47 protein-coding genes (2 of these 47 cut by a window edge) are annotated in these 57,671 nt (G+C 40.0%); 25 read left to right on the top strand and 22 right to left on the bottom strand.

Features of this window, described 5'->3' with window-relative positions; all coding sequences use genetic code 11:
* Positions 1-573 carry the 5' portion of an aldo/keto reductase gene (locus OCV73_RS10645; RefSeq protein ID WP_317244123.1) on the bottom strand. Its footprint begins 282 nt before the window's first position, so only the first 573 of its 855 coding nucleotides appear in the window; its start codon is at positions 571-573; its stop codon lies off the left edge, out of view.
* Between the two features lie 363 nt (positions 574-936).
* Between OCV73_RS10645 and lysS the strand changes: the two genes are divergently transcribed.
* From lysS to OCV73_RS10630, 3 genes are read left to right on the top strand one after another with little or no spacing between them, the layout of a single operon-like run.
* Positions 937-2,670 carry a lysine--tRNA ligase gene (lysS, locus tag OCV73_RS10640; protein ID WP_147552036.1) on the top strand — a complete coding sequence of 578 codons (1,734 nt, stop codon included), beginning with the start codon at positions 937-939 and terminating at the stop codon, positions 2,668-2,670.
* Between the two features lie 5 nt (positions 2,671-2,675).
* A complete protein-coding gene (locus OCV73_RS10635) occupies positions 2,676-3,674 on the top strand; it encodes an NAD(P)H-dependent glycerol-3-phosphate dehydrogenase (protein ID WP_147552034.1) in 999 nt (332 codons plus the stop codon).
* Positions 3,675-3,699: 25 nt separating this feature from the next.
* Positions 3,700-5,043: a glucose-6-phosphate isomerase gene (locus OCV73_RS10630; protein WP_147552033.1), complete on the top strand. Its 1,344-nt coding sequence runs from the start codon at positions 3,700-3,702 to the stop codon at positions 5,041-5,043.
* 69 nt (positions 5,044-5,112) lie between these two features.
* Here the strand turns inward: OCV73_RS10630 and OCV73_RS10625 are convergent, their stop codons facing one another.
* On the bottom strand, positions 5,113-5,874 hold the full coding sequence (locus OCV73_RS10625; protein WP_147552031.1) for a glycerophosphoryl diester phosphodiesterase membrane domain-containing protein: 762 nt from the start codon (positions 5,872-5,874) through the stop codon (positions 5,113-5,115).
* 147 nt (positions 5,875-6,021) lie between these two features.
* Entirely contained in the window at positions 6,022-6,762 is a 741-nt protein-coding gene (locus tag OCV73_RS10620) for a hypothetical protein (RefSeq protein ID WP_147552029.1), read from the bottom strand.
* A 146-nt stretch (positions 6,763-6,908) separates the two neighbouring features.
* Between OCV73_RS10620 and OCV73_RS10615 the strand changes: the two genes are divergently transcribed.
* The 3 genes from OCV73_RS10615 (at position 6,909) to mdh (ending at position 9,409) form a co-directional block, all read left to right on the top strand.
* The gene (locus OCV73_RS10615) at positions 6,909-7,577 is read left to right on the top strand and encodes a B3/B4 domain-containing protein (protein WP_147552028.1); all 669 of its coding nucleotides are present in this window, start codon (positions 6,909-6,911) and stop codon (positions 7,575-7,577) included.
* Positions 7,578-7,640: 63 nt separating this feature from the next.
* Positions 7,641-8,252: an L-threonylcarbamoyladenylate synthase gene (locus OCV73_RS10610; RefSeq protein ID WP_147552026.1), complete on the top strand. Its 612-nt coding sequence runs from the start codon at positions 7,641-7,643 to the stop codon at positions 8,250-8,252.
* A 218-nt stretch (positions 8,253-8,470) separates the two neighbouring features.
* Entirely contained in the window at positions 8,471-9,409 is a 939-nt protein-coding gene (gene mdh, locus OCV73_RS10605; protein ID WP_147552024.1) for a malate dehydrogenase, read from the top strand.
* A 77-nt stretch (positions 9,410-9,486) separates the two neighbouring features.
* Here mdh and OCV73_RS10600 read toward each other — a convergent pair whose 3' ends face one another.
* Positions 9,487-11,325 (bottom strand): portal protein, encoded by a 1,839-nt coding sequence (locus OCV73_RS10600; RefSeq protein WP_147552023.1) that lies wholly within the window; start codon positions 11,323-11,325, stop codon positions 9,487-9,489.
* A gap of 136 nt (positions 11,326-11,461) precedes the next feature.
* Here OCV73_RS10600 and OCV73_RS10595 point away from each other — a divergent pair, with 136 nt between their 5' ends.
* Entirely contained in the window at positions 11,462-14,038 is a 2,577-nt protein-coding gene (locus OCV73_RS10595) for a hypothetical protein (RefSeq protein ID WP_147552021.1), read from the top strand.
* Positions 14,039-14,191: 153 nt separating this feature from the next.
* Here the strand turns inward: OCV73_RS10595 and OCV73_RS10590 are convergent, their stop codons facing one another.
* Genes OCV73_RS10590 through OCV73_RS10580 form a run of 3 tightly spaced genes read right to left on the bottom strand, consistent with a single transcriptional unit; the run spans position 14,192 to position 17,601 of the window.
* Positions 14,192-16,504: a hypothetical protein gene (locus OCV73_RS10590; protein WP_147552019.1), complete on the bottom strand. Its 2,313-nt coding sequence runs from the start codon at positions 16,502-16,504 to the stop codon at positions 14,192-14,194.
* A gap of 15 nt (positions 16,505-16,519) precedes the next feature.
* Positions 16,520-17,050, bottom strand: a complete 531-nt coding sequence (locus OCV73_RS10585) for a hypothetical protein (RefSeq protein WP_147552017.1) — start codon at positions 17,048-17,050, stop codon at positions 16,520-16,522.
* 17 nt (positions 17,051-17,067) lie between these two features.
* Entirely contained in the window at positions 17,068-17,601 is a 534-nt protein-coding gene (locus tag OCV73_RS10580; protein ID WP_147552015.1) for a hypothetical protein, read from the bottom strand.
* A 90-nt stretch (positions 17,602-17,691) separates the two neighbouring features.
* Here OCV73_RS10580 and OCV73_RS10575 point away from each other — a divergent pair, with 90 nt between their 5' ends.
* From OCV73_RS10575 to OCV73_RS10545, 7 genes are all read left to right on the top strand, one after another.
* Positions 17,692-17,943 carry a hypothetical protein gene (locus OCV73_RS10575; protein ID WP_147552013.1) on the top strand — a complete coding sequence of 84 codons (252 nt, stop codon included), beginning with the start codon at positions 17,692-17,694 and terminating at the stop codon, positions 17,941-17,943.
* 67 nt (positions 17,944-18,010) lie between these two features.
* Positions 18,011-20,005 carry a hypothetical protein gene (locus OCV73_RS10570; protein WP_262512949.1) on the top strand — a complete coding sequence of 665 codons (1,995 nt, stop codon included), beginning with the start codon at positions 18,011-18,013 and terminating at the stop codon, positions 20,003-20,005.
* Between the two features lie 191 nt (positions 20,006-20,196).
* A complete protein-coding gene (glmS, locus tag OCV73_RS10565) occupies positions 20,197-22,041 on the top strand; it encodes a glutamine--fructose-6-phosphate transaminase (isomerizing) (protein ID WP_147552011.1) in 1,845 nt (614 codons plus the stop codon).
* Between the two features lie 293 nt (positions 22,042-22,334).
* A complete protein-coding gene (locus OCV73_RS10560) occupies positions 22,335-23,387 on the top strand; it encodes a metallophosphoesterase (protein ID WP_167551255.1) in 1,053 nt (350 codons plus the stop codon).
* 4 nt (positions 23,388-23,391) lie between these two features.
* Positions 23,392-25,521 carry a Tex family protein gene (locus OCV73_RS10555; protein ID WP_147552007.1) on the top strand — a complete coding sequence of 710 codons (2,130 nt, stop codon included), beginning with the start codon at positions 23,392-23,394 and terminating at the stop codon, positions 25,519-25,521.
* Complete coding sequence (locus tag OCV73_RS10550; protein ID WP_147552006.1) at positions 25,518-25,919, top strand: 2-amino-4-hydroxy-6-hydroxymethyldihydropteridine diphosphokinase; 402 nt, start codon at positions 25,518-25,520, stop codon at positions 25,917-25,919. Before OCV73_RS10555 ends, OCV73_RS10550 begins: the two co-directional genes overlap by 4 nt.
* Before the next feature lie 42 nt (positions 25,920-25,961).
* On the top strand, positions 25,962-26,714 hold the full coding sequence (locus OCV73_RS10545) for a nitroreductase family protein (protein WP_147552004.1): 753 nt from the start codon (positions 25,962-25,964) through the stop codon (positions 26,712-26,714).
* Between the two features lie 88 nt (positions 26,715-26,802).
* Here the strand turns inward: OCV73_RS10545 and fabD are convergent, their stop codons facing one another.
* On the bottom strand, positions 26,803-27,684 hold the full coding sequence (gene fabD, locus OCV73_RS10540) for an ACP S-malonyltransferase (RefSeq protein WP_147552002.1): 882 nt from the start codon (positions 27,682-27,684) through the stop codon (positions 26,803-26,805).
* 149 nt (positions 27,685-27,833) lie between these two features.
* Here fabD and OCV73_RS10535 point away from each other — a divergent pair, with 149 nt between their 5' ends.
* Positions 27,834-28,037, top strand: coding sequence for a Sec-independent protein translocase subunit TatA/TatB (locus tag OCV73_RS10535; protein ID WP_147551996.1), 204 nt, complete (start codon positions 27,834-27,836; stop codon positions 28,035-28,037).
* 72 nt (positions 28,038-28,109) lie between these two features.
* The gene (gene tatC / locus OCV73_RS10530; RefSeq protein ID WP_147551994.1) at positions 28,110-29,027 is read left to right on the top strand and encodes a twin-arginine translocase subunit TatC; all 918 of its coding nucleotides are present in this window, start codon (positions 28,110-28,112) and stop codon (positions 29,025-29,027) included.
* A gap of 325 nt (positions 29,028-29,352) precedes the next feature.
* On the opposite strand, the gene miaA is transcribed toward tatC, so the two are convergent.
* From miaA to OCV73_RS10490, 8 genes are all read right to left on the bottom strand, one after another.
* Positions 29,353-30,282 (bottom strand): tRNA (adenosine(37)-N6)-dimethylallyltransferase MiaA, encoded by a 930-nt coding sequence (gene miaA, locus OCV73_RS10525; protein WP_147551992.1) that lies wholly within the window; start codon positions 30,280-30,282, stop codon positions 29,353-29,355.
* A gap of 9 nt (positions 30,283-30,291) precedes the next feature.
* Positions 30,292-31,575 (bottom strand): hypothetical protein, encoded by a 1,284-nt coding sequence (locus tag OCV73_RS10520; protein WP_147551990.1) that lies wholly within the window; start codon positions 31,573-31,575, stop codon positions 30,292-30,294.
* 165 nt (positions 31,576-31,740) lie between these two features.
* Positions 31,741-33,921, bottom strand: a complete 2,181-nt coding sequence (locus tag OCV73_RS10515) for a S9 family peptidase (RefSeq protein ID WP_147551988.1) — start codon at positions 33,919-33,921, stop codon at positions 31,741-31,743.
* 188 nt (positions 33,922-34,109) lie between these two features.
* Entirely contained in the window at positions 34,110-34,757 is a 648-nt protein-coding gene (locus OCV73_RS10510) for a hypothetical protein (RefSeq protein WP_147551986.1), read from the bottom strand.
* 82 nt (positions 34,758-34,839) lie between these two features.
* Positions 34,840-36,216 (bottom strand): endonuclease I family protein, encoded by a 1,377-nt coding sequence (locus OCV73_RS10505; RefSeq protein ID WP_147551985.1) that lies wholly within the window; start codon positions 36,214-36,216, stop codon positions 34,840-34,842.
* Positions 36,217-36,379: 163 nt separating this feature from the next.
* Positions 36,380-37,888, bottom strand: a complete 1,509-nt coding sequence (locus OCV73_RS10500; protein ID WP_167551254.1) for a DUF6359 domain-containing protein — start codon at positions 37,886-37,888, stop codon at positions 36,380-36,382.
* 30 nt (positions 37,889-37,918) lie between these two features.
* Entirely contained in the window at positions 37,919-38,866 is a 948-nt protein-coding gene (locus OCV73_RS10495) for a DUF5689 domain-containing protein (RefSeq protein WP_147551981.1), read from the bottom strand.
* 27 nt (positions 38,867-38,893) lie between these two features.
* Positions 38,894-41,764 (bottom strand): carboxypeptidase-like regulatory domain-containing protein, encoded by a 2,871-nt coding sequence (locus OCV73_RS10490; protein WP_147551979.1) that lies wholly within the window; start codon positions 41,762-41,764, stop codon positions 38,894-38,896.
* 413 nt (positions 41,765-42,177) lie between these two features.
* On the opposite strand from OCV73_RS10490, the gene OCV73_RS10485 reads away from it, so the two are divergent.
* The 3 genes from OCV73_RS10485 (at position 42,178) to OCV73_RS10475 (ending at position 45,102) form a co-directional block, all read left to right on the top strand.
* Positions 42,178-43,227, top strand: coding sequence for an endonuclease/exonuclease/phosphatase family protein (locus OCV73_RS10485; RefSeq protein ID WP_147551977.1), 1,050 nt, complete (start codon positions 42,178-42,180; stop codon positions 43,225-43,227).
* A 624-nt stretch (positions 43,228-43,851) separates the two neighbouring features.
* Positions 43,852-44,760: a bile acid:sodium symporter family protein gene (locus OCV73_RS10480; RefSeq protein ID WP_147551975.1), complete on the top strand. Its 909-nt coding sequence runs from the start codon at positions 43,852-43,854 to the stop codon at positions 44,758-44,760.
* Between the two features lie 165 nt (positions 44,761-44,925).
* The gene (locus OCV73_RS10475; RefSeq protein WP_147551973.1) at positions 44,926-45,102 is read left to right on the top strand and encodes a histone H1; all 177 of its coding nucleotides are present in this window, start codon (positions 44,926-44,928) and stop codon (positions 45,100-45,102) included.
* A 66-nt stretch (positions 45,103-45,168) separates the two neighbouring features.
* Here OCV73_RS10475 and OCV73_RS10470 read toward each other — a convergent pair whose 3' ends face one another.
* Positions 45,169-46,485: a DNA recombination protein RmuC gene (locus tag OCV73_RS10470; RefSeq protein WP_262512948.1), complete on the bottom strand. Its 1,317-nt coding sequence runs from the start codon at positions 46,483-46,485 to the stop codon at positions 45,169-45,171.
* A gap of 110 nt (positions 46,486-46,595) precedes the next feature.
* Between OCV73_RS10470 and OCV73_RS10465 the strand changes: the two genes are divergently transcribed.
* Positions 46,596-47,066 carry a DUF695 domain-containing protein gene (locus tag OCV73_RS10465; protein WP_147551969.1) on the top strand — a complete coding sequence of 157 codons (471 nt, stop codon included), beginning with the start codon at positions 46,596-46,598 and terminating at the stop codon, positions 47,064-47,066.
* Positions 47,067-47,078: 12 nt separating this feature from the next.
* Here OCV73_RS10465 and OCV73_RS10460 read toward each other — a convergent pair whose 3' ends face one another.
* The 4 genes from OCV73_RS10460 to OCV73_RS10445 form a co-directional block, all read right to left on the bottom strand.
* Positions 47,079-47,324 (bottom strand): TIGR03905 family TSCPD domain-containing protein, encoded by a 246-nt coding sequence (locus tag OCV73_RS10460; protein ID WP_147551968.1) that lies wholly within the window; start codon positions 47,322-47,324, stop codon positions 47,079-47,081.
* Positions 47,325-47,412: 88 nt separating this feature from the next.
* Positions 47,413-48,141, bottom strand: a complete 729-nt coding sequence (locus tag OCV73_RS10455) for a YebC/PmpR family DNA-binding transcriptional regulator (RefSeq protein ID WP_147551966.1) — start codon at positions 48,139-48,141, stop codon at positions 47,413-47,415.
* A 35-nt stretch (positions 48,142-48,176) separates the two neighbouring features.
* Positions 48,177-50,639, bottom strand: coding sequence for a phenylalanine--tRNA ligase subunit beta (gene pheT, locus OCV73_RS10450; protein WP_147551964.1), 2,463 nt, complete (start codon positions 50,637-50,639; stop codon positions 48,177-48,179).
* A gap of 196 nt (positions 50,640-50,835) precedes the next feature.
* On the bottom strand, positions 50,836-51,759 hold the full coding sequence (locus OCV73_RS10445) for an RluA family pseudouridine synthase (RefSeq protein ID WP_147551962.1): 924 nt from the start codon (positions 51,757-51,759) through the stop codon (positions 50,836-50,838).
* A 196-nt stretch (positions 51,760-51,955) separates the two neighbouring features.
* On the opposite strand from OCV73_RS10445, the gene OCV73_RS10440 reads away from it, so the two are divergent.
* From OCV73_RS10440 to OCV73_RS10430, 3 genes are read left to right on the top strand one after another with little or no spacing between them, the layout of a single operon-like run.
* Positions 51,956-52,615 carry a phosphatidylserine decarboxylase family protein gene (locus OCV73_RS10440; RefSeq protein WP_147552133.1) on the top strand — a complete coding sequence of 220 codons (660 nt, stop codon included), beginning with the start codon at positions 51,956-51,958 and terminating at the stop codon, positions 52,613-52,615.
* A 19-nt stretch (positions 52,616-52,634) separates the two neighbouring features.
* On the top strand, positions 52,635-53,324 hold the full coding sequence (pssA, locus tag OCV73_RS10435) for a CDP-diacylglycerol--serine O-phosphatidyltransferase (protein WP_147551961.1): 690 nt from the start codon (positions 52,635-52,637) through the stop codon (positions 53,322-53,324).
* 53 nt (positions 53,325-53,377) lie between these two features.
* Positions 53,378-53,644 carry a DUF4834 family protein gene (locus OCV73_RS10430; protein ID WP_147551959.1) on the top strand — a complete coding sequence of 89 codons (267 nt, stop codon included), beginning with the start codon at positions 53,378-53,380 and terminating at the stop codon, positions 53,642-53,644.
* On the opposite strand, the gene OCV73_RS10425 is transcribed toward OCV73_RS10430, so the two are convergent.
* Positions 53,645-54,106 carry a hypothetical protein gene (locus OCV73_RS10425; RefSeq protein WP_317244121.1) on the bottom strand — a complete coding sequence of 154 codons (462 nt, stop codon included), beginning with the start codon at positions 54,104-54,106 and terminating at the stop codon, positions 53,645-53,647. It lies immediately after the preceding gene.
* 373 nt (positions 54,107-54,479) lie between these two features.
* Between OCV73_RS10425 and OCV73_RS10420 the strand changes: the two genes are divergently transcribed.
* The gene (locus tag OCV73_RS10420) at positions 54,480-55,730 is read left to right on the top strand and encodes a mechanosensitive ion channel family protein (RefSeq protein WP_147551957.1); all 1,251 of its coding nucleotides are present in this window, start codon (positions 54,480-54,482) and stop codon (positions 55,728-55,730) included.
* Between the two features lies 1 nt (position 55,731).
* On the top strand, positions 55,732-57,671 hold the 5' portion of the coding sequence (locus OCV73_RS10415; RefSeq protein ID WP_147551956.1) for a T9SS type A sorting domain-containing protein. Its footprint extends 1,588 nt past the window's final position; only the first 1,940 of its 3,528 coding nucleotides appear in the window; the start codon lies at positions 55,732-55,734; its stop codon lies off the right edge, out of view.

The raw sequence follows: 57,671 nt of genomic DNA, 5'->3' as shown, positions 1-57,671 counted from the left end.
ATGAGCTTTACAATAGTCTACCGTCTCATCCTGATTCAGCCCGGGATGTATTTCTATCTGGTCGACCGCAGGCAGGATTTCGGCTGATTCCATCAACACTTTTAAATGATGAGGTTTAAAATTACTGACTCCTATTGCACGGATACGTTTATCCTTATATAATTTCTCCATTGCGCGCCAGGTATCATGTATCATCTGTGCCCAATCTTCATCATGTCCTTTGGCTACAGGCCAATGGATAAGGTATAAATCCAAATAATCCAGTGTTAGCTCTTCCATGGTTTTATCAAATGCATATAATGTAGAATCATATCCTTGTTTATTATTCCACAGCTTGCTGGTAATAAATATATCTTTCCGCAAAATATCACTTTCGATAATCGCGGTTCCCACACTCTTTTCATTCTTATATACGGCAGCCGTATCGATCAGACGATAACCGGTCTTTAAAGCTTCTTTCACAGCTCTTACCGCTGTTTCACCATCGGGCGTCAAATACGTGCCGAAACCTATACATGGTATATTAACGCCATTCCTTAACGCATAGGAATCTTTTAATGAGGTCATTTCCATTATAATTCATTTTTAAATAAAACAACATCATAATACCGGAATATATCCGGTATTATGATGTTATAATCTCTCCGGGCTCAAAAAGGTTGCGTCCATTATTTATATTTAATATCCCTGTCCTGATATGCCGGAATAAAAACAACACATTTGATTTTAACAAGCGGCAATATTCTGTTAAAATATGAAAGGAGCAACTCTCGCAATAGCCGGATACCGATCGTATCATTATCTTTCCCCATATCATCTGTTCTATAGCTTTTACTCCGCATGTTTACCTAAATGAATTATAAAGAAGTCCTATGATTTATAAATATTAAATCGTACTTTTGCAAAAATTTGGACAAACAGAAATACAATAATACAATGAGTCTATTGGATTTAAGTGAACAAGAAATTATCCGTCGTAACAGTCTGGATGAAATGCGCCGCCTGGGTATCGAGCCGTATCCGGCCGCCGAATATATGGTAAACGCTTTTACCAAAGAAATAAAAGAAAGTTTCAAAGATGAAGATAAACCGCGTCAGGTATCGGTAGCAGGCCGTATCATGAGCCGCCGTATCATGGGTAAAGCGTCTTTTATCGAACTCAAGGATTCGGAAGGCCGTATCCAGATATACATTTCCCGTGACGACCTTTGCCCGGATGAAAATAAAGAACTATATAACACCGTATTTAAAAAGTTACTGGATATAGGAGATTTCATAGGAATAAAAGGATATGTATTTCGCACACAAATGGGAGAGATCACTATCCATGCACAGGAATTGACCGTACTTTCCAAGTCCTTACGGCCATTACCTGTGGTAAAAGTAAAAGACGGCGTGACCTATGATGCCTTTTCCGATCCGGAACTTCGTTACCGCCAACGCTATGTGGACCTGATTGTGAACGAAGGTGTCAAAGATATCTTTCTGAAGCGTACCAAGATATTCAATACTATGCGTGAGTTCATCAATTCTCATGGTTATGTAGAAGTAGATACACCCGTACTGCAAGCTATTCCCGGAGGAGCTGCTGCACGTCCGTTCATCACTCATCATAATGCCCTGGATATTCCTTTATACCTACGTATCGCCAACGAATTATATCTGAAAAGACTCATCGTAGGAGGTTTCGAAGGTGTGTACGAGTTTTCCCGTGATTTCAGAAATGAAGGTATGGACCGTACCCATAATCCGGAATTCACCGTTATGGAAATGTACGTTTCATATAAGGATTACAACTGGCTGATGGACTTCACCGAACGAATGCTAGAGAAAATATGTATTGCCGTAAACGGCACGACAGAAGTTATGATAGGGGAAAATCAGGTAAGCTTTAAAGCCCCTTTCAAAAAGGTGACTATGATAGACGCCATAAAAGAACATACCGGAGTGGATATATCGGGAATGGAAGAACCTGAATTAAGAGAAGTATGTAAAAGTATAGGTGTAGAGGTAGATGAAACAATGGGTAAAGGTAAGATCATCGACGAAATATTCGGTGAAAAATGCGAAGGCAATTACATACAGCCTACATTCATCACGGACTATCCTATTGAAATGTCTCCCCTTACCAAAAGACACAGGAACAACCCGCAACTCACGGAACGGTTCGAACTGATGGTAAACGGAAAAGAACTTGCCAACGCTTATTCCGAGCTGAACGACCCTATCGATCAGCGCGAACGTTTTCAGGAACAACTCCGTTTATCTGAAAAGGGTGATGATGAAGCCATGTTCATAGACCAGGATTTCTTACGCGCATTGGAATACGGTATGCCTCCTACTGCCGGAATAGGTATAGGAATGGATCGTCTTACTATGCTCATGACGAACCAGACGACCATTCAGGAAGTACTTCTGTTTCCACAAATGAGACCGGAAAAAGTACAGAAACGTGATACAGATACAGCCTATACGGCACTGGGCATTCCCGCAGAATGGATCGCACCTTTGCAAAAAGCCGGTTATTTAACCATTGATGCATTAGCCGAAGCTAATCCCAACAAGTTGCAACAAGAAATATGCGGAGTAAATAAAAAATATAAACTGGAACTGAACAACCCTTCAAACGACGATGTTAAATCTTGGGTAGAACGGGCAAAAGAAGCATAGAGCAAATGAACAACAAACCGGGTAAAATAGCCATAATGGGGGGAGGTAGCTGGGCTACCGCCCTTGCTAGGCTACTGCTTAACAATACCGACAGCATTCTATGGTATATGCGCCGAGACGACCGGATAGAGGACTTCAAGAAAACAGGACATAATCCTGCCTATTTATCCGATGTGTGTTTTGATGTCAACCGTATCGAATTCAGTTCCGATATCAATGAAATAGCCGCGAAAGCAGATACGATAGTGATAGTTACTCCCTCTCCATATATGAAGGAGCATCTGAAGAAGCTGACTACCGACATAAGTAACAAACTGGTCGTTAGTGCCGTTAAAGGAATCGTCCCGGATGAAAATCTTATCATTACCGAATACCTGAGAGATTTTTATCATATTCCTAAAGAAAATCTTGTCGTCATCAGCGGACCATGCCATGCTGAAGAAGTCGCATTGAAAAGACTGTCATATCTCACGATAGGAAGCTATGACACAGACAATGCCTCCTTAGTCTCTGAAAAACTCGCCTGCGATTACCTCAAAACGGTTATATCGGCAGATGTATCGGGTATCGAATACGGAGCTGTTTTAAAGAACGTATATGCAATTGCAGCCGGAATATGTCATGGAATGAAAGCCGGCGATAATTTTCAGGCCGTACTGATGTCCAATTCTATCAAGGAGATGAGCAGATTCTTACAAATCGTAAATCCTGTTCCCCGGAATATCTGTGATTCGGTATACCTGGGAGATTTACTGGTTACCGCCTATTCACGTTTCAGCCGCAACCATAACTTCGGTTCCATGATAGGACGGGGATATGCGGTAAAAGCTGCCCAGATGGAAATGGAAATGATAGCGGAAGGCTATTACGGAACCAAATGCATGAAAGAGATTAACGAACGATATCATGCAGATATGCCCATCTTGGATGCCGTATATAACATTTTATATAAAAAGACACGGCCCAAGGATGCATTTAACGGTTTTATAGACTCGTTGATTTAATTAATGAATCTTATTATATATCCTTATGAAAACAATACAATTAAACATTGACAAAGCTTTAGGCACAGTTTCCAAAGAACAGATTTTCGCTTTACGAAACAAAGCAGAGAACGGCATGGAACAACTTCATAAAGGAACCGGAAAGGGAAACGATTTCCTTGGTTGGCTTAATTTACCGACAGAAATATCGGAAGAACATCTTTCAGATCTGGAAAAGACCGCACATAATCTAAAAGAAAAATGTGAAATAGTTGTTGTTATAGGTATCGGCGGAAGTTACCTGGGGGCTAAAGCAGTTATTGAAGGGTTATCCGATTCATTTGCACACTTACGCAAGACTCATAACAATCCTATTGTGCTTTTTGCCGGACAAAACATAGGAGAAGACTATCTGTACGAACTACAATCATTATTAAAAGACCGCAAATTCGGCATTGTAGTTATCTCCAAATCAGGGACGACCACAGAACCGGCCATCGCATTCCGTTTATTAAAAGAACAACTCGAATCTCAGGTAGGTAAAGAGGAAGCAAAGCAGCTTATTGTAGCTATAACAGACGAAAAAAAAGGAGCCCTGCGAAAACTCTCAGAGACAGAAGGATATAAGACATTTATTATTGCAGATAATATAGGCGGACGTTTTTCCGTCCTTTCTCCCGTAGGTTTTCTACCCATTGCGATTGCCGGATTCGATATCCGCCAGTTAGTGACCGGAGCTGTGAAAATGGAAAAAGACTGTGGAGAGGACATTCCTTTCGAAAAAAATCCGGCTGCAATATACGCTGCAACACGCAACGCATTGTACCAGAACGGTAAAAAAATAGAGATCCTGGTAAATTTCAATCCTAAATTGCATTTCTTCTCGGAATGGTGGAAGCAATTATACGGAGAAAGTGAAGGAAAAGATCATCTGGGTATTTTCCCGGCATCAGTAGATTTTACTACCGACCTGCATTCCATGGGACAATGGATTCAGGATGGTGAACGTACTATCTTCGAAACGGTTCTTTCCGTAAATGAAATGCAACATAAGGTTATTATTCCATCCGACAAGGATAATCTGGACGGTCTGAATTTCCTTGCAGGAAAACGTGTGGATGAAGTAAATAAAATGGCAGAACTGGGAACGCAGATTGCCCACGTGGACGGTGGTGTACCCAACCTTAAAATAGAAGTTCCTGCCCTTAATGAGTATTGTCTGGGACAATTGATTTATTTCTTTGAAAAAGCCTGTGGTATAAGCGGATATATCCTGGGAGTAAACCCGTTCAACCAACCTGGTGTGGAAGACTATAAACGAAATATGTTCGCATTGCTCGACAAACCCGGCTATGAAGAGGAAAGCAAAGCTATACGTGCTAAAATATAATTAAGCATCTTATATAAAAAGGCTTATCTAAATAGATAAGCCTTTTTATATTTAATCAACACTACCGGATTATTCCTGTTCTGCTTCATCAGAGACAGCTTCAGTCAAAGCTTCTTCTTCCGTTCTCGTCAGCATACGATAAGATACGGCCACGGCATAGCCTGAAATAATTATCGTAACAAAGATTCCTACTATTAATGCGATAAAGCCCACGATATTCAGAAGCAAAAGCAGACAACAGAATCCTATAAGAGCCGGCATATTTCCCGATGTCATTTTCCAACTCTGTCCCAGCGACTCCATCACTCCCGTATTCTTGTCTATCATCAAAAACGGCGCGTACATCCATCTTATACCCAAATAAATAACCGGAATAGCAGTTAGTGCCAGAATCCACAATATACCTAAAACAGCAGTATAGTCTCCTGTAACGATTCCGCTCAAAGCGGCTAACCCTGTCCCCATCAAAGCACATGGAAGAAATACGATCATCCATACGAAAAACAAAATAAAATTCGTCACAATATACAATCCTAAATAAGGAAAGAATTTTCCCGAAACTTCTTTAAATACAGAAAATTCCGGTTCAATATCTTCAGTAGCATTCAACAATATTTTATTATATCCTAACTGATAGAAGATCGATACTACAAGTATAAGCAAATACACAATAAAATAACGCACTCCCATTTCATTGCCCTGTAATGCGGAGAGAATGAACGACAAAACACCATAAGCAATAATAAGTCCCAGAGTAACAATAAAATAACTTTTTGTCAAGTCCCATCCTTTTTTAATAGCCTCGACCGGAGAAAAAAATAATGATTTCATTTTCTATTTATATTAAGTTTATTTTTTACAATTTGCATGTAAATATATTTATAATTTTCAGAATCCATGATTTTAAAGACCATTTTTTATAAACGTTTATATTCTCCGTACAAAACATTATTCAGTCTCATAACATAATAATCGGTTTCAGGAGATTTTATCAACCAATATTTCATCCTCAACAATTTCAAACTCCTGCAATATTTCATAAGATACAGTAAAAGTATGGAATGTAACGGCTAAAGATACGACCAACCCTATACCTAACGCCAACAACCCTAAAATGTTGATGCCTATTAGCATAATCCACATCAGTATCAATTTCCCAGTAAATCCGTGGGTAAGAATCCAACTTTCCGCCAATGCATCATCCGCTCCCAGATTCTTATCGGTAACAGCATATAAAGCATAGGATAAACGAACAACAACATAATAGGCCGGTACGACCGCAATGGCCAGAGAGATAAGGAACCATCTTAAAAGTATATCGGGATAAATGGGCGGAACAAGTCCTCTTAACACTGTTGACAACATAGCCAGAACCAAAGCGACAAAACCGGTAGCGACGATTACCGATGGTAATAAAAGAATAGATGGTCCTATTTTCCTTATCGCTCCGAACGATGCATACAAATCCGGTTTCTCTCCCCGGGCCACAGCCAAAAGAAATTTGTCAAAACCTATAAAGAAAAATAAAGTGATCAATAAAAGTACCGTAGCAGATATCCAGAATCGAAACGCCGCCGGTTTTGTACCGGCTAATACCACACAAAAAACTGCGAGAACAAGATACAGGCCCAAAAGCCCCACAGAAACAAAAAAGTGTTTTTTAGTCAAAGCCCATCCTTTCTTTAAGGCTTCGAGCGGAGAAAATGTCAATGCTTCCATAGCGAATCGTATTAGAAGGTTGATTACTCGCTATAAATATAACAATTTATCCCGAATTTCCAATATCATTCCTCCTGTTTTCAGAAACAAAAAAAATTTATTTTTAACTTTGTTCCAAAGAGTATATAAAACGATACTTATCTCTCATGAAAATAGAAATAGAAAATATTATCAAGGAAGCTTGTCCGCAATTACAAATCGGAGTTATCCGGGCCAATATAACGAATGGTCCGTCCCCGGCAGAACTGTGGACCGAAATAGATTCTGAATGTAACCGGATCAAACAAGTGTATGAACTATCCGATATCAATAAACGACCGGCTATACTGGCTACCCGAAATATTTATAAATATTTTGGCAAGGATCCCAACCGTTATCGGGTATCTTCAGAAGCCTTATGTCGTCGTATCGTTAAAAATATGGGATTATACCGTATAAATACACTGGTAGACATTATTAATCTGGTTTCCATACGTACCGGATATGCAATCGGAGGTTTCGATGCCGATAAAATAATCGGGGATGTGCGTCTGGGAGTCGGAAAAGCCGGAGAAATATTTCACGGTATAGGAAGAGGAGAACTTAACATGGAAGGTATTCCTCTTTATCGCGATACTATCGGAGGTATAGGCTCTCCGACCAGCGATGAAGAACGTACTAAAATGACAGAAGAAACGACATGTATACAGGTGATGATAAATAACTACGGAGAAGAGATTCCTATGGAAGAAAGTATCGACTTCACCTTAATGCTGCTGAGAAAATATGCGAACGCAAAAGAAGAGAATGCCTATATATTAAATGCTGCCGAATAACCTTCATTTTATTATCCAAACAAATAAAAACGCTAACTTAGAACATTCATAAAATCCTATTCCATGAGACCCGTTAAATTATATCCTCAAAATCCTGATGTGAGGGAAATAGACCGTATCGCAGATATCCTGCGCGACGGCGCTGCCATAATCTATCCTACCGACACGATCTACGCGATAGGATGTGACGCCCTTAATGTACGGGCGGTAGAAAGGATATGCCGACTAAAAGATATCAATCCACAAAAAGCGGATCTGTCGATTATATGTTATGACTTGAGCAACATTAGCGGGTATGCCAAGGTAAATAACAACTATTTCAAATTAATGAAACGGAATCTGCCAGGAGCCTTTACATTCATATTACCGACAAGTTCTAATTTGCCCAAAATATATAAAAACCGTAAGACGGTAGGAATACGCGTACCGGATAATAATATAATACGTTCTCTGGTAAAAGCCTTAGGAAATCCCATTCTCACGACTTCTGTTCCCTATGATGAAATGAATCCTGAATATACGACCGATCCCGAACTCATAGCCGAACGTTATGATAAAGATATAGACCTCGTCATTGACGGCGGCTATGGAGGAAATATACCCTCTACTACCATAGATTGTACAGGAGAAGAAGCGGTTATCCTTCGGCAGGGAAAAGGAGAACTGGAAGAATAAGATTACCAGCGACAAAATAATCCCTAATAACACAACATAACCCACAAAAGTCATAAAATAGGGAAAGAGAAAGAATGTGAAAATGATTACAATTTAAGAAAAAACATTGCGGAAATTTTTCTTTAATGGAAAAATAGTTTCTATTTTTGTAACGGTTAAAAATTAACGACCAAAAAGGATTGAACATATAAATTTTAATCATTAATAAACTTAAAAGTATGTCTAAAGTAACAGTTGTAGGTGCAGGTAACGTAGGTGCTACATGTGCTAATGTTTTGGCATTTAAAGAAATTGCCGATGAAGTAGTATTACTCGATATTAAAGAAGGCGTTTCCGAAGGTAAGACTATGGATATGATGCAGACAGCTACTCTGCTCGGATTCGATACAAAAATGACAGGTGTAACCAACGATTACGAAGCAACCGCCAACTCTGACGTTGTGGTAATTACTTCAGGTATTCCCCGTAAACCCGGTATGACACGTGAAGAACTTATCGGAGTGAATGCCGGTATCGTTAAATCGGTTATTTCCAATGTACTTGCTCATTCTCCCAATGCCATTATCATTTGCGTAAGCAATCCTATGGATACGATGACATATCTTATCCATAAAACTTCCGGTCTGCCCAAAAACCGTATCATAGGAATGGGTGGTGCACTTGATAGCTCCCGCTTCAAATATTTCCTGAGCAAAGCTTTGAATGCAAATCCTAATGAAATTGAAGGTGTTGTTATCGGTGGACACGGTGACACGACAATGATCCCCTTAACTCGTTATGCAACATACAAAGGAGTACCTGTAAGCGAATTCCTCGATGCCGAAACTTTACAGAAAGTAGCGGCCGATACAATGGTAGGCGGAGCAACTCTTACAAAATTATTGGGAACATCTGCTTGGTATGCTCCGGGGGCAGCTGCAGCAGCCGTTGTTGAATCTATCATACACGACCAGAAACGTATTATCTCTTGTAGCGCATTCCTTGAAGGAGAATACGGAGAAAAAGACCTTTGCATAGGTGTTCCGGTTGTATTAGGTCGTAACGGTATAGAAAAGATCGTTGACTTCAAACTTAACGACGCAGAAAAAGCTGCATTTGCAGAAAGTGCAAAAGCCGTACACAAAACAAATGATGCTTTGGCAGATGCTTTGAAATAAACACATTTCAACAGAATAAAAATAAAAAATGGACGGGTATATGCGCCCGTCCATTTTTTATTCTTTCCTCTTAAATCCTAGGACACGACCGTTCCATTTAAGTCGTCCTTAGTTCGGGAAAGACTTTGCAACAATTTATCCGCAAAAGGAAAAGTTCCGTTTTCAAGTAACATTTCCAGTGTTATAGCCCCCGACCGAAATAATTCCAGCAAAAGTTCATTAGAAAGGGCACGGTAAGAAGGAGAAGATAACGCCTCGGTTATAGTCAAGTCGAATTCTACATTCCGTACCTTATGAGGTGATAATGCTCCCGGTTCTTTGCCACTAATAGAACCAGCAATATTCTGATACCGGTTGTCATCATAATATTGCTGAATAGTCTTCATTATTTTCGTATCTCTCTCTTCCCTGAAAGTTTTAAAGGATTCGAAAATATCCAGCAAGTTAATACTCGAATACTGTATCTGCTGTGCATATAGAGTACCGGACGTTCCGCTTTTAGCCGCCATACCCTGTATAGCACCATGCACTCCCGAAATATCTTCCAGCAAACGCATTTGTAATGACAGCAGGTCATAAGCACCCACATTCGTAGCATTGACCGAGATCTGCTGTGGTAAAACTCCTCCGGGGCGAGGTTTAAAAAGAATAACTCCATTATAACGTGTCCATTCATCAGCCACCTCTTCGATAGTCATTCCGTCCGGCATTTGGTCTTCAGGAAATAATAATACACCTTTAGCAGAAGCTCCCATTATAAAATCAAGCATGGTTATAAGCCTGTTTATGTATCGTTGCTGGTCAATCACATCTTCTACAAATGAATGTATTTCTCCATCGATCATAGGGTATAACTTAAAGATATAAGGATGTTCACCATGCCAGTAAGGTGTTTCACCTTCATCCAAAATATCACCGAAAGGAGTAAAAAAACGATAATACCACATCCTGTCCACGAACCACTCTGTTTCTATAATTCGTACTTGACCTTCAGGTATTCCCAATGCAGCAGCCTCGGATTTGCGGCGTTCATTTTCCTTTTCAATCTCAGCAAGTTGTGATAATTCCTCTTTATAATACTCACCGTTATACGTATCATGGCATTTTAATCTCTCTTTACTTTCGAGACGCCAAACTTCGATAATACGACACATATTATCCGATTCCGGAATTAAAAAGTCCAAATTATCCAAAGGACGGCTGGTCAGTGTCTCAAAATTCAGGTTCAGTTCCTCCCGCGTCGCGCTGGCATATAGTTCCCGCAATTTGGCAGCCCGCTTTCTGTCGCCTTTGGCAAAACGTGCTACAACATCCGAAGCTGGAACATCGTGAAGTTCTCCCACCAAAGTACAATCCCATAAACGGGAATCTTCCATAGCATTAAAAAAAACTCTGTTAGGATTCACCTCATCTATCCATACATCCATTTTATTACGACGCCAACCATAACCTATTTTATGGAAACACGAACCGGATATTAAAAACTCTTCCATCGTCCGGCCGTCCAATTCTGACAGTTTGTTATGCTGATATGCATATTGCACAGCCAGGCTCATCAGCTCTCCCAGCTGCTGTTCCTTTCTATCTCGGGAAATACACACAGGCTCTGTCTGCATATTGCGAAATTGTCCTACCACATTTTTAACCAGCTGGCGTATCATATTATTTTTAAGCGGGACTTTCCCTTGCTCCCTCAAATATTGTTCCTCCGAAACAGCACGGCCATTAGGCAACGTTATCGTATCTCCCCATTGTTTTCCGAACGTATAATCTCTATTCCTGCGGCGCCTTTCTCTGTAATGAGAAATATTCTCCCATGCATTTTTAGCCTGCAATAAAACTTCGTATTGAGAACGATCGAGAACAATCTCATTTTCAGGCAAATGACTAACAGCCTCCATTTTTGATTTTTTCATATTGACTCATTTTATTTCGGACAAATCTAAATACATATTCTACTGCTTTTATGTGATAATTTCAGAATAACGACTGTATATTTTAATTTTAACGCATAACAACCTCTTCTTACATATATACCTTAGCACCAAAAAAATGGAACAACAAAAGTTAATGTTAAAGGGCATGGCATGTACCGTCCCTCCCGCTTTATCTCCCGACGGAGAATGCAACCGAGTTATAAATCTTCGTTACCAGAACGACACCTGGATTCCGATCGGAACGCCTTCGGCCATATATGTTCCGTCATCTCCGGATCATAAAATCGTATATATACATTGCAATGAAAAATATACCCATTACATTTCATCCGATGGAACGGCAATATTTTATGAAGCCTATGCCGAAGAACCAAAAACTATAACAGAAATAAATCAACATATATTCGATACGAAAGAAAAGATATATAGTATAGAATCCATCGGAAACACGCTCTTATTCATTTCTGAAAAAAACATATATTATTCCATATATAAAGAGGGTACTTACAAATACCTAGGAACAAAACCTCCACTACCGGAAATTACTTTTTCTCTGGAACAAACGTCCTCCAACTATGCAGTTGTGACAGGAAATTATGTACTGACAGATTCTTCCGGTACCAACTATACCTCCATGATAAGCGAATATGACATAAAAGCGTATAGTGCACAAGTGTATGGAAACTATAATAAAATAAAAACAAAAATTCACCAGGACAAGCATTTTTGCCAGCCGTTTCTTATACGGTATGCACTCAAATTATACGACGGAAGCTACATCATGCCTTCTGCACCCATTTTATTATCCTGCTCCGAACCGCGACAATTCACCCAACAAATTACTGTGAATGTAGATTCCGGTAAAAAAACATTTTATAGCACCGATGCCTATATACAAAGCGGAACACTTTTCTATAAGGTAATAAAATGCGAACTTGAAGACTGGAAAGACATTGTCAAAAAGATAGATATATTTATTACGAATGAAGCCGTCGTTATACGGGACGAAAAAATAAAAGACTACGCGATAAAAGACGATAACGGAACACGCTATTTTACCTTTACTATGCCCTCTTATTCAGGAGAGGAAATAGGAGAACTTTTGTCCGAAGAAAATTTATTTTATAAGATCACCTCTTTAACCGACTTTAAAAAATTAGTCAATACTGGTAAAAACAAACTGGTTATTAAAGACGATCTGGAATCTCTGGCACTACTTCCCGTTCTTTCAGCCGACAACAGCACCTTACACTCTTTAAGCGGGAAGTGTTCTTATGTATATAATTCGCGCCTGCATATCGGAGATATATGTAAAGAATTATATAACGGATTCCCTTTATCTGTACTTACTTGTGGTATTTGCGGATATACCGAAACTTTGCCCGTCCTACCTCCTTTCAAACAAGCATATATCTGCATCTATATAAAACACAGCGAAGGAGACCGGAAGCTCGTTTGGTCAGCCACACAAAGAGAAATAGAGAACCTGAAACTATCGGGTATGTTATCTTATCCGGATAGCCGGGCATATAAAATAGAAATAGAAGCAACGCCGGAGCCCGGCTACCCCCTAAGATACAGATTTTCGGCTCCACTAAAAGCCTGCGCCAACGAGAATAAAGCCTGTTACATCAGTCCAGATCTGAAACAGGCCGCCTGGAAAGAAATCATGGTCAGCGGTCCTTTCGATATTCCTGCAGGAGACACTATTATCGAGTCTTTCCCAAATACCCTTCTCGTATCTTCAAGCCGTAATCCATTCACATTCCCCTCGGAAGAAACTTATATAGTCTCAAACGGACAAATTACCGGAATCGCTTCCACAACTACTCCTTTATCACAAGGTCAATACGGAGCATTCCCGTTGTATATTTTCACCAATGAAGGAATATGGGCCCTTGAAACCGGAGAAAATAACCTCTGTTACGGGATATCCCAGCCTGTCAACAGAGAGATAGCGGATGAAAGACACGATATAATACCTATCGATAACGGGATTATTTATATATCTGCCAGAGGAATATCGGTTCTCAGCGGGGTTTCCTCTGCCCTGCTATTATCTTTTACGGATAACCATCGTGAGGAACTTCCCGATTGCGGGAATATTCCTGAAGAAATACAAGGTGCTTTCCGGAACGACACATCTATTCAGGATTATTTATGTGAATGCCAACTCGGATATAATTATGTAACACAAGAACTCGTTTTTCTTCACCCCTTGTTCCCGTATCTGCTTATTCTTCATATTCCTTCCGGAAATATTTACCGGCGTTCAGGACGTTATTTCAGTCTTTACCAACATTTCTCAATACTCCTGGTCTCAGATGCTAACGGTATTGTATACGATATGATGCAAGAAGCACCGGGAGACGTACCTTTTGCCCTGGTTACACGTCCGATAAAACTTATTCCCGATTTTTATAAACGATGGCGAGAAACATCTGTACTCTGTACGTTCGATTCATCTTGGCTGCAATTGTCCCTTTGGGGAGGATACGAAGCCGAAGGTTCATTCAGAAAATTATCGTCTTTCAATTTAGCCGGAAAAATAAGAGGACATATCCCATTTAAGACAATGGGGCCGCCCTACAAATATCATTGCATCTCTATAACAGGAGTAGCAGACCCAACTTTTCAGCTTAGTACTATAGACACGAGGTTCGAAGCTACAGAAAATAACCACTCAAGATAAGGGTCATTATAATATTTCAAATTTTAATAGTTGTACAAATAATGTACAACTATTCTTTTATACTACATATCATGATCATAAAAAACAGGACGGAAATATATTCCGCCCTATCATAAATTCATTTAAAAAATTCGGTACATAAAAAATACCAGTCTACTCATCTTCCGTCTCTATATAACGGGGAGAATCTATCCCTTCCCTAAATAATAAATCTCTCAGCTTTTCATTCTTAGATGTTTTGATATCATAATACAATAATTTCTGCATCTCATTAAGAGTAGGAATCTCATTAGTATAAAGTTTCTGGGACTTCCACAACATATATCTCAAATCATTTTCACTCATCTTAAGTCCGGGCACAAACTGCTTTAATTTACTCACAATCCGGTTCCAATATTTTGTATCGGTACCTTTCTCTGCCATTTCAGCAATAAATTCCCGGGTGACTCGCCTTTGTTCTTTTTCATCATAAAATGTACCAAACTTTTTATCGAATGGTAAAATTTCTTCATATACCTGATCAAAAAATGCATTCTTTTTCTTCTCCGAGCCCAGTAAGATTTCAACTCCCCGGTGACCTATCGCCTCATGACGAATCACTTCTTGTAATCTCGAATAACTGGGAATCTTACTCACAACCACTCCAGAATCATCAATCTCAGAAGTAAAATATCCAAGAGGAACAGAGCCTGATCTTCTTTTTTTTACATAATTTGGTACTTCCGCATCCGAACGATATACATTTATATTCAGACCCATTTTATCAATCATATCCTGGGCTACCGCAGCTTTTTCATCAACGGTCATTCGTTTCCATCTCTGGTTATTCTCCGAGTCAGGAGGTTCCGGTTCCCATAACTTTTTACGTTCTTCCCTCATTTTTGCCCGTTCTTCTTTTATCTTCTCCAACTCGGCAAAAGAAGAACGGGATATGCTCTCTACGGGGATATTGCCAGACTCCACAATTTTCCCCTCGGGAGAAAGAACCTGTACCAAACCTTCTTCCGGTTTTATACCCAACACCTCCACATGTTCCATATCCGGATCTTCTGCTATATAAATATCACCAGCCTTTTTCCTTCTGCTGTTTTGCATATGACGGACCGCCGAACGTCCCATACCACCAACAAGGCCGCCGCTCACCATACCTTGCCCCGAAGCCGCTATCGCATTATCCATGATCTGTGCCAAAGAAGGATATTCTTCTGGAGACGCATAAATAGCAGACGATATATCCTGTACTGCAGAAACAGTACCATCCGTAAGTCCGCCCCATATGGCATCCTGCGACATACCTTTTAATATAGCATCTTTCTCATTATCTATCACGCGTCCCAGTAATTTGTTCATTTCTCCCTGAGCCGCCTTATTATTCAATAAAGATTTCCTCAATTTTTCTGCCAGCCCGTTCTTCAAAGCTCCGGTCACATTACCCAGTAAACGGGATTGCATCAGACTTCCCAGTAACAAATCCGCACCTGAAAATGCGGCAACATAATTAGTGCGCTGCTCAGGCGTAAGTTTCTCTCCCGTCGTTTTCTCATACCGGTCCACATTCATCTGTGCCTGTGCATGACTCTGTGCCGCCGATGACAATACATTCCCTGCACCTAAAGCCACTCCCGCAGGAGGATATGCGATCGCCGCTGCAATAGGTAAAGATTCTTTAGCCAACATCGCGCCGAATTCTCCAATTTTAGCCATTCCTTGTGTAGGCGGGAACATATCGTTCTTTTTCAAAGATTCTTCCATTCTTTTCGTTCCGGCCCCTCCATACCGAGAGAAATCTTCAAAACTACGGGCTATACTCTCATTATCCATCCCTTTGGAACGCATCTCCTGGATTTCCCGCATTGCGGCCAACCGGCGCCTCTTTTCCAACATTTCTTCAGTATCTTTCACCTCAGGTAAAGAAAATCTTCCAGGATTACCTAAAAAACGGTAAGGATCTTTTCTCCGTTGCTCTACCGCAGCATCCAAAACTTCATTTTGAGTTCTTTCTATAAGGTCTCCCAGTTCCGTATCACTCATGTTGTCGTATACCGAACGATTTTTTAATGCCTCCGCCTGAGCCGCCCTACGATTCTGTTCGTTAGTCACAGCACTTTGCACAGCACCTATATTATAATTCATATCGTTTTTCATCCGCTCCCAGAAATAGCGGGCTCCGTCTCCCAAAGAAGTCAATGGCTGGAGTTTCGTTTTTTGCTGGATATCCCTATGATTACTTTTATTTATTTGCCCCAAAGGTTCCACCATAGGTATCCTCCCATCCGGAATATCATTATTACTGACTACCCCCCCATCTCCACGACCGAAGAATCCGGGTTCCAGATCATTTTTAACAGAAGATGATGTTGCCTGAGACAACCGTTTTTTGTAAAAATCCTGCAAGTCAGGACTTATCCGTCTCCATTCGGGTTCCTTTTCTGACCGACCGGATTCATCCGGTAAATTCATTTTCATATTATCTGTTTTAAATTAACAATCACATTTCATACTTCCAGCAAACAAGGCTGCTTCCTTTTCGCCAAATCCCTTTGCAATCAGCATATTGTACAGGTGATGCCGTTTCGTACACGAAGTAACACCGGAACTTAGAGCAAATGCAATATCCTCAAAAGAAAAAATCTCACCGCCAGGCATACATTCGCCACTCATCTCCCGTTCTGCCATATCCAATCCAGAATGCCTGTATGCGTCCCATATCTGCCTCGCCGGCATACGACATTCCCAATCGGCTGAACCTACCTGAGGGTAAAGTTCTTTTAATCTATCAGGTAAAAAAACTTCTCCATTTACATATTTATTGACATAATCATATAATAAAGCAAACATTTCCCGTATATATCCAATATTTTCTCTGTACTCCCGGTTATTTTCCTTGTGGGAAGAATGCCCTAATGTTTTAATACATGCCCCACAAAAGCCGTCTCCGTTTTCCATCAAATCGCAGATTTCCTCTCTTGCTTTTCTCCAATCATGAAATTCCGTTATTGCCTTTTTATCCATATCCAATTATTATCAAATTAATACTTAGTTTTATTCAAAGCCAGGTTCCATGTATTAAGAAGCCCCTCTTGTCCCAGCATTCCATACTGATCCTTTACACCGGCCAGATTGGTATAATATTCCTGAGCAGCCATATACCGTTTATCTCCTATAGCTGCTTTATTTACCATATAATTATCCAGAACATCCCTTTTCCAGGCGAGATCGTCCCATGTTACCCCTTGTACCACAGCAGCCATATTGTTTCTTTGCTCTTTTTGCCGGGACTCAAAAATCTCGCCGGGTAGTCCGTTGACCACAGCTATATTCCGGGAAGCTTCATTATTTCCAATAACACTGTCTCTGACTTGTTTTAATAGTTTTTGAGAATATCCGCTTTCCAACGATCTTTCATAATAATCCCTGTTAAACATATTCTCAACGCTATAGTCCTGCCGATCAAGATATTTATCGGTCAGATCCCGGTTCCTATCCAAAGACCGTTTCTGGCTATTTACGTTAAATATCCCCTGTACGAGGGGAAGAGCTAAACCTAATAATTCCGTCATCATAATTTCATAAATTTATTTTATAACATCAGCACACAAATATCACCCCATAATTTTGCCTTAACATGTTATAAATTAAAATAGATTCACCCCATGGAAGAAATAAACAACATTCATTCAAAACGAGCACAGACTTCGTTCGAAATAAGAAGAAACGAAATACTGGATCTTTGCTATAACCGGCTTAAGAGTATGATACCGGAATGCGGTAATGAAGTTACTTTGCTGAAATGTATCGAAATACTGGAAAAATTATCTTCTATCCCTGCCGGAAACGAACAACAGACATTAAGTATCATCGCGGATACCCTGGACAGACTTGCTGCTTTAAACGGGAAAAAATAATTTTGCCTTATCACATCTATACAATTATTTTCGGTAAGAATTTTGCAGCAATACAACTGTAAAATTTATGTTCGATAAAATAGCCATAACCATTAAAGAAAACGAAAGAAGAAAAAAAGAGCGGGCTATAAGCTATCATCCCGAAACAGGAGAAGGTAGTACGATATCACAACGTATATGTATACACTTACCCGACGCTCCTATTCCTATGCAATATATTCCCAGAGAAATGCTCGATGAAGTAGAGCTTGTTCGTCTCCTTCGCCGGGAAGGTTCTATAAGCCGTTTCATTGAGAAACAACTCGGAGAATCTGTAAAAAAAGAACTTAAGGAAGAAGTCTGGCATCGTTGGATAGCCGTTCGCATACGTTACGATTTTGAATTCTGGGCCGCACTGTTCGTCAGGATAAAAGATAAGCTGGGAGAACAAGATATCCCATTCAGACTCAACCGACCACAGCGCCGCTTACTAAAAGAACTTGAAGAAATGAGGCGGAATAACAGGCCTGTCAGGATTATTCTATTGAAAGCCAGACAATGGGGTGGTTCGACTCTTATACAAATGTACATGGCCTGGATACAGCTTGTACATAAAAAGAACTGGAATAGTGTAATATGCGCACACCTGAAAGATTCGGCAGCCAATATTAAAGGTATGTATTCCAAATTACTGGAGAATTATCCCCCTTGGCTCATGGAAAATAAAGTACAACCCCGGTTCCAGCCTTTCGAACGCATGAACAATACATCTTTAATCTCCGGAACCGGCAGCAAAGTTACTATAGGGTCAGCCGAAACTCCCGAATCGATACGAGGAGCCGATGCTGTTATGGCTCATCTTTCCGAAGTTGCTTTCTGGAGCGATACCCGCACCCGCACTCCTGAGGCACTCGTACGTTCTGTATGCGGCTCTGTCGCCCTCATCCCCTATTCTGTTATAGTCATGGAAAGTACAGCCAACGGTACAGGAAATTATTTTCACCAGGAATGTGAAAGAGCCAAACGAGGTGAAAGCGATAAAAAATTCGTCTTTGTTCCCTGGTATGAAATCGAAATGTACACTCTTCCTATACAAAACTATCAGGAATTTATCCGGGAACTTAACGAATATGATATTATGTTATGGAATCTCGGGGCTACTCTGGAAGCTATCGCCTGGTATAAAACAAAACTAAAAGAATATGCCGACCATGCCGATATGAAAGCAGAGTACCCGTCCGATGACATCGAAGCATTCACCTACTCGGGAGAAAGAGTTTTCGATGTCCGGCAAATACAACAGATGCGGAAAAACTGCAGACCTCCCGACAAAAGAGGCGAAATACACGGGCAAGCTCTTACCGGAAAAAAATCGCTTGAAAACTTAAAGTTCAGCGAAGAACCCGGAGGTCTGTTGCAAATATGGGAATTACCGGATAAAAACAATACGTTTCGCAACCGTTATATTACCGTTGTCGACATTGGGGGGCGTTCCCAGAAATCAGACTTTTCCGTTATCGTCGTCTTCGATCGTTTCTGGATGACCGAAGGTGGTGTTCCCGAGATCGTTGCACAATGGAGAGGGCATACGGATCATGATATACTTGCCTGGAAGTCCGCACAAATAGCGTCTTTCTATAATCAGGCACTTCTCGTTATCGAAAGTAATACTCTCGAAACAGAAAATACGGATGGCGAGCATACCGAATATATATTAGATACCATTGCGGCCAGTTATCCATTCCTTTATGCCAGAACCTCATCCGATAAAATAAAAGAAACAATACCTTCCCGATGGGGTTTCCACATGAACAGATCGACAAAAACTCTCATTATCAACCATCAGATAGAAATGCTCCGTGAAAACGGTTATATAGAAAGGGATATACAGGCATGCTATGAACATGATGTATTCGAACGAAAATCCAACGGCAGTTTCGGAGCTATGGAGGGCCACCATGACGATATTCTTATTACACGATGCATAGGTACTTATATCTGTTATACAGAACCGCTCCCCCAGAATAAAGAGGTGCTCCCTAAAATAACGGGAAAGATACCTTTAAACGAATCCAGCATCTGACTCAGAAAAAAGACTTTTGCTGGTTACGGATAAGAATAAAAAACATTTTTTTGAATTATCACAAGAAATGTAAGCATTTTGTTCAAATACTTGCAATATTTTGTATTTTATGAGAATTATACACAAAACACATATATCATTATGTTACACACACATATATCTTTGCAGTGTAAATAAATAAAAAATAAAATATGTGTGGAATTATAGGCTATATAGGAAATAACGATGCTTATCCTATTCTTATAAAAGGATTGAAACTTCTGGAATACCGTGGGTATGACAGTGCCGGCATCGCCTTAATAAATAATGAAAATCTGCTGAGTGTATATAAAACTAAAGGAAAAGTATCGGAATTAGAAACGTTTATCTCACAAAAAAATATTTCGGGAACAACAGGGATAGGGCACACCCGCTGGGCAACCCATGGAGAGCCATCACAGGCAAACGCTCATCCCCACTACTCTTCTACGGAAACATTGGCTCTTATCCATAACGGTATTATAGAAAATTATTCGGCCATAAAAGAAAAACTAAAAGCTAAAGGTTATTCATTCCAAAGTACGACAGATACGGAAGTTCTTATACTTTTAATAGAACATATAAAAATAAGTAACAATCTCGATTTATTAAACGCCGTTCAATTGGCATTACAAGAAGTAATCGGAACATATGCGATTGCCATTCTGGATAAAGAACGGCCCGACCGGATAATTGCAGCCAGAAAAAGCAGTCCTTTAGTCATAGGAATAGGTAATCAAGAATTTTTTCTTGGATCGGACGCCACTCCCATTATAGAATATACCGATAAAGTAGTATATCTCGAAGACGAAGAAATTGCAGTTATACAAAAAAACGAACCTCTGAAAATAGTAACTATCAATAATGAACCGTCAAATCCGGCAATAAAAAAAATAGAACTGGACATCAGCCAGTTAGAAAAGGGAAACTATCCTCATTTCATGTTAAAAGAAATCTTTGAACAACCGGAGAGTCTTTTTAATTGTATACGAGGGAGAATCAATGCGGATAATAATCATATAGCTCTTTCCGCAGTCATAGACCACAAAGAAAAACTACTGGCTGCAAGGCGTTTTATTATCGTAGCCTGCGGTACTTCCTGGCACGCCGGATTAATAGGAAAACAACTGATAGAAAGCTTTTGCAGAATACCTGTAGAAGTAGAATACGCCTCAGAGTTCCGTTACAGAAATCCCGTAATCGACGAAAAGGATGTAATCATTGCTATTTCCCAATCGGGAGAAACCGCTGATACCCTCGCGGCGGTCGAATTGGCAAAAACACGGGGAGCATTCATTTACGGAATATGCAATGCCGTAGGTTCATCTATTCCGAGAGCAACCGATACGGGTTCATATACACATGTTGGTCCGGAAATAGGCGTTGCATCAACCAAGGCTTTTACAGGACAAGTTACAGTTCTCGCCTTACTCGCACTAACTCTCTCCAAAGAAAAGAAAATCATTGAAAATAGCATATTTCTCGAAACTATAAAAGAGTTATATAACATTCCCGAGAAAATGAAGGAAATACTGGAACAAAACGAAAAAATAGCGGCTCTTTCCCAAATTTTCACCTATGCGCATAATTTTATATATTTAGGAAGAGGATATAATTTTCCTGTAGCACTGGAAGGCGCCCTTAAATTAAAAGAAATCTCTTACATCCATGCCGAAGGATATCCTGCTGCTGAAATGAAACACGGACCTATTGCTTTAATAGATAATGAAATGCCGGTCGTAGTTATAGCCACTAATAACAGTTTATATGATAAAGTGCTTAGCAATATACAGGAAATCAAGGCCAGAAAAGGAAAAATAATTGCCTTGGTAACAAAAGGAGACAAAATCATCTCGCAAATAGCAGATTTTTATATTGAACTCCCGGCCACCCTGGAAAATCTGGATCCCTTAATCACAGCCATACCCCTTCAATTACTGGCCTATCATATCGCCGTGTGCAAAGGCATGGATGTAGACCAGCCGAGAAATCTGGCAAAATCGGTAACCGTAGAGTAACTGCATACAGGAGAAGCCATATAGAGTATGTAACCATATACTCTATATGGTTTTTTAATATCTTCCAATACTAAAATTAACTTTATTCGCAAATAGAAGCATATTACATACCAAAGTTTTTTACTAAATTTGTCATAGTAACATCTAAAAGACAAATCATGCGATTTCCCGTATTAATACTAATCATACTTCTCATTGTTAATTTTTTTACAGACCTGTATATATACCGGAGGGTTATAAGGAATATTAAATGGTTACGGATTCGTCCTTTGTTTTGGTGTATAAATGCATTAATGGCCGTTCTTCTTGTTGCTGCCATTATCTCTTCCGGTCAAAGTATGTACAGAGGCCATACGGCATTGCTTACCTGGACAATGTTTTTTTACTTTTGTATCTATATACCTAAACTTATATATCTCATTATATCGGTTATCGATTATATACCCCTACTATGGGACAAAAGAAAAATAAACACGTTCTCCCGAATCGGCGGTATACTCGCATTCATCATATGCGGGAGTATGCTGTACGGTTCATTTCATACCCGTTTAACCCCTGTAAGCCGCTATATAACGATATCATCTCCGGAACTTCCGGCCGGATTTGAAAATTACCGCATAGTACAAATATCGGACATACACCTGGAAAACTACTTCGGGAACACGCGCCCCATAGAAAAACTGGTTCAGGAAGTGAACCGGTTAAACCCCGATGTTATTGTATTCACAGGTGATCTGGTAAACAGGAAAAGCGATGAACTTCCTCCCTTTATCCCCGTGTTATCACAATTGAAAGCCAAAGACGGCATATATTCTGTATTGGGGAACCATGATTATGGCGATTATGTGAAGTGGAATAACCCGGAAGATAAAATACGCAATTTGAAGATATTAGAAGAAGATGAAAAAGCTATGGGATGGTTATTGCTCAACAATGAAAACAGATATTTATACCGCAACAACGACAGCGTAGCCCTTATAGGAGTGGAGAACTGGGGTGAACCACCTTTTCCTCAATACGGGAACCTGAATGCTGCATATCCTAATTTAAACGACAGTATCTACAAAATCCTTCTTTCTCATAATCCCAGACACTGGGATGCCGAAGTAATCGGCAAAACGAATATAGACCTCATGCTTTCAGGCCACACCCATGCTATGCAGTTAAAAATAGAAATAGGCAAATTTCGTTTTTCCCCCTCTTCATTCTTTTATCCGCAATGGAGCGGATTATACCAAAAAGGAGAACAACTTCTCTATGTAAATGAAGGCATAGGTTGTGTGTTTCTTCCCATGCGCATAGGTGCTGCCCCGGAAATTACCGTACTTGATCTTACCCGTAAATAAAAATATGAACCCTTTATTTTTTCGACTTATAAGTCAAGCTCTTCAATTAAATGAGACTCAGGTAAAGAACACAGTCGATTTATTGGAAAACGGAGCCACTATTCCTTTTATCAGCCGTTACAGAAAAGAAGCCACTGGCTCTCTGGACGAAGTATATATAAGCCAGATAAAAGAACAATATGAGAAATTAAAAGAAACAGAAAAGCGCAAAAACTTCATCCTGGCATCTGTCGAAGAACAAGGAAAACTTACTGAAGAACTTAAACAACGTATATTGGCTTCATGGGACATGACAGAACTGGAGGATATTTATCTCCCTTATAAACCCCGAAGACGTACCCGGGCCGAAATAGCAAGGGAACACGGGCTGGAACCTCTGGCGAAAATAATCATGTCTCAGAGAGAAGAAAACCCCGAATACAGAGCAACACCATTCATTAAAGGAGAAATAAAAGATGCGGAAACAGCCCTGAAAGGAGCTCAGGATATTATTGCAGAATGGATATCGGAAAATGAAAAAAGCCGGAATAGTATACGGAATATTTTCATGAGAGATGCTTATATCTCTTCGAAAGTCGTTAAAGGAAAAGAAAGCGAAGGGATCAAATACCAGGATTATTTCGAATGGAGCGAACCTTTGAAACGTTGTTCTTCCCATCGGCTCTTAGCCATGAGAAGAGGGGAAAGCGAAGGCTTCCTGAGAGTCTCTATATCTCCGGACGACAGCATCTGTCTCGAGCGTCTTGAACAACAATTTATCCGGAATAACAATACATCCGCCCGGCTTGTATCTGAAGCTATAAAAGACGGTTACAAAAGATTGCTTAAACCATCTATAGAAACAGAGTTCTCTGCGTCTTCAAAAGAAAAAGCGGATGACGAAGCCATTCGTATTTTCGCAGAAAACCTGAAACAATTGTTATTAGCCCCTCCACTGGGTGAAAAAAGAATATTAGGCATCGACCCCGGCTTCCGTACCGGATGTAAAGTCGTATGCTTAGATGCACAGGGAAACCTTCTTCACAATGAAACAGTCTATCCTCATCCTCCACAACAGGATTACAAAGGTGCATCCAGAAAAATAACCCAACTGGTTGAAAGCTACCGGATAGATGCTATCGCCATCGGAAACGGAACAGCAGGACGAGAGACTGAAGCTTTTATTACCGGGCTCCGGTACAGCCATAAAGTACAGGTTTTTGTCGTAAGTGAAAACGGAGCATCTATCTATTCCGCATCTAAAACAGCACGCGAAGAATTCCCGGATAAAGACGTGACTGTCAGGGGAGCCGTATCCATCGGAAGACGTCTAATGGACCCGCTGGCAGAGCTTGTAAAAATAGAGGCCAAATCTATCGGGGTAGGTCAGTATCAACACGATGTAGATCAAACCAAACTGAAACGTTCTCTGGAACAAACTGTGGAAAATTGTGTCAATGCAGTAGGTGTAAATATCAATACAGCCAGTAAACATTTACTCTCCTATGTTTCGGGACTCGGCCCTCAGCTCGCTCAAAACATAGTAGATTATCGCAAGGAGCACGGAGAGTTTAGCGAGCGGAAAGACTTATTAAAAGTCCCCAGAATGGGAGAAAAATCATTCGAACAATCGGCCGGTTTTTTAAGAATACCACAATCTGAAAACCCATTGGACAATTCGGCCGTACATCCCGAAAGCTATCCGATTGTAGAACAAATGGCCGAAGACCTTCATTGTAACATACAAGACCTGATAGCCAATAAAGAACTAAGAAAAAACATAGAACCGGAAAAATACATAACAGATAAAATAGGACTGCCGACTTTACACGACATACTGGAAGAACTGGACAAACCGGGAAGGGATCCGCGGCAATTTATCAAGGTATTCGAATTTGATCCGAACATTAAAACGATCGATGACCTGAAAGAAAATATGCTTCTCCCGGGAATAGTTACCAATATTACTAATTTCGGTTGTTTCGTAGACATAGGTATTAAAGAAAACGGGCTGGTACATATATCACAATTGTCAGACCGGTTTATTCAGGATCCGACCGAGATAGTATCTATGCACCAACACGTCACAGTAAAAGTAATCGGTATAGATACTGTCCGAAAAAGAGTGCAATTAACAATGAAAAATATAATATGAACCGAGTTATCATAAGTATAGCATCCAATACCCCGGATAAACAAGACATAATGACCAACTGCATAAATACTCTATGCCGGGAATACCCGGGAATCTTGTTTTCTTCCTGTTACAACAGCCGTGCACTGAATCCGATACATCCTGATTATCTTAACGCTGTTGCCATATTCAAAACAAAAAATGATTATGAAGCCGTATATTCCCATCTCAAAATAATGGAAACCGAGGCAGGCAGAACTCCTGAATCGAAAAAAACAAATCAAATTCCGCTGGATCTGGACATAATCATCTGGAACAAAGAGGTAAAAAAGCCCAGAGATTTAAGCTACGAATTCGTGCTAAAAGGCATAGAAGAACTTGCAAAACTGCAAAAAAGGAACAAATATGCGGAACAATAACCAATTCGCAAACGTATTTATAAAACCAAATCAACACCTTATATGAAAAGTATAGAAGATACATTGTTAAAACGGACCTCTGTCCGAAGATATGAAAGGGAAGACATTGCCCCGGAGAAATTAGACTTTATATACCGGGCGATTGAAAATACCCCTACAAGTTATAACGGGCAACAATTCTCCGTAATAGCGATAGACGACCAAAAGATCAAAGAAGAGTTATACGTAATCACCAACCAGAAACAAATAAAAACCTGTAATGTGTTTCTGGCTTTCTGTATGGATTTCAATAAAATCAAAACACTCGCTAAAGCTAAAGATCTGGAATTCCCTCCCTTCCAGAATACTATGGATGGTGTCATAGTAGGAATCGTAGATGCTGCACTGGCTATGCAAAACGCTGTTGTAGCAGCTCAATCTATGGGATTAGGCAGTTGTTGTGTGGGGTATTTGCGTACTGCAGATCCTGCCGCTATCTCTCAAATACTCAAACTGCCAGAAGGAGTTTTTGCCGTGTGCGGTCTTACATTAGGCGTACCGCGTGAACAACCGGACTTAAAACCTAAACAAAACCGTTCTCTGGTAATACATAAAAACCATTACAGAACAGATGACATGACACCGGAATTATTTGATTATGACGAAACTATAAGTCTTTATAACCGGCACCGGAACGGAAGCACCAGCGAAAACGACTGGTGCGGGCATATTCTTGATTATTACCGGATTGCCATGAACTATGATATGGAAGGTGCTCTGAAAAAGCAAGGCTTCAATTTATTCCCTGAAAAATAATTTTTATTCTCAGAGAAACTCTTCCAATAAAAAAACCTGTCGGTATAATTACCGGACAGGTTTTTTATATTTAGTATAATTCACTTATTCACTGAATACCGTTCGTAACCACATCTTTATTTATTTTTTTTACCAAACCCTGCAATACGGCACCAGGCCCGACTTCGGTAAATGCGTCGGCTCCATCGGCAATCATGTTTTGAACCGATTGGGTCCAGCGAACCGGAGCAGTAAGTTGCGCAATCAGGTTTTGTTTGATTATCTCAGGATCGGTCTGAGGTTTCGCATCCACATTCTGATAAACAGGACATTCAGGAGCAAAAAATTGAGTATGATGGATTGCGTCGGCCAATTCAGTACGTGCGGGTTCCATAATTGGTGAATGGAAAGCACCCCCTACTTTTAGTTTCAATGCACGTTTCGCACCGGCAGCCAATAGTTTTTCACAAGCCGCATCTATACCTTCGATGGAACCGGATATAACAATCTGTCCCGGACAATTATAATTAGCAGGAACAACAACGCCTTCGGTAACAGATGAACATATTTGCTCTACGGTTTCATCGGGTAATGCCAAAACAGCTGCCATGGTCGACGGAGTCTTTTCACAAGCTTTCTGCATGGCCTGTGCCCGCGCAGAAACCAAACGCAAGCCATCTTCAAAAGAAAGAGCACCGGCTGCTACCAAAGCGGAAAATTCGCCTAATGAATGGCCGGCAACCATATCGGGAGCGAAATCGGCACCCATAGTTTTAGCCAAAATAACCGAATGTAAAAATATAGCCGGTTGTGTCACTTTAGTTTGACGAAGATCTTCATCGGTACCGTTAAACATAAGTTCGGTAATATTAAAACCGAGAATCTCATTAGCCTTATCAAACATTTCTTTGGCAACAGGATTATTCTCATAAAGGTCTTTACCCATTCCCACAAACTGGGCACCTTGACCCGGAAATACAAATGCTTTCATTCAATATCTGTTTTTAATAATACAATATTCTAAAAAACGTCGCAAAGTTAATCATTTTTATCAGCAAATTGTTGTATAGAGTAAATATAATGACTTAATTTGTTTTTTGGAAATCATGGCCAGAATCAATCTTTAAAATACACATCGTTATGAAAACCCTTTTATTCTTAAACTTAGGTACAGGAGAAATTATCATTATTGTTTTTGCTATTCTATTATTATTCGGAGGCAAAAAAATTCCTGAATTAATGAAAGGACTGGGGAAAGGTGTAAAAAGTTTCAAAGACGGAATGAAAGATATTGAAGACCAGATCAACAGTGACGACAACACTCCCTCCAATACAAAAAAATAAATAAGATTTTTATATCAGGAAGGCGGGGTATACATATATCACGCCTATTCTTATTTTTAATGCCGGATAAATATGGAAGAAATGAATTTCTGGGACCATGTGGATGCCTTGCGAAAAGTGTTGTTACGTTCAATACTGGTAATCGGCATATTCGCCGGAGTTTTTTTTATTTTCATGCCCGACTTGTTCGATTCCGTGATTCTTGCACCCTGTTTCTCCGACTTTTGTCTCTATCGCTGGATATGCCGTTTAAGCGAACATATATCGGTACTGCCCGATTTCTGCAACAGTGATTTTTCCGTAAACCTTATCAATATACAACTGGCTTCTCAATTTTTTATTCATATCAGTACCTCCTTTTGGCTGGCATTAGTATTCTCTTTCCCTATAGTGATCTATTTGCTCTGGGGTTTCGTTAGTCCGGCTCTATATCCCAAAGAAAGAAGAAATGCCCGAGGAGCATTTCTGGTAGGCAATACCATGTTTTTTTTAGGGGTGGCTGTAGGATATTTTCTGGTATTTCCCTTAACATTACGATTTCTGGCGGAATATCAGGTAAGTGAACTGGTTCCGAATCAAATCTCGCTCGATTCCTACATGAATAATTTCCTGGCGATGATCTTTATTATGGGAATTGTATTCGAATTACCATTGCTTTGCTGGATACTATCTAACATAGGATTATTACACCGCTCTTTTTTCAGCCATTATAGACGCCATGCCATTGTGGGATTACTTATCTTAGCGGCTGTTATTACCCCGTCAGGCGATCCTTTCACCTTAATGGTCGTATTTCTTCCTATATATATGTTGTATGAATTCAGCGCATTTATTGTAAAACCGGATGAACCGGAAAATGAAAAAGAAGAACCGGAAGATCCTTATGTAAGTATTCCTTCTATTCACCGAAACGGCAAAGAAGTATCGCCCGAATCGCCCTATCAGGAAACTGACGACAAATATGAGGACGATTACCCTGAAAAAGATTAATGTGTAGTTCTCCCGATAATCCTCTGCAAAAAAAGATTATCAAATCTCAGGGTACACGCATACTCTATAGCGGATATCATGGGACTACTTGTTATATAGCGACCGGATACTATGATATATGCTAAAATTGTCCAAAAAGAGCAGTCATGTGAACTGGAAAGATATTTCCGTTGTTATCTTACTGATGATTAAATGTAGCTAAGAATGCGCAACTAAAAGCGATTGGTTATACTTTGATGATTGCGCTGCCTTCCCGAAAGGGAAAGGCGTGAGGCTCACTTACAAACTATCGAACAAAAAAACGGTAATTTGCGAGTGAGCCTCTTTATAGTTGTTCATTCATTTTTTTTATTTTCGACTGAATAAGATCCAGTTTCTCTTCTATAGGCAGCAACACATCCAACCAGTAAATATCGAAACCTCTCCTCTCCATTCCCCGGAACCACGTCATTTGACGTTTAGCAAACTGATGTATCGCTATTTCGAGCAAAGAAACCATCTCCCCATAGGACAAACGCCCTATGACATATTCCGTCAAATATTTATACTCTAAACCGTAGTATATAAGGTCTTCCGGAGCTATACCGCTATTCAGCAATGTACGTACTTCCTCAACCATACCTTCGTCCAAACGCGAACGGAGACGCTGAGAAATCCTTTCGCGCCTAAGTTCCCTGCTAATATCCACACCTATGATAAGAGCATTATTAACAGGCTTATCTTCAGGCTTATCCGGTAAATGGCAAAAATAATATTCTTCTATTTCGATGGCTCTTATAGCCCTCTTGCATGTATCGGTATCGGTCGTATTATGTAATTTCTTATATCTCTTCAATATATCCTCAAGCTCGGACAGGCTTTTATCTTTCAAAGACTCCCTCAATGCTTTATTTTCAGGAACCGGAGGAAGACTATAACCTTTTAACACAGATTCTATATACAAACCCGTTCCTCCGCAAAGAACAGGTAATTTTCCCCGAGAGGATATATCATCATAAACAGAACGAAAATCCTGTAAATACTCGAAGAGATTATACTTATACCCCGGTTCACATATATCAATAAGATGATAAGGAATATTGCGTCCGTTAAATTGATATTCGTTAAGGTCTTTACCCGTACCGATATCCATGCGGCGATACAGTTGCCGGGAATCGGCACTGATAATCTCCGAATCTAACCGATAGGCCAGAGCGACAGCTAAAGAAGTCTTTCCGGAGGCAGTAGGTCCCAATATAGTAACAAGATCGATCATAGAAAATATTCAGGCAAAACAATTACAACGCAGTCTCTTAAACCATTCCCGAATCATAAAAGACCATTTATCCTCATTATATAAAGAAACACGGAACCATTTACCGCTGGTCAGATTTACATTCTGCTCATACAAATAATTAAATGTAAATTTACGTCCTTCATGAAAACGGATATACCCATTTTCATCATAACGCCATATTATACGCGATAAACGGACAAGGTACAGATATTCCTGTTTAAACAGATAGTAAAACTTTTTACCCGTAATCGTATCGTTCAGCTCCTGCATTTCATACCAACGCGCATCCGGTAATTCGGGTAAAGCAGTACGTTCCTGCAAAAAAAGAAGAAAATGAGCGATTCTCTTATCGGGATTTCCACCACTGGATTCACGTAACAATTTTATCTTAGGATTCTTTATATGTAATTTTTCCTCCGCCAACCGCTTTGCTTCGTCGTCCAACCCCCGTTTCGAAAACGGTACACTTTGATAGACCGGAACATCTATACCGGATGGCGACGCATAAGGATCGTTCTGTATATGTGATGAAGATAAATATAAACCACTCCCGCTCACAACAATAAGGCGAACCAAACAATGTTTATAACCCGGATCTACACCATCGATAGTCATATCACGGATATAACTGTCTCTTAAATCATTAGGAGATGTACTAAATAACAAATCATATACTAAGACGACTCTTATACACTCGTAGACAAGCAACAACACATAAAGAGAGAGAGGAAACCAGTAGAAGAAAAAACGGTTAGCGGTTTCCTTATTCTCATCGAATAAAAACAACCAATAGAAAGATGTAACGACAAACGATATGGCTGCACCCACTAATACCAGTCCCATGATATAATGGGCTTCATAACAGTTGCAACGGTCGTGTAATCCCCGGTGGTTCATACTCCCGTATTTTTCGGCACATTTACGACATACCGGATAATCGGGACGCATTACATACGCCCAGAAAGAAATAATAAATAAGGGGAAAGAGAATAACAAGATGTTAGGAACTGAAAAAGACAGAAGGTCCGCGACGCCCCGGAACGTACTAAATGCGAGCAAGACGATCAAAGTCGATTGAGGGATCAACTGGCAATGCGCCTTTTTAAACCAACCTATCATGGAGAAATATCCTACAATACCGATGCCTAACGATAACAATACTGCATAATAATCGGAAATCCATTCACAAAGAATAAACACCAAAACAGCCGGCAAAAGGCCGAAAGAATTAACTAACAGAATTTTATTCCTACGATATCGAGCACTATACATAATTTTTTTTATTTGTGCACTGAACTTATTTACACTTTTGATGTTTAAACAAACAACTCAGAAAAAAGTTCAATAAGACATACAAAAAAAGAGACACAAAAAACAATATTTAACAATATGATTATTTTATATCTCTTTTATTACTATCCTTGTTGTCTTTCTTTTTTATTTAAGCTTATCAGTAAAGAAATCGCAAACCTTCGTATATAAATGATAACGGGCGTTACATCCTACAATGCTATGATTCTTATTCGTATAAATCATCATATCGAATTGCTTATTGCTTTCTACCATTACCGAGGAGTATTGCAACGTATTCAACAAATGTACATTATCATCTGCGGTACCGGAAACTACCAATAAGGCACCGTTTTGTTCTTCGGTATGATTAAGCGGAGCCGACCGTTTATATCCATCGAAATTTTCTTTCGGAGTACGCATGTATCTTTCGGCATAGATAGAATCATAAAAACGCCAGTCGGTAACCGGAGCTATAGCAACACCCGCCTTATATACATCCCGGCTCAGGGACATAGCCATAAGAGTTTCATAACCTCCATAACTCCATCCCCATATACCTATATTTTTACCGTCCACATAAGGAAGAGAAGCCATATAACGAGCCGCGGAAACCTGATCTTGTGTCTCTAATTCTCCTAACTTCATGTATACGCACGTCTTGAATGCATTACCTCGGGCACCGGTCCCTCTACCGTCGACACATGCAACGATAAATCCTCTGGATACAAGATACTGTTCCCAATTCACATCCCACTTATCCAGAACTAACTGGGAACCCGGACCACTGTATTGTACCATCACGACCGGATAACGTCTCGATGCATCAAAATCTAAAGGTTTTATCATATAACCGTTCAGCATATCTCCGGCATCGTTTTTACAGGTAAAAAATTCTTTCCGGGGAATATCGGTACGAGCTACCAAATTTTTAAGAGAATTATTATCTTCCAAGACGCGAACTTGTTTTCCTTTCGCATCACACAAAGTAATCTCCAACGGTACAGATGTACTGTTATATTTATTAATAAAATAGGTACAAGACGGATTAAATTCAGCTTTGTTTGTACCTTTCTTATCTGATAACTTAATCACAGCCCCCTTTGCATCGGTTTTATATATCGCCCGGAATAACGGACCTTCTTCGGCCGATTGATAGAAAAATGTACGGTTTACATTATCATATCCCAGAAAATCGGTAACATCCCAATTTCCTTTTGTTATCTGCTTAATTAATGTTCCGTTCAGATTATATTGATACAAATGTCGAAAACCGCTCCTTTCACTGGCAATTACGAAAAAATCGGGATAAAAAGTAACACAATCAATATTCTCAGAATCTATCCAAGTATTCGATTGCTCCCGCAACAATAACCTGTTTACTCCTGATTTCGGATTCACTGTATAAATATTCAATGTATTCTGTATTCGGTTCAAAGTCATAACCGCCAATTTGTCGGCATCTCTGGTAAATAGGATCCGAGGTATATAACCATCCGCATCTACAGGAACGTTAAGTTGCTTAAGCGCACGAGTCTCCACAGTATATGACCATACAGAAACTTTCGCATTGTTTTCCCCGGCTACGGGATATTTATATTCAAAACTTCCCGGATATAATGCATACTGAGGATAAGCAGGGCAACTCCCTTCATACAAATCGAAATGATATTCCGGAACGTTACTTTCATCGAACTTGACAAAACATAAAGTCTCATTATCCGGAGCCCATTGCAAGGTGGAAGTAAATGCAAATTCTTCTTCATAAACCCAATCGGGAATACCATTGATTATCTTATTTCGGGCTCCATCCCGGGTAACAGGCAGTTCCGTACCATAATCCAGTTTCTTTACAAAAATATTATTATCTCTTACAAAAGCCACCATGCGTCCATTAGGAGAAAAAACAGCGACTTGTTGCTGTCCGTTCTCCGAAAGAGGCTTCAGCAAATTTCTTTTTATTTCGAACGTATAATACTCCGCTTTAAAAGAACGACGGTATATTTTTTCCGAATTATCCCAAATGAGCAATTGCTTTTCATCTTTGCTTAGAGAAAAACCTTCAAATTTTTTCAAATTACATTCACGGGCCGTAGCCACATCAAACAGTGTTTCTACAGCTTTACCGGTACGATACTCATATTTTACTATACGCGTATTATTGTTACTAGCGGCGACATAATGTATGCCATCGGCAAGAGGAGTGACGGCTGTTATATCTTTTTCCTTATACAGTCCATTGGTTATATCCTTCAAATTCAGTGCCTCGGCCTCGACACCGAGAACCGATATACACAATAATAAGACAACATATACAATTCGTTTCATAAGACGCTTATTTTATATTATTTCTGCAAAAGTAAAGAAAGTATGCAGGAATGCAAAAAGAATGGGGATATATCAATTCCTCCGGAATTATATTTTCGTTCTACGAAAAAAGTTTATTGAAAACGAGTTTTCAATAAACTTTCACAGAGTATAAATAAAATTTTCAAGTCAAATAAATATTCCGTTTTTTAAAAAGATTCCTTTACAATACGGATATCAGCCCGCGCAGGGAACTCAAGAGTAATCCATGACTTACCGTCCGAAACTTTCGACACTTTTACCTTATCACAATGCAAATAATCTATTTTATTGTCACTTCCCTTAATTGCAACCATGCCATCGGACAACTCACCCATTTTATCAAAATCACCTTTCGCGCTCACACGCAAAAATTCGCCACTTTCAACATATAGGAAGCCAAGAGTAACACATCCGGAAGCAGGCCAGCCCGAAGCATCTACATTTTTCTCGTACGTAACCTGCAACCCAGCAGTAGTCTCGGTATTAATCGTATTCGGCTGCCACATTTCCACACGAGGAGTCTTATCGGCGAAAAAACCTATTTGTGCCGAATTCTCACTGACAGTTACCTGACATTCCAAAGTTTCGGAACCGGATAAAACCCTTAAGGCCGCCGTACCGACCTTCTCCGCTTTCACATATATAACATTACCGTCTATAGTATATGAAGCAATATTCCCCGTCATTTCAACGGTAAATCCGGAAACACCCGAAACCCGTATTGTCGCCGTCTCAGCTACTTTTAAAGACAACTTCGATTCGCTTAATGAAAAAGGTTTATTACTCGAATCGTCTTTACAAGAAACTAACATCATAGCTGATAATACAAATAAAAAGAAGGCAGCAAAACAAAATCTATATGATATTCTCATCGTCTTATTTCTTATTATTAAAATTTCAATTAATATTCACTCTCACTTTACCTGAATAAGAAGTCGTCCGGAACATGATCGTATGTATTCCGACCGATAATCCCGACGGATTTAAATATCCATCTGTTATTTGTTTTCCATCGATATACCAGATGGGATTCTCAGTCGAATTTCTCAGACGTAAAGCGACTTTCGCATCATTCTTTCCATAAGAAGCCTTCAACCCGTCTATACTCACAGGATTAACCTCCGCGGGCATACAAAGGGCCTTCACATTAAGTACTATATCATCCTTAAAATCATTCCCATAGAGTATTAAAGTCGCTTCTTTAGAGCCAAAAGCATCCGGATGGAATGAAATACGGAGTTGCGCACCTGAAACACTGTTCAGGTTATCCACAGAGAGGACACGATCTTCCAGAGAAAATTCTGTTCCGCTTTGTTCCAGTTTCAAAGAAAGATCGGAAGTCAAATATTGCCCTCGTATGGTTACGCTTAACGTTTTATTTTCTCCTAAAGAAACATTCCCGAAATCAACCAGATCTCCGTTCTTAACATTTAATATAGGAGCGATCACGGCACTTCCGCTAAAATGAAAAGCATAAGCTATGGAATCTCCCCATATATATTCAGCTAAAGAAGGATAATCGATGAAAGGATTACGGTTATTCTGGAAAGAATAAATCGCATTATTCCGATCAACCTCTTTCTGGCTTACCGGGTCCTGACGATGCCATTTCAATAATAAATCCTGAGAATATTTGTTCAAAGTAGGATATATCCCGTCCGTGAACATATTTCTTCCCAAAGAAAGCCATGCATAATCTTGATAGCATGTAACTATGTACATATACATACGGGCAAAATCACCCTTATATTCATCTGCAGGCTCAAAAGCGTTGGTACTAACATTGTTGATATAAGTCGAACCAACTTTGGTTACGCCGTTATTATAATTCACACTTCTACATTCTCCAAGTATGTAATTACTTTTTGCCTGATTAGCATCCGCATCGGAAGGAACCAGATGATGCAAATCGAACGAAGCATCTACCGAATAAGGATAAGAATCGCCCCACCAGCTTTTGGGTACACTATGCTCTATATTCATATCTTTGTGCGAGCCATTAGCCGGGAAATAACGTTTTACATTGGAATACATATCCCAGATAGAGCCGTCCGGACGGATATCACTTTTCCTAAACACTACCCACGTACCGTTCGCACCATAAGGAATACGCTTATGCACTTTTATTAATTTATGCAAAGCGGTTTTTAAGTCAGAGGTATTCAAGCCCTCTAATTCATCGGGATAATAATCACGAGGCATTTCAGCATAAAGGGATGTCGCACAGCATAAAATTACCGCTAAAAAAATTAAGGCTCTTTTCTTTATCATCATTAATTATGTTTGAATATAGCAAAGATAATAACTTAACCTGAAAAAATTAAATGAATAAACTCATATTTAACGAAATATATAAGCCATCAACACAAAATCGGTAAAACAAAAGAGGAACATCGTATCGATGCTCCTCTTTTAAAGAATTTTATTCCAAAAATACTTATTTCACTTCTACATTTCTTATTTCCCACTTAACCGATGTAGTGTTGGTAGAAACATATTTGAATGCAAAATGAACATTGGCCGTCATAAATTCAGCTGGAACTGCCAGATTTCCTGAGTTTGTCCACTCCCATTTTACTGCCGGATAATTGGCGATAGTAACTTGTTTCCATGTAGCGGAAGCAGGTGCACCCGAGGTATAGTCAGAAGAGAACCAAAGAGTTTGGTTTTCAGCCATACCAGCCAACGGATTAGCTGTATGTTCGAAAGTAATGGTCACATTCGATTTTCCGGTGAGATCAATAGCCGGAGAAATCAACCAGTCTTCATTAGCAACACTTTGTCCGTCGGCATAACCGCTCATCATCGCATATTTATAGGAATCCCAACCCCATTCTTGCACACCAGATACATTTTGCACCGTGAAATCACCCAAGCTGGTAGCAAAAGTTTCGCTGAAAATAGCATCTCCACCCGGTGTAGGATCATCCGGATTATCGTTTACATCACCAATCTCTCTACCGTCAAGAATAGCACCCATCAAGATATTTTGCTTATTGGCATCTTCTTTTTTAATACCTGCTGTACCAAAATATTTCAATAAATAACCATAAATCATAACTTCTTTCCCGACATTAGCAGCATTATTAGCAACACTCAAAGCATTACGCACTTCGCCTGCCAATAATTGAACCGGCATACATTTCGTATAATCGGTTTCGGTAGCCGAAGCAGCGATCAATATGTTAGTATTGGCAGTTTCAGAATGTACAATAGCATCTCCGAACTGGCAGGTCGTGGCATCCATAGACATTGCGCCATTTTCAACCTGACCTACGATAAATGCTTTCACCCATGCTTTAGCTCCGCTATTATTCTGAGCGACAGCACCTGCGATATTATAAGGATCTGTTTTAGTTCCTTTACCTTTAGCGTCTCCGCCAGGCCCGGGATTTCCTTCTTCAATAGCTTTTCCATCCAGTTTAGCTGCTGTGACTTCTTTCAAACCGTAAGCACCGAAATATTTCATCAGCTTACCTTTCAATTCAACAACTTTACCGTCATTATCAGGATGATTCACCAATTCCAAAGTTTGACGGATAACTCCTGCCGGCAACTGAACAACCACACAGGCCGCTACATTATCTTCACTGGCCACATTTGCAATCAACAGGTTAGTACCTTCCCGGGCAACAGTACCGTCATCATAGGTTGCACCATGAAAAGGAGCACTGAACTCGGAATCTTCAGCCAGTTTAGAACCGGCAACTTGTCCTACAATATAACCTTTTACCCAGGCAACTTCTTCATTATTATTTTTAGCCAATGCTTGTGTTACATTGTACGGAGAAGCTTCTGTACCGTTTCCTTCAGGAATTTCGGTACCGCCGCCTCCACCATTACCATTACCGTTGCCATCAGGCTCGTCATCCGCATTATTACAAGCGGTAAAGCCAAAAGCGGCGACCGCCATAAGCATCCAAACTAATTTTCTCATTTTTTTCATAATTTACTATTTATATCTGTGTTAGTAATGTTATTTTGAAAGTCCGAAACTATTGGACAAATCGTTCAGCGAACGTATAGTAAGCTGCCAATCTCCGGGTTCACTATCCTTATTTCGATACCAGCCTACTATCGCCACGATATCACCTGTCTTGTTAGGATCAGGCAACTTGACTTCTGCAAAACGGGCATATTCACTTGTAGCGATATAGGTCACGTTTCCAGCAGCATCGGCGATCTGACGGGCCTGGGGATATCCCACATTATAAGTGCCATTAAAAGTAGACGGAGCAAAAATTTTGTCTTTAGCACTTAAATTTTCACCGCCACTACCTTTTCCGGTAAAATGGACATCCTTAATTCGTACCAGAGTGTTATATATTGAAGGTCCCGAAGCCAGTAATTCCGGAATAGTGATTTCCCGGGGTACAACCTTTGAAGCATCCGGAAATCCTATCCTCTGCATACGTATCGGAGCCAAAGACCAGGGAATTCGTCCCGGTTCTTCCCGTTTATTAGAAATATTATAAGTTTTTACTCCCAACTGAGGAGAATCGCCGTAACGGCCAAAACATAATGTATTACATTTCAGAGCCACTACTTGTCCCACGGGAAACACACCAGAAAGACTACCGGCATCTATCAAAACTTTAATAGCCTCTTTATATCCTTCCTCATTAGGAGTCAAAGTTTCCAATACTATATATTTATAAATATTTCCCGCAACATCGGAAGAAATCACACGTCCTTTAATAATCAGCTCATAAGTAGCCTCGACTACATTAGTGGTAAAGAAACCCTGAGCATTATCATACGAGTCCTTAAAATCAGGTATAGAAATAGTTTCTTGCCAAGCTTCAGGATCCGTCTCCTGAACAATAGCAATTTCAGGAGGAACAGCATCAAAAGTTTTTTCACAACTGGTAAAAAGAACAGCCATTCCCACAAGAGCCCATACGGTATATTTAGCTAATTTCATAATCTTAAAATATTAACTTGTTCGTGATTAGAATTTATAACCTATATTCAGGAACATATTGAATCCCCACGCATAATAATAACGGTTCGGGAATTTGTCCACAGTCTCAATTGCCTTTGTTGCACTCTTATTATTCCGGCTAAGACGAGCCTGCTGATATCCGCCTGTTACCATATCCCTGTTATTCAAGATATTGCTAAAACTAAGATTTATATTCAATTGCTGGCTGCGTCCTTTCAAATAAATAAGTTTACCCAACGAAGCGTCTAACAAGAAGCCCCCTTTCAGTTTTTCCTGGGTTCCCAATAGTTTTTTCTGTTCAGGAGTATATCCGTCATATTGCTGATATTTTCCCAATTCATTTTTATATTTTCCTCCATACATATTCATATGGGTAAAACGGGAAGGCGAAAAATCGAGATAATTCTTATCAAAATAAGAAAGCGTTACATCGGCAAACCACATCTTAGGATGGAAATAATCGATAGTAATTGCAGCGGCCAATTGTGGTCCGTTACTTACTTTCAGATTCTTCGTATATACCGTTTCCCGGAGGTCCGTAGATTCTATATTTCCGTTTTCATCGGCGACAGGTAATTCTCCGGTAAAAAGATTCACACCGTTTTCTGCACTCATCACTCCCTTGGCATTATTGGTATAACGGTAATCGCCATAAGTCCCGGCCAACGATACGGAGAAACTGCTGTTCAGTTTTACGCTGACTCCGGCTTCAACACCCATATAACGTTTATTCACATCACTGAGAGTATGGTTTACAAACGTACGGAACTCGTCATTATAATATCCCGTACTTTCTATTCCATCACGCGTAAATGTCTGGAATACACTGACACGTCCTTTTACAATAGAAGTATTGAATTGGTAATTCAAATCATAAGAGAAGATCTTTTCATTCGTTAATCCCTTAATCTGGGTATCTTTAACACGAGGTGCAACATAAGCATATCCGGCAAACGGAGCGCGTGTTTCGGCCAAACCGTCCAATGACAACCGGTTACGTCCGTCTATTTTCCACACCAAATTCACTTTAATACTCGGATCGACAAAATAATTACTTTTTCCTCTGCCGTAAGATTTCGCACCGATAACCGTAGCGCGGCCATTCTCCATAAGACCTTCACGCTGGAATTGGGTATAACTCAAACGTACGGCGTAAGACAAATCGAATTTAGACCATTTCCAGTCATTTTGTGCAAAAGCAGATGCACGCGTTACATATATGTTATAATTATAACCGAACTTATCACCGTCTTTTACCACACGATTCGGATTTCTCACATCATTCTGTATAATAACCGGATTATCGGTAAAATCACGATCGGCAAACTGGTCTATGTCTATCCACTGCTCGCCCCCCAATAAATCATCTACGGTTTTATAATGCATCCCTTTAGAATACTTAGCCTCAACTCCGGCGATCAACTTCAACGACTCGTTCAACTGGTTATCGTATGTCACGTTCAAAGGAATTTCCATCAGGTTATTATGGCGTCTCTCCAGCATATATCTGGAACTGGAACCAGGATTTGCCAAATTGTTCAGATAATTGGTGCCATACATAAAATTCCAGTCCAATTGCGTAACATTCGTATTATTCATTGTCCAGGATTTTTTCAACTCATCAAATAAATCCCAATTAATATGTTCATCATCATTCAGCTGGGAAGTTTTTTGGAAACTGGGTAAATTCCTGTAATAATCAGGACGGGGATCCGGTGCATTATAAAAATTCAAAGCCGAATTGCTGTAATTGCTATAATGGAAAGCTATACCGGCCTTCAAATCACTTTTTTCGTCAATTTTCCAGTCCCAGTTAAATATAGCGGTAGGATCATAGCTGTGTACAATACGTGAATTTCTCTTTTTGCCATCCTGATATCCCCAATAAGGATTATAATAAATTCCGCGATAATCATATATTTCCTGTACCACAGCCCCTTGTTGTGCACGCTTGGTCGGAGCTCCGTAAGTAGTCAGTGAGAAACTATGATTGTCTATTTTTTTCTCGGCGCTCAGGAAATATCCCCAGGAGTTATAGAATGTACCGTCTATAATACCTTCGTTTGCCCAGCGATAAACAGTAGAAGCGGTAAAGGCCCAACCGTTATCCATAAGTCCGGTAGCATAAGTAGCCTGCCCGCGCAACGTATACGCACGATTGGTATAAGCTGCACTTACTTTTGTTCCGGCCGCATAAGCCGAAGCACGGGTATCTATATTCGTCATACCTCCCAACGAACCAAAACCATAACCCGGTAATACCAGCGATTCGGTAACATCTTTATTCCTCATGGCATCGTTCAAACCTCCCAGACTCGAATAATTGAAACGTCCTCTTTCGAGATCATTAAAATTAACTCCGTTGATATAGGTTTCCTGAGCCGACTGGTCGTAACCGCGCACATTGAAACGCATAGGACTGAATGAGTAACTGGCAGCGTTCAAATAAACATCATCAGAAGCTCCGGCCAAATAAGAAGCCGATTGCCCCGAAGTGGAACCCTCGTCATCAATAACCGACTCATCGAAAAGTAACACGTTATCTTCCTTGGACTGTTCAATAACATTCACTTTCTTCTCCAAGGAAGCATTTAATAGAACCGAATTCCCCTGTACAACATTCACTTCCTTAGAAAACGGTTTGTAATCGGGAGCAGTAAACACTACTACTCGCACTCCCGCAGGTACTTTTTTTAGTTCATATGCGCCGTTAGCATTCGTAACAGCCGCACCTTTCTTAGTATTCACTGAGACTTTCACATCAGCAACGGGCCGATTGGTAGCATAGTCAATAACAATGCCCCGGATATTTCCCGTCTGAGCGAGCATGGAAATACTAGCAAAGAGCATTATTAACAGCCAAAATCTTCGAGTCATAAATTAAAGGTTTAGTTAAGTTGATATTAAAATATAAATCCCTTTTTTAAATACTCCTGTTTCACTAACAAAAGTGAAAAGGAATTTGCAAATTAATATATTTTTTTTGATTTATCAAACTACATTTCTATGAATATTTTACACGGAATCATTAATTTATAGAAGCATTCATGGTCAAGAATAAATTAAGGCCTCGTATATTTAATAACAACTTTTAATTATTTATCTATATAACAATATTTTACACAATCGGTTATGTAACAAAATAACAACAAAAAATTGAAAATTACCCTACTGCACGATTTTATTTCCATTTTTTTTCGTTTTTTTGTAAGATATGAAGTATCTTGCATCCCTATTTCCAGAAAAAAATGAGAAATAAACAATCTAACCCATACTAAACTTTCAGAACTATGAGAAAAGTTGCATCTTTACTTATTATGTCGCTATTAATCGGTATAACGACAGTATATGCACAAGGTAAACCAGTAGCCGTATATGCGGTTGCATTTTACAACTTGGAGAATTTATTCGACACAATCCATCAACCGGAAGTAAACGACATAGAATTTACCCCAGCCGGTTCTATGAAATGGGGCACTATGAAATATAATAATAAACTACACAATCTCGCCTACGCTATCAGCAAATTAGCGACAGACAAATACTGCCCGCAAGGTCCTGCCATTATAGGAGTTTCTGAAATAGAGAACCGCACGGTCCTTGAAGATCTGATCAAAACAGGAGAACTTGCCAACCGGAATTACGGGATCGTACATTACGATTCACCCGACAGGCGGGGTGTTGACGTGGGGCTTCTTTACGACAAGAACCAGTTCCGGGTAGATACATCTACCAGTGTCAGACTATACGTACCCGAATTCCCGAATATGCTTACTCGTGATCAGCTTGTAGTAAGCGGACATTTAGCCGGCGAACCCGTACATGTAATCGTGAACCACTGGCCTTCGCGCCTGGGAGGAGAAAAACAATCCAGTCCCCGACGGGAAGCCGCGGCGGCTCTTTCCAAGCATTTAACAGATTCCATACTGGCTTTAAATCCGAATTCCAAAGTTATAATCATGGGAGATTTGAACGACGATCCCACTAACCGCAGTTGTAAAGTAATTCTCGGTGCTAAAAAAAACCAGGAAGAAGCAATAGAAACCAATAGCCTTTATAATACAATGTGGCCTATATTCAGTAAAGGTATCGGTACATTAGCATATAATGGTCAATGGAATCTTTTCGACCAGATAATTATAACCCCCAATCTATTGGGTAAAGACCGTTCGACTCTCAAATTCTTCAAAGCCGAAGTTTTCAATAAAGATTTCCTGAAACAAACAGAAGGGAAATATAAGGGATATCCAAAGCGTACCCATGCCGGCGGAGTTTATTTGAACGGATATAGCGACCATTTCCCAACAATCATATATCTGGCAAAAGAGGTAAACCAATAAATTACAAAGCAACTAACCTATATTGTAAATAAGCACAGATAAAAAATATCTGTGCTTATTTACAATTATCAATATCCATATACAACAATAAGTCCATTTTTCATTTAAAAATTATTATTACCAAAAGCCATTATCAATAACACAAAGAAAACAACACCGATAAGTATAAATACTATTATACCTATTATTCTTTGCAACTTATCATATTCCGGATTCCGGAATCCGCCTTCAACCCTAGGTGAAAATTTCCTTCTTAAACTCTCCATATCTCAAAACAAATAAACTTGGGCACATACCTGTCTAAAGGCTGCGACTCCTACTTTTTTAATGATTATAAGTAATATGTATACATAACAACTTAATACGGAAAAAGATTAATAAAGAAGTCTGAGCGGGCATTTTCTAAATTTATTTTGCACAAATTCCAGTTCTCTTCAATGCAGGCACAATAATCATTAACGAAGGCGACAGACACTTCGCCAACTCCAATAAAATATTCTGAAACAGGGTATAGGAATATATTGCTAACATCTGAGCCTGGATAAAGAACCAAAAATATTGTACGATATCTTTTGATTATTCATCTATTAGCCATTACTTTGCATGGCATTAATTATTACAATCATGCTGCAAAAACTAAAGATATGGGTGCTTCCTATCGCCATGCTTTCAGGATGTCTCTTTCATGAATTTATAAACGCTATCGCTTTTCTCGCCCCTATACTCATTTTTGTGATGTTACTGATTACATATTGCAGGATATCCATTAAAGAATTAAAAATCACACGATTTCAGCTATCACTAATCTCCATACAGATAATAGGAAGCCTTATTGTTTTCGGATCATTATACAACTGGGACCCGCTCATTGCCGAAGGTGCCTTCATATGTGTTTTTTGTCCCACGGCTACCGCAGCACCTGTCATAGCAGGAATGTTAGGAGGAAACATATCGGCATTGGTCACCTACAGCCTTATAAGCAATATGTCCGTTGCCATACTTTCACCGTTTATATTCTCATTCATTGGCGAACATGCCGAAATAGCTTTTACAGACTCTTTCCTTATCATCTGTCAGGAGGTACTTCCATTACTTATACTGCCTTTCATTATCTCTTTAGTATTAAATAAATTCTTCCCACGGCTACACTATCAGCTCAAATCCCGTCAGAACATTTCATTTTACCTATGGTCTCTCTCTCTTTTTATTGTTGTCGGAAGAGCTGTCACATTTATTATGCGGCAGCCGGTCTCCAGCATTCCCGAAGAAATAGCAATAGCCGTCATATCATTTATTGTATGTATCGCCCAATTTTATATAGGGCGCCGGGTAGGAAAACATTACGACGAAAAGATAGCAGGAGCGCAAGGGTTAGGACAAAAAAATACAGTATTAGCAATATGGATGGCACTCACTTATTTAAATCCGGCTGCATCCATAGGACCGGCCTCTTATATAGTATGGCAAAATAGCATTAATTCTTTTCAGCTATACCTGAAAGAAAAACAGTTAGCTTCTTCTCCGGTTAAATAATAAGCTCATCACATTGCCAAACACATTTTTTCCGTTTTGGGAATCATTTTTTCTGATTTGGCATATTTTTTTGCAAATTTGACACAATCCAAACAAAGGCGTCCTATATCTTTGTGACTTAAACAAGGATATAAATCAAACACTTACTACATTAAATTAATTATTATGGAAGACTTACTAACTAAAATTACCAATGAATGGATGATTTTCGATGAGAATGCCAAAGCACAATTAGTAAAAAACAATAAAGCAGCCGGAGCTCGTGCCCGCAAAGCGAGTCTGGCATTGACAGAATTATTGAAAGAATTCCGTAAAGTTTCCATCGAAGAGGGAAAAAAATAAAAATAATGTTTTGTTCATCCGATAAAGAAGAGTTTCGTCAAATTTCATGTACGAAATTCTTCTTTATCATTCCTGCTCTTCACTTTCAACCGATAAAGACTTGGATGTTTTAGCCCCTATTTCTTTCAGTCGAGAAGCTTTACTTATTAAATTTCCCGTACCTGTAGATAATTTCTTCATAGCTTTCGCATAACTGTCCTGGGCCATATTTATATTACGCCCTATACGTTCCATGTCCTCGACAAACCCGACGAATTTATCATATAGTTTCCCGCTTTCCTCGGCAATAAATATAGCATTCCTGGTCTGTTTATCTCTCAACCATAAGTCTGCAATCAGTTTTAAAGCAGCTATCAGGTTAGTCGGGCTCAACAATAAGACCCTCCGGTCATAAGCAAACTGCCACATTTCCGCATCATACTGCATCGCAGACATATATGCCGCTTCATTAGGAACGAACATCATTACATAATCATTCTTTCCCAAATAATCCTGATAACTTTTACGGCTTAACTCTTCAATATGTTTCCGCATAGAAAGAACATGTTCCTTGATCATAATATCCCGTTCGAGTTTGTCCGAAGCATTTATATACTTAACATAAGCGGTAAGAGAAACTTTAGAGTCAATTACCATCCATCTCTCTCCGGGATATTTTATTATAACATCCGGTCTCAATCTGCGGCCTTCTTCACTTTGAATGGTTCTTCCGGCACTGTCTTTCAATGTTTCCTGTAAAAAATATTCCCTGTTTTTTTCCAGACCCGATTTTTCAAGAATATTCTCAAGGATCATCTCACCCCAGTCTCCCTGTATTTTAGAGTCCCCTTTCAAAGCCCGTGTTAACTGATTTGCCTCTTCTCCTATCGTCTTATTCAATTTTACCAGTTCATCAATACTTCTACATAAGGAAAAACGTTCACGGGCCTCCTGGCTATATGTATCTTCAACCGCTTTTTTAAATCCATCTATACGTTCCTTTAAAGGATTCAGTATCTCCGAGAGTTTCTCATCATTCAATTCCCTGAACTTTTTAGATTTATCTTCCAGAATTTCAGTTGCTATGACACGGAATTCATTATTCATATCTTCCCTGGCTTTCCGTACTTCTTCCTTTTGCAGAGTCAACATTTCTTTCAAACCATGATTCAAGGCTTTGAGTTCTCCGGATTCTTGCAACATATCCTTATACTCCTCCCGTATCCGTTCCAGTTCCCGACCTGTTTTATCCCATTGTGCCTCTTTATCGGCCAATTGAGTTTCCAGCAAGATATTGCGTTCTTTTAAGACAGCAACATCTGAAGAATTCCGGAATAATTTATACGTTAACCAAAATATGACCGATATGCAAACCAGCAACAATATGTACAACAAAACCGACATAAACATTCATTAAAGATTAGTGATATCAAATATAACATATTCATAGCAGACAAGAGAATATTATCGGAAAATTCATATATCTTTGTCGCTAAAGAAACTAAAATATATACATGAAACTAGGAGACGAATGGTTCACTTCACTTGCCGAGACCGAGGAAGGTGACCAAATGATCATTGTTTGCGGCAGAGACCAGATAAGAACGTTTACCGAATCGGGAAAATTCAAAGAACGGGTGGAAATATCATGGAAATATGAAGCAGACGCCAATGGTATGCCGTCCGAAAAAGAAGCGGAACTCATGGAACGTGTGCAGGAAACGGTAAAAAATACCATGGAAAAAAACAAACTGGCTATACTTACCGGTATCTATACCGGAGGAGGGGAACGCACGTGGGTATTTTATACCAGAAATATTCCGGCATTTGGGAAAATGTTCAATGATGCTTTATTAACTTACGATTTGCTTCCTATTACTATCTATACCGAAAAAGATCCGGAATGGAACGAATATAAGGAAATGTACGAATTACGTGCGCATGGGGAAACAACCGACAATAATGAGAATACCCTGGATGCATAAATCAAGAGATTGTTAACCCCAAAGGCTTTTCAAAGCCTGGCACAATTGGTCGGGACATGAAGTAGGGCGATTACCGCAACGTATTCCCTCTAAACGTTTTATAACCTCGTTCACTTTCATCCCATCTACTAATCGGCTTAACCCCTGCAGGTTTCCGCTACATCCTCCCGTAAAAGAAACCTTTCCGATAACATCATTCTCCAGTTCGATTTCGATTTTCGAACTACAAGTCCCCTGTGGTCTGTATTCTATTTTCATATCCTGTTTTCCCCCGTACATAATAAAACAAAGAAACAAAAAAGGGAATACAAAAAATATTCCCTTTGATAGATATTTATATAAGGACTTATTCGTCCTCGTTTTCTTCCTGCATATTATGGAATACGTTCTGGACATCCTCGTCCTCTTCGAAACGTTCAATCAGTTTCTCGATCGAGGCACGTTGTTCCGCATCCAATTGTTTCATATCATTAGGAATACGTTCAAATTCGGCGCTGGTTATCTCAAAACCGTTTTCTTCCAGATAATGCTGTATATTATTATACGATTCAAACTCTCCGTAAAGAACGACTTCCTCACCGTCATTCTCCAGTTCGTCCACACCATAATCGATCAATTCAAGTTCCAGATCTTCCAGCGAAACACCCTCTTTTTGTTTAATCTTGAAAACACACTTATGATCGAACAAAAAAGTAAGACTGCCCGAAGTACCCAAAGACCCTCCTGCTTTATTAAAATAACTGCGCACATTAGCTACCGTACGGGTGGGATTATCGGTAGCGGTCTCTACAACTATAGCAATACCATAAGGTCCGTAACCTTCATATACGACTTCCTTATAATCCCCGGCATCCTTAGAAATAGCTTTTTTGATCGCTCTTTCAACATTTTCCTTTGGCATGTTGGCAGCCTTTGCATTTTGCATCAGCACACGTAAACGGGGATTACTGTCGGGATCCGGGCCGCTCGCTTTCACAGCAATAGAAATTTCCTTACCTAACTTCGTAAATGTACGCGCCATATTACCCCAGCGCTTCATCTTTCTGGCTTTACGATATTCAAACGCTCTTCCCATATGTTATTTATATTACAAATATGATTAATTGTTGTTTATCTCAATCTGGCATTCAGCTTCTGCTCAAGGTTCATAATGATCTTATTCATGATAGCCTCTATCTGTTTATCAGTAAGCGTTTTATTTTCATCCTGCAAGATAAAGGAAACAGCATACGATTTTTTACCGGCATCCAGGTTTTTACCTTCATATACATCGAACAGATAAACCTCCTTCAATAACTTACGTTCGCTGTCAAATGCCACTTTCTCAATTTCAGCAAATGTCACCGAATGATCAACCAGTAATGCGAGATCTCGTTTTACGGGCAGAAACTTGGGCAGCTCGGTATAATTCACTTTATTTCTGACAGACATTTTCATCAATATGTCCCAATTTAATTCCGCATAAGAGACTTCTGCCTCAATATCGAATTTTTTAAGTATTTTATTCGAGACGAGTCCCAGCATACCTATTTTTTTACCACCCCGGTTCGTTATACACAAAGCCGCCGGGAATATATCGTCGGACACTTGCGAAACCACCAGGTTATTCTTTTCTATTCCGAGACGTGCAAAAATATTTTCCACATAAGCTTTCAATTCAAATACGGAGCTTTTTTCATCAGCATGAGCCCAACTGCCAGAAACACGGTTGCCGGTAAGCCACAGGCCCAGATGTTTCTCCTCACGGAAACGAGCCGTTGCATCTTTGCTGTCATCCGTTTCGGCATTATAATAATAACAATTTCCTATTTCATAGAAACGAAGATCGGGACGACGGCGGTTAATGTTATGAACCAGACTCTCCAACCCTCCGAATAATAATGTCTGACGCATTACGTTCAGGTCATTGCTCAACGGGTTCAACAATGCAACACTATTTTTCCGGGGATAAGAGACCAGTTCATCATAATAAGCACCGCATGTCAGAGAATTATTCATGATTTCATAGAATCCGCAACCTGTAAGTTGTTCCGAAACTAAATTTTGTAACTGGTGGCTCTCGTCGGTAAATGTTTTATAAGAAAGATTAGAATGAACCGAATCGGTAAATTCCACATTATTATAACCATATATACGCAATATATCTTCTATCACATCCACATCCCGTTGAACATCCACGCGATAAGTAGGCACGCTCAATTCAAGAACTCCGTCTTGCTCCTTCAACACCTCTATTTCAAGGCTGCGGAGGATATCTTTTACTATATCTTCCGGTATTACCTTTCCTACCAGCGTATTGATTTTATCATAGCTCAATGTTACCGGAAAATTATTTATCTTTTCAGGATAGATATCTACAACATCGCCACAAATCTGTCCTCCGGCGAGCTCTTTTACCATAAGAGCCGCCAATTTCAATACATAAAGTGTGTTGTTCGGGTCCACTCCCCGTTCGAAACGGAATGACGAATCGGTATTCAGTCCATGACGGCGGGCTGTTTTTCGTACCCACATAGGATTAAAGTAAGCCGCCTCAAGAAATACATCTGTCGTAGCGTCGGTTACACCCGATTTAAGTCCTCCGAATACACCGGCGATACACATGCCCTCTTCTGCGTTGCATATCATCAGATCCTTATCAGAAAGAGTCCGTTCCGTTTCATCCAGAGTCACGAATTTAGAACCTTCAGGCAATGTCTTCACAAAAACCTTCCCTCCCTTTATATGTTTCAAATCGAAACAGTGCAAAGGCTGGGCCATTGAATGTAATAAATAATTGGTAATGTCCACAATATTATTTATCGGACGAAGTCCGATTGAAAGTAACCGTTGCTGCAGCCACTCAGGACTTTCCTGTACTTTCACATTCCGGACAGTCACTCCGGCATAACGCGGACAAGCCTCCGTATTCAGTACCTCTACTTCTATACCGCCGGTAGGAACATCGACTTTGAACGCATCGACCGAAGGTCTGCGCAAATTTCCGTTTTTCTTATGGCGTATAAGATAAGCGGCAAGATCACGTGCCACTCCGTAATGGGAAGCAGCATCTATCCGGTTCGGCGTGATATCGACTTCGAGTATATAATCACTCTTGACATTATAATAATCTTTTGCCGGGGTTCCGGGCACAGCCGTATCCGGTAAAACGATAATACCGTCATGAGAAGTACCTATACCTATTTCATCTTCGGCACAAATCATTCCGAACGATTCTTCTCCGCGTATTTTAGATTTCTTAATAGTAAAACTGTCTTCACCGTCATATAAAACAGCTCCGACAGTCGCTACCACAACATGCTGTCCGGCTGCTACATTGGGAGCACCGCAAACGATCTGAGTAGGGGTTCCGTCGCCCAAATCAACCGTCGTAATATGCAAATGATCGCTGTTGGGATGATCCACACACGTCAACACTTTTCCGATGACCAAACCTTCTAATCCGCCCTTAATCGCCTGTACCTCTTCAATTCCGCCTGTTTCGAGGCCAATAGAAGTAAGAGCTGCAGAGACTTCCTCAGGAGTAAGATCAAAATCCAAATAATCTTTCAGCCAATTATAAGAGATATTCATATCTTTATGTGTTATATTATTATCTTTTCAACAAAGAGGGCATATACCTCTCTTCTTATATTATTCTGCCGGCAGACAGCTAACTATATAAAACCTGCCAAAGGTAATAAGATTATTTTTGTTATCTATAAACAAGATAGCTAAAAATAGGGATTTTTCCCGGCTAAAGCATCCGGCGGCTCTACCCTTCAGGCCATCACTCTGCTACCAGATATATAAATTTTTGAGGAATAACAGTCTCAAAATTCATCTCCTGACGCGTAACGGGATGAACGAACCTCAATTTAGATGCATGCAACGCCAGTCGTCCGATAGGACTACCCTTAGCTCCATACTTACGGTCCCCGGCTATACTGTGTCCTATATCTTTCATATGTACACGTATCTGGTTTTTACGTCCCGTTTGCAAATTCAACTCCACCAGCGAAAAGCGGCCGTTGCTCTTCAATACTTTATACCTTGTAACTGCCAGCTGCCCTTCCTCGGGATTATTTGTCGTATATACCTGGAAAGCCGCATTTTCCGCCAGATAAGAACGGACTTCACCCTCTTTCTTTTCAGGCTCTCCTTCTACTACAGCAACATATTTCCGTTCCAATACGATATTACTCCAGTTACGCTGCATCTGCTCCTGTATTCCTTGGCTCTTGGCAAACATCATGAGGCCCGAAGTATCCCGGTCCAGCCGGTGAAGAATAAAAAGACGTGCTGAAGGATCCTGTTCTTTAAGGTAATCGCTCAAGATATGGTATGCGGTATTATCCTTAATCCGGTCCGTAGACATGGAAAGCAAGCCATAACCTTTATCCACAACGATGATACACTCATCTTCATATACGATACGCAAACGGGAATGTTTAAACTCTTTAAATCCCTTTTCAAAATTGATCATCACTTCATCTCCGGGCTGTACTACAGCATCGTACCGGGTAGTAGGCGTACGGTTGATGGCTACCTGACGATGAGTCAAGATAGATTTCACTGTCGTACGGCTTTTATCACTCAACGTCTTCAACAGGAATTCCAGCAACAGACTGTGTTCCGTTACTTTAAAAAATTTAATCGCATCCGGGGAAGTTCGGCGATAAGTCCTTTTCCCATTTTTTCCTGTTTGTCTCATATAGAATATCTATGGTTATGTAAAAAAACTTACAAATATAGTGAATTTACCGTAAACAAGCTGTATCGGGACTCAAATATCGGAATAATTCTTCTCCGCAAAATAAGTTCCGGCTGAGAAATGAGATGCCAGTTTTGTCATTACACAAAATACTATTACATTTGTAAGCTTTTATTTATAACCAATACCTATGAGAATGAAAATACATCAGGAAGGAAAAAATATTTTAACTATACTTCTACTCATACTGATTGCTATAAACTTGCCTGTATACATGTTTTTGCAACCTATATGGATAGCATATACGATTATATCTCTCTCGATCATATTTTATCTTCTTATTCTTAATTTCTTCCGGTCGCCTAAAAGGCATTTTAAAGGCGACACGAAAAATGTAGTGGTCGCTCCTGCCGACGGTACTGTCGTAGCTCTGGAAGAAGTTCTGGAAGACGAGTATTTTCATGACAAGCGCATTCAGGTATCTATCTTCATGACCGTATTCAACGTTCATGCAAACTGGTTTCCGGTAAACGGAACCGTTACTCACGTACATCACCAAGACGGCAGATTCATGGCCGCATATTTACCGAAGTCCAGTACCGACAACGAGCGTTCTACGGTCGTAATAAAAACTCCCGGAGGAGAAGAAATACTGATGCGCCAGATCGCAGGAGCCCTTGCCCGGCGCATAGTGACATACGCCGAACCGGGAGAAGAATGTCATATCGACCAACATGTAGGTTTTATTAAATTCGGGTCACGGGTAGACCTGTTTCTGCCTATCGACAGCGAAATACTTGTTTCCCTGAAAGAAAAGACCGTAGGGAACATGACTGTCATAGCCCGGTTAAAATAACGAATTAACCAAAAACAAGATGAATTCCATTATAAAAAATATTCCCAATTCAATAACCTGCCTTAATCTTCTGTCAGGATGTTTCGCCTGTTATGCCGCATTTAACGGAAATTTCGGCACAGCTGCTATTTTCATAGGCTTATCGGCGGTATTCGATTTTATGGACGGAATGACGGCCCGTTTGCTTAAAGCTTACTCCCCATTGGGAAAAGAACTGGATTCTCTGGCCGACCTTATCAGCTTCGGAGTGGCACCGGGGTTTCTTATTATGAAATCCATGGAACAATACCAGCCCGTTTCAGAGGGTTTCACATCTTTAATACCTTTTATTGCATTCCTTATTCCCGTATTTTCCGGACTACGCCTGGCAAAATTCAATATCGACACGAGGCAAGCCACATCGTTCATCGGTCTTCCGGTTCCTGCTAATGCCATTTTCTGGATCGGAATCTGTTTTTACGGTTTGGAGCATCATATTTCCCTCATTCTGTTAATAGCTCTTATTCTTGTTTTTTCCTATCTGTTGATATCGGAACTTCCCATGTTTTCTTTAAAATTCAAAAATCTGTCATTTAAAGATAATTACATCCGATATTTTCTTATCGCAGGAACAATCATATTAGTTTCCTTGTTGGGTATCAGCGGACTGGCTGCTTCCATAGGACTTTATATCGTTCTTTCCGTCGTTACAGCCCGAAAGAACAAATAAAAAACGGAACGGTTTTTGTTCTATTATTCATAACACTATAACTATATACAACTATGGGAGGAATTATTTCTTTGCTTCTTATCTTTATTCTGGCGATCTTTATCTTTCCCCTTTTAGGAGTACTGCACATCATATACCGTTTTTTATTCGGAGGAAGAACCACCCGTTACACCTCATCAGGACAAACGAAAGAAAATCCGAGACAAAAACAAAACCACTGGTATACTTACGAGAAGAAACGGAAAAAAGTATTCGATAAGACCGAAGGGGAATATATCGAATTTGAAGAAATCAAAGAAACCGAATCCGAAGAAAAATAATTATTTTACAGATAATATACTATCTACTATAAACGTACTGTAGCCTCTCCAAGGAAGCGCTCCCAGATATTCTTTATAGCTCAGCTCAACATCTCGTCCCCCCATTCTCATCAGTTCTTCTGCCATTTTGTCATTATCGACGGAAAAGATAAATTGATTTGACTGTATCGTACCGGGAACCTTGGATTGTAAACCGGTCATAATCAGCTCACCTTCGTATGTTTTGAAAATATACCCTTTCTTTACGACATAATTCAATGTCCCCGTTTTCACACCGGAGCCGAATACGTAAAAGTAATGTACATAAATATATCCTCCCAATGCGAGAACCAACAGCACTACTAATATTCTCAGCCCTTTTCGGAATCTTTTGGCGAACGTACTTTTCCTATGAGATTCCTCCGTCAGGATCGATGAGGTTTCAATCGTATTCTCCTGTGTGGTATGCCCGGTCTCTTCCATAAGTTATCCTTTTTTATAAAAACAGATTTTACATAAATAATGTTTGTTCATTGAAAAACTATTACACACGGGTTAAACCGTGACTACCGACCGTATTGCCCCTTTCCAATGAAAGCGGAGATCAATATAATAGTCGGGAAATTTTTCTTTACTGATGCAAATGTAATTATTTACTTCAAGAAACAATTACAAAAATCACTTTACATCTTCCATATCCGAAAAACAGAACTTATATCCACACAAAATAAAAGAGACATACCACCTGTTGCATGATGCTATACATCATAAGAGAAAAAATTAAATAGCCTTACTTTTTCATGAAATAATCATTTTTACTTATCTTCGTTTTTAATTTTTATTACAGAGAATATATATGGATAATGTAAACGACTGGATGCGGCAATTACTAATCTGGATGAACTTCGACCCTGCCAAGACAGACGTAACACAGCAGATAATACTAATGGCTGTCATTGCCGCAATTGCGGTACTTACCGATTTTATATGCCGCTCCTTCCTGTCCGTTATCGTTTACCGGTTGATTAAAAATACGAAAGTTACCTGGGACGATCATCTTTACGATCGTAAAGTCCTTAACAAGCTTGTGGATATTATTCCCGCAACCCTTGTATACCTGATGCTTCCTGCCGTCTTTCCCGAAACGAGCTGGACACTCATCTTCCTGAAAAGGATATGCCTGGTATATATAACGGCTTGTGTTATCAACTTCTTCAATTCGCTATTCAAAGTTATAGCCGACCTGGGCGAAAATAATGAGAATATGCGAAACCGTCCTATAAAAGGAGCAATACAAACTTTGCAGGTAATTCTTTTTTTCGTAGGAGCTATATTCATTATCAGTATAATTATTGATAAGTCCCCAAGCAGACTTTTCGCAGGCTTAGGTGCTTCGGCCGCTATACTGATGCTCGTTTTCAAGGACACCATACTGGGATTCGTAGCAGGTATTCAATTATCGGCAAACCACATGCTGCAAAAAGGAGACTGGATTACATCGGTCAAACACGGAGCTAACGGACGTGTAATCGATATGACCCTGAATACCGTAAAGATCCAGAATTTCGACCATAGTATTACCACCATTCCTCCATACGCACTCGTATCGGAATCGTTCATTAACTGGCATAATATGGAACAGTCTCAAGGACGGCGCATCATGCGTTCCATATCCATAGATATGAACACGGTGAAATTCTGTACTCAGGACATGATCGATAAATTCAGGCAAAATCCGCTCGCACAAGAATATATAGAAGAACAACTGGATAGATCGGAACAAGCCCGCAAAGAAGGGAACCTCTACGCCGTAAACGAATTACGATTAACCAATCTCGGTATTTTCAGGGCTTATCTGGAAACATATATAAGTCTAATGCCGCAGGTAAACCCCGATCTGTTATATATGATACGGTATCTTCAACCGACCGATAAAGGAATGCCGGTAGAAGTATATTTGTTCTCAAAAGATAAAGAATGGAAGAGATATGAACGCATACAGGCAAATTTGTTTGACCATATTATCGCTGTCGTACCGGAATTCGAACTGCGCATATTCCAGTCCCCGACCGGTGCCGACCTGAATAAATATATACGAGACAATTAAAATGAATGTAACATACCGTACATACTTACTCCTATCTGCAATCCTCTTATTCCAGGCTCTTTCGGCCCGGGCACAAGGGAATATACCGGCCAGTTTCAATTATCCGGTAAAGGATATAAGCCGTGAACATACCGGTATATATGATGTCTACGTACCTTTCTCTCCGGCCGACCTGCTGGCCGACGACCAGAATAACCCGGTACAGGATCAGCCCAGACGTATTGCCGCACTTTTACCAGCCGGAGTATCATTGATTCATGACGGACAAAAAACAATCCTACCGGAAGGAGAAAAGATTTACCGGTTACATTTATCTGCTTATAAGGCAGAGGCCATCATATTATATTACCGTAATTTTTATATTCCGGCCGGGGGCAAATTATTTATTTACGACAAAGAGCATTCTCAGCTGCTGGGAGCTTATACCCACAGTTCCAATCCGGATGGAGGAGTTTTCGCTACCGAACTCGTAGCAGGCGACGAAGTCATACTGGAATATAATTATCCTCAAGTCTCGGTTACCGAAGAAGACCCGGTCATAGAAATCGAAGAAATAGGATATGTGTACGACAGAAATATAATAACCCGGTCATCTCTCTCTCCTTCGGGTAATTGCATGGTCGATATCAATTGTGAAGAAGGAGACGAATGGCAAGAAGAAAAACGCGGGGTATGCAAACAACTTATGCGTATAGGCGCCTATACATATCTGTGTACCGGAAGCCTGATCAACAATACGGCCGAAGATAAAAAGCCCTATATACTTACCTCTCAGCATTGTCTGTATTCTCAGGTAGGAAAAGAAGCGACAGAAGAAGAAATGAAACAATGGATATTTTATTTCAATTACGAACATATCCGGTGCAGGGATGAAAGAATAGCCCCTTATCATACGATAACGGGATGTAAACTTCTGGCTTCGTCCTCCCTCAGAGGAGGAAGCGACGGTATGCTGCTGATGCTTAACCGGGATATCCCGGAGAATCTGGATATCTATTTTAACGGATGGGACAGAAGAGATATTCCGGCTGTTTCGGGTGTATGTATCCACCATCCGAATGGCGATGTAAAAAAAATATCCACATTTATTCATCCGGCAGAACATTACAGTTGGAAAAGCGATGCCGGAACGGCCATTAAGAACGGACACTGGAACATTTCATTCTCCTCTACGATCAACGGCTTCGGAGTTACTGAACAAGGCTCATCCGGAGCCCCCCTTTTTAATCAGGACAAACGAATCGTAGGAACACTGACAGGAGGAGACGCCACATGTGAAGAAGCCGGAATCAACCTGTTCGGGAAACTATACTGCCACTGGGACAAGGCAGGAAGTAACAATAACGAACGGATGGATATCTATCTCGATCCTCTCCAATCGGGAAAGGAAATACTGGACGGTAAAAGAAATATATTTCCCGCTTTTCCCCCGGTCAACCTGAAGCAAGAAAAAAAAGGTGAAAACATATTCCTTACCTGGGAAGCTCCAAACTCGACCTCCCTACCCCCCAAATATATTATATACAGGAATTACGTTAGGGCCGGAGAATCCACCGGTCTCAGTTATACCGACAAGGGACTACCTCCCGGAAGATATTTTTATGAAATACGAGCCGAGTATTCCGGAAATCATATATCCGAACCGACAAATCAGGTGGCAACCGAAATCATCCCATATGAACCGCCGTCAAATCTACAGATAAAACGAAGTCAGGAGAATTCGGTTTTTATCAGCTGGACTCCTCCTGACTGTTCCCAAACTATTTCCTGGGGAAACATAGTTCCCTCCAAAAGTATAAAAATGTCCGCTCCTTGCACATTCGGACATGTATGGGGAGAAGAAGAACTGTCGCCCGTCACGGGACAATACATACGGGATGTGACGTTTTTCCCGGTAGAAGGGGCTCAATACTCCTTGGTCATAAAACAGGGAAAGAACCG

Source organism: Barnesiella propionica, assembly GCF_025567045.1.
Lineage (GTDB): Bacteria > Bacteroidota > Bacteroidia > Bacteroidales > Barnesiellaceae > Barnesiella_B > Barnesiella_B propionica.
Note: the sequence above shows the minus strand (reverse complement) of the source record. Positions and strands in the feature narration are given on the sequence as shown.

Excerpts from the sequence above, each read along its gene's own strand:
- OCV73_RS10430 (WP_147551959.1), top strand. The coding sequence starts at position 53,378 with ATGGGAGGAATTATTTCTTTGCTTCTTATCTTTATTCTGGCGATCTTT.
- OCV73_RS10620 (WP_147552029.1), bottom strand. The coding sequence starts at position 6,762 with ATGGAAGCATTGACATTTTCTCCGCTCGAAGCCTTAAAGAAAGGATGG.
- pheT (WP_147551964.1), bottom strand. The coding sequence starts at position 50,639 with ATGAATATCTCTTATAATTGGCTGAAAGATTATTTGGATTTTGATCTT.
- OCV73_RS10510 (WP_147551986.1), bottom strand. The coding sequence starts at position 34,757 with ATGATGTTAGTTTCTTGTAAAGACGATTCGAGTAATAAACCTTTTTCA.
- OCV73_RS10535 (WP_147551996.1), top strand. The coding sequence starts at position 27,834 with ATGAAAACCCTTTTATTCTTAAACTTAGGTACAGGAGAAATTATCATT.
- OCV73_RS10465 (WP_147551969.1), top strand. The coding sequence starts at position 46,596 with ATGAAACTAGGAGACGAATGGTTCACTTCACTTGCCGAGACCGAGGAA.
- OCV73_RS10615 (WP_147552028.1), top strand. The coding sequence starts at position 6,909 with ATGAAAATAGAAATAGAAAATATTATCAAGGAAGCTTGTCCGCAATTA.
- OCV73_RS10580 (WP_147552015.1), bottom strand. The coding sequence starts at position 17,601 with ATGATGACGGAATTATTAGGTTTAGCTCTTCCCCTCGTACAGGGGATA.
- OCV73_RS10455 (WP_147551966.1), bottom strand. The coding sequence starts at position 48,141 with ATGGGAAGAGCGTTTGAATATCGTAAAGCCAGAAAGATGAAGCGCTGG.
- OCV73_RS10585 (WP_147552017.1), bottom strand. The coding sequence starts at position 17,050 with ATGGATAAAAAGGCAATAACGGAATTTCATGATTGGAGAAAAGCAAGA.
- OCV73_RS10575 (WP_147552013.1), top strand. The coding sequence starts at position 17,692 with ATGGAAGAAATAAACAACATTCATTCAAAACGAGCACAGACTTCGTTC.
- OCV73_RS10600 (WP_147552023.1), bottom strand. The coding sequence starts at position 11,325 with ATGAAAAAATCAAAAATGGAGGCTGTTAGTCATTTGCCTGAAAATGAG.
- OCV73_RS10635 (WP_147552034.1), top strand. The coding sequence starts at position 2,676 with ATGAACAACAAACCGGGTAAAATAGCCATAATGGGGGGAGGTAGCTGG.
- tatC (WP_147551994.1), top strand. The coding sequence starts at position 28,110 with ATGGAAGAAATGAATTTCTGGGACCATGTGGATGCCTTGCGAAAAGTG.
- OCV73_RS10560 (WP_167551255.1), top strand. The coding sequence starts at position 22,335 with ATGGCCGTTCTTCTTGTTGCTGCCATTATCTCTTCCGGTCAAAGTATG.
- OCV73_RS10625 (WP_147552031.1), bottom strand. The coding sequence starts at position 5,874 with ATGAAATCATTATTTTTTTCTCCGGTCGAGGCTATTAAAAAAGGATGG.
- OCV73_RS10520 (WP_147551990.1), bottom strand. The coding sequence starts at position 31,575 with ATGTATAGTGCTCGATATCGTAGGAATAAAATTCTGTTAGTTAATTCT.
- OCV73_RS10555 (WP_147552007.1), top strand. The coding sequence starts at position 23,392 with ATGAACCCTTTATTTTTTCGACTTATAAGTCAAGCTCTTCAATTAAAT.
- OCV73_RS10420 (WP_147551957.1), top strand. The coding sequence starts at position 54,480 with ATGGATAATGTAAACGACTGGATGCGGCAATTACTAATCTGGATGAAC.
- OCV73_RS10570 (WP_262512949.1), top strand. The coding sequence starts at position 18,011 with ATGTTCGATAAAATAGCCATAACCATTAAAGAAAACGAAAGAAGAAAA.
- OCV73_RS10445 (WP_147551962.1), bottom strand. The coding sequence starts at position 51,759 with ATGAGACAAACAGGAAAAAATGGGAAAAGGACTTATCGCCGAACTTCC.
- OCV73_RS10460 (WP_147551968.1), bottom strand. The coding sequence starts at position 47,324 with ATGAAAATAGAATACAGACCACAGGGGACTTGTAGTTCGAAAATCGAA.
- OCV73_RS10470 (WP_262512948.1), bottom strand. The coding sequence starts at position 46,485 with ATGTCGGTTTTGTTGTACATATTGTTGCTGGTTTGCATATCGGTCATA.
- OCV73_RS10505 (WP_147551985.1), bottom strand. The coding sequence starts at position 36,216 with ATGATGATAAAGAAAAGAGCCTTAATTTTTTTAGCGGTAATTTTATGC.
- miaA (WP_147551992.1), bottom strand. The coding sequence starts at position 30,282 with ATGATCGATCTTGTTACTATATTGGGACCTACTGCCTCCGGAAAGACT.
- OCV73_RS10515 (WP_147551988.1), bottom strand. The coding sequence starts at position 33,921 with ATGAAACGAATTGTATATGTTGTCTTATTATTGTGTATATCGGTTCTC.
- OCV73_RS10490 (WP_147551979.1), bottom strand. The coding sequence starts at position 41,764 with ATGACTCGAAGATTTTGGCTGTTAATAATGCTCTTTGCTAGTATTTCC.
- OCV73_RS10485 (WP_147551977.1), top strand. The coding sequence starts at position 42,178 with ATGAGAAAAGTTGCATCTTTACTTATTATGTCGCTATTAATCGGTATA.
- fabD (WP_147552002.1), bottom strand. The coding sequence starts at position 27,684 with ATGAAAGCATTTGTATTTCCGGGTCAAGGTGCCCAGTTTGTGGGAATG.
- OCV73_RS10545 (WP_147552004.1), top strand. The coding sequence starts at position 25,962 with ATGAAAAGTATAGAAGATACATTGTTAAAACGGACCTCTGTCCGAAGA.
- OCV73_RS10480 (WP_147551975.1), top strand. The coding sequence starts at position 43,852 with ATGCTGCAAAAACTAAAGATATGGGTGCTTCCTATCGCCATGCTTTCA.
- OCV73_RS10425 (WP_317244121.1), bottom strand. The coding sequence starts at position 54,106 with ATGGAAGAGACCGGGCATACCACACAGGAGAATACGATTGAAACCTCA.
- OCV73_RS10630 (WP_147552033.1), top strand. The coding sequence starts at position 3,700 with ATGAAAACAATACAATTAAACATTGACAAAGCTTTAGGCACAGTTTCC.
- pssA (WP_147551961.1), top strand. The coding sequence starts at position 52,635 with ATGAATTCCATTATAAAAAATATTCCCAATTCAATAACCTGCCTTAAT.
- mdh (WP_147552024.1), top strand. The coding sequence starts at position 8,471 with ATGTCTAAAGTAACAGTTGTAGGTGCAGGTAACGTAGGTGCTACATGT.
- OCV73_RS10595 (WP_147552021.1), top strand. The coding sequence starts at position 11,462 with ATGGAACAACAAAAGTTAATGTTAAAGGGCATGGCATGTACCGTCCCT.
- OCV73_RS10495 (WP_147551981.1), bottom strand. The coding sequence starts at position 38,866 with ATGAAATTAGCTAAATATACCGTATGGGCTCTTGTGGGAATGGCTGTT.
- OCV73_RS10590 (WP_147552019.1), bottom strand. The coding sequence starts at position 16,504 with ATGAAAATGAATTTACCGGATGAATCCGGTCGGTCAGAAAAGGAACCC.
- glmS (WP_147552011.1), top strand. The coding sequence starts at position 20,197 with ATGTGTGGAATTATAGGCTATATAGGAAATAACGATGCTTATCCTATT.
- lysS (WP_147552036.1), top strand. The coding sequence starts at position 937 with ATGAGTCTATTGGATTTAAGTGAACAAGAAATTATCCGTCGTAACAGT.
- OCV73_RS10500 (WP_167551254.1), bottom strand. The coding sequence starts at position 37,888 with ATGAAAAAAATGAGAAAATTAGTTTGGATGCTTATGGCGGTCGCCGCT.
- OCV73_RS10550 (WP_147552006.1), top strand. The coding sequence starts at position 25,518 with ATGAACCGAGTTATCATAAGTATAGCATCCAATACCCCGGATAAACAA.
- OCV73_RS10440 (WP_147552133.1), top strand. The coding sequence starts at position 51,956 with ATGAAAATACATCAGGAAGGAAAAAATATTTTAACTATACTTCTACTC.
- OCV73_RS10475 (WP_147551973.1), top strand. The coding sequence starts at position 44,926 with ATGGAAGACTTACTAACTAAAATTACCAATGAATGGATGATTTTCGAT.
- OCV73_RS10610 (WP_147552026.1), top strand. The coding sequence starts at position 7,641 with ATGAGACCCGTTAAATTATATCCTCAAAATCCTGATGTGAGGGAAATA.